The sequence below is a fragment of the Acutalibacter sp. JLR.KK004 genome, from assembly GCF_036941085.1.
GTDB lineage: Bacteria > Bacillota > Clostridia > Oscillospirales > Acutalibacteraceae > Acutalibacter.
The window spans coordinates 896,089-950,946 of the sequence record NZ_JAYMNQ010000001.1 but is presented as its reverse complement, the minus strand read 5'-3'; the positions used below and the strand labels follow the sequence as shown (position 1 = coordinate 950,946).

Genomic DNA, 54,858 nt, shown 5'->3' with positions numbered 1-54,858 from the left:
CCTGTAGTATACCATGGGAGGGGCAAAAAGTCTATAGGCAACACCGCACAACTCGCGGCTGCGGGTTTTATGCCGGAAAAGAACCATGAACAAACTGTGAATTGTGGGTAAATCCGTACAAAAAGCGGCGCTTTGTAACCGGTTTTGTAACCCCTTGTAACCAATCCGTCATTTTTAAAAGGCAGCCTATCCCGCCAGCATAATAAGGGTTCCCCACACAATGGCGGCAAGGCCCGCGCCGGATTTCTTTGTCAGCTTTTCATGGAACACTATGTAGGAAAAAGCGGCAGTTACCAAAATGCTCAGCTTGTCTATAGGCGCCACCACGCTGGCAGGGCCTTCCTGCAAGGCCCTGTAGTAGCACAGCCAGGAGGCCCCTGTGCAGACGCCGGACAGGGCGATAAAGCCCAGCTCCTTTTGGGGGATGCGGGAAACCTCCCTGGCCTTCCCGGTGATAAACACCATCGCCCAGGCCATCACCAGCACCACCCCGGTGCGGATAGCTGTGCCCAGGTTTGATTCCACCCCCGTAATGCCCGCCTTCCCCAAAATGGAGGTAAGGCTTGCAAACACAGCAGAGCCTGCGGCATAGAACAGCCAGCTTTTCTTCCTTCCCCCCGCAGCCCCGCCGGGCTTTTTCTCCAGCATCAGGAAGGTGCCTGCCCCAATGAGAAGGGCGCCTATGGCCCGGGGCAGGGTAACGCCCTCGCCCAGGAATATCCAGGCCAGCAGGATGGTGAGCACCACGCTGGACTTGTCCACTGCCACCACCTTGTTGATGTCCCCCACCTGGAGGGCCTTGAAATAGCACAGCCAGGAGGCCCCTGTGGACAGCCCGGACAGGATGAGGAACAAAAGGGGCACAGGTTCTATCCCGGCAATCTGCCCCTGGGATCCTGTGATGAAAACCATCACCCAGGAAAAAGCCAGCACGATAATGGTGCGCACCGCTGTGGCCACAGTGGAATCTGTGGTGCGGATGCCGCATTTTGCCAAAATGGCAGTAAGCCCCGCAAAAACCGCGGAGCCAAAAGCCAAAAGCATCCACATGTTTTTATCCCATTCCCTCTCCCAGCACACGCACCTCGCACTCCAGCAGGGTGCCGGTGCGCTGCTTCACCGTTTCCCGGATGATTTCAATCAGCTCCAGCACGTCCCGGCAGGTGGCGCCCCCCGCGTTTACAATAAACCCGGCGTGCTTTTCGCTGACCCGCGCCCCGCCAACCCTGCGGCCCTTTAACCCGCACTGGTCTATTAAAGCGGCGGCAAAGCCGTTTTCCGGGCGCTTAAAAACGCTGCCCGCAGAGGGCTGGTCATAGGGCTGCTTTTCCTTGCGCCGGGCCATCAGTTCTTCCATTCTGGCGGCAACCTGGGCGGCGTCTCCCGGGGCAAGGGCCAGCTCCACGCTGGTGACAATATCTGTCCCGCCGGTATAGCGGCTTTTCCGGTAAGAGAGGCCCAGGGCTTCCCCGGCGGCAGAGCCAGGCTCCCCGCTGGCGCTTATATGGAAGGCTTTCTTTAGCACGTCCTTCATTTCCCCGCCGTAGGCCCCGGCGTTCATATAGGCCGCCCCCCCCACAGAGCCGGGAATGCCCCAGGCGAATTCCAGCCCGGAAAGTCCCCGATCCCTTGCAAAGGCACAGGCAGTGGCAAGGCTTGCCCCGGCCCCGGCCCGCAGGGTGCGGCCGTCCGGCAGCAGCTCCACTTTTTTGAAGCTGCCGGAAAGGCACAGCACCGCCCCCCGTATCCCCAGGTCGGACACCAGCAGGTTGGAGCCGTTGCCCAGCGCCAGCCAGGGCAGGCCGCTTTCTTTTACAGCTTGCAAAAGCCCCGCAAGCTGCTCCTCTGTTTCCGGGAAAAGCAGGCGGTCGGCAGGCCCGCCGATTTTAAAGGTGGTGTGCAGGGCCATAGGCTCCTGGGCAAGGCTGCGCACCGAAAGGGCTTGGGCCGCCCTGTCCAAGCCCTCAAAATTCAAATATGTTTCCAAAGCAGTTGCCATGCGGCGCAGGCTTTCCCACAGAAGGGCAAAGCGCTGCACCGCTCCTTTCTGTTTTATACTAATAATATAGGTGCAGGGGACGGGTTTATGCGGCTGTGTCCGCCTAAATATCCAGATCCACCTGCACATCCCCTGCCGCCAGGTCGTTGGGATCCATGCCCAGGCTGACAAGCAGCTCCCGGGCGGCGTTATAGCCCATTTCCTTCTGGCGGTTGTTCATAGCGGCCACCTCCACAATTACTGCCAGGTTCCGCCCGGGCTTTACGGGGATGGTGACCACAGGGATTTTAATGCCCAGAATCTCCGTAAACTCGTTGTCAATACCCATGCGGTCGTACACCTTGGCGGGATCCCACACCTCCATGTTGATGCACATCTCGATTTTCTGGCTGGGCTTTACCGATCCTATGCCAAAAATGCGCCGGGCATTGATAACGCCCACGCCCCGCAGCTCAATAAAATGCCGGATGTTTTCCGGGGACTGGCCCACCAGGGACTTGCTGGACACCCGGCGTATTTCCACCGCGTCGTCGGCAATCAGCCGGTGGCCACGCTTAATCAGTTCAATGGCTATTTCGCTTTTGCCCACGCCGCTGTCACCCACCAGCAGGATGCCCTCGCCGTACACCTCTACCAGCACCCCATGGCGGGTGATGCGGGGGGCAAGCTCCACATTCAGGAAGGCTACCAGGCTTGCCATAATGTTTGACGTGGTGTCCTGGGAGGAGAGCAAAGGCACCCCATACTCCTTTGCCGCTTCCAGCATATCCTCCCCGGGCATAATGCCCCGGGCAATGATGACAGCCGGGGGCCGCAGGGCAAAAAAGCGGTTGATGGAGGCCGCCCGGTTCACAGGCTCCAGGGCCTCCAGCATGGCCATTTCCGAGCGGCCCAGAATGGCAATGCGGTTGGGGTCGAAATAGTCACAGAAGCCGTAAAGCTCCAGCCCCGGCCTGTCCACATCCCGGGAACAAATTAAAATCCCTTCCAGCGGTTTGGGGCTCCACACCTCTGCAAGCCCCAGCTCTTTGGCAATCTGTTTAAGCGGCAATGTATATTCTTCCGGCATCGGGTCGTCCACCTTTCCATAATCCTCCCCGGCGGCTGCCCAGCGGGGATTTCCTGGGTTTCTCACTATTTATTATAAAGCATACGGCCCAAAGGTGCAAGGGATAGCCGCAAAAAAGGCCGCTGGGAAGCCCCGGCGGCCCATATATTTTATTTTTATCCAATAGCCTGCTTGACAGACCTCTTTAGAATCTCCAGGCCCCTGCACAGGGTTTCCTCGTCAATGAGCAGCTCTGGGAACACCTTCACCACTGTGTTGCCCCGGCCCACCCGCTCTACAATCAGGCCGTTTTCAAAGCAGATGTCCAGCACCTTCTTGGACATCACGCCATCCCGGTCATACCGCCAGAAGTCAATGCCCCACACAAAGCCAATGCCCCGGGTTTTAATCCTGTCCGGGTCAAGGGCGCGGATTTCCTCCATGTACCGGGCTATCACAGGCTCCTGCCCGCGTACTTTTTCCTCCACCCGTTCCTGGAGCATCAGCTCCAGCCCGGCCTTTGCCGCCACCATGGAAAGCTGGTATCCCCGGAAGGTGCCGTTGTGCTCCCCTGGCTCCCAGATATCCAGCTCCGGCTTTATCAGCACCAGGGCAAAGGGCATGCCATAGCCGCCGATGGACTTGGACTGGGTGACAATGTCCGGCACAATGCCTGCCCGCTCGAAGGAGAAGAACCAGCCGGTGCGGGCACAGCCCACCTGGATATCGTCCACTATCAGCAGGATGCCGTGGCGGTCGCATAGATCCCGCACAGCCCGGAGCCACTCCACCGGGAAGGGGTTGATGCCGCCGTCGGCCTGCACTGTCTCCAGGATAAGGGCGGCGGGCTTTTCCACGCCGGAGTGGTCGTCTGTCAGCAGGGTTTCCATATATTTCACCGTATCCAGCTCCGGGAACATATAGGGCGCCGGGATGTGGGTGACGTTTGCAAGGGGCACCCCGGCCCCGGCCCGGCTGGAAGCGTCGGTGGTCAGGGCAATGGAACCCAGGGTCATGCCGTGGAACGCGCCCATCATGGCAAAAACGTTCTGGCGTTTTTTCACTTTCCTGGCCAGCTTCAGGGCCGCCTCTACGGCGTTTGTGCCGGTGGGGCCGGGAAACTGCAGCTTATAGGGCAGCCCCCGGGGCTTGAGTATTTCTTCCTCGTAAAATTCGATAAAATCCCGTTTGGGCGCGGTGTACATATCCAGGGCGTGCATGACGCCGTCCTCCTGGAGGTATTGGATCACTTTTTCCTTGATAAAATCAGGGTTGTGCCCATAGTTCAGGCCTCCCGCGCCGCAGAAAAAGTCGATGTACTCCCTGCCGTCCTCGTCATAGAGGAAGGGGCCTTTGGCAGTGGTGAACACTGCCGGGAAGTTCCGGCAATAAGAGCGCACCTGGGATTCGTAAGATTCAAAGGCTTGTGTGTTCATGGTTTACCATCCTTTCTACCACGGGGACTGCCCGTGATTCAGCGATCTACGCCTGCGTTCTGTACAGGCGGGGCTGTCTACCCTCCCAGCGAAAATTTAAGAGGGCCAGCGGCAAGCAGCAGCCTGTTGAAAAACAAGCTGCCCGCCAAAGAAAACTTTGGCTTATATTATTGTACCACACTTTCCCAAAAAAGCAAGCTGTTTTGCCGGGAGGGCCCGGGTTTTGCCTGTCTGGTTGACAAAGCCGGGCCTGGTGGGCTATACTACATGATATAAAGGAGTGGATGCGGTTTGGTGGCTGCGGATTTGCATATGCACAGCACAGCTTCCGACGGGCAGTACAGCCCCGGGGAGCTGGTTAAAATGGGAAAGGAAAAGGGCCTGCAGGTTTTGGCCCTGACAGACCACGACACCTTTTCCGGCGCTCAGGAGGCCATTGCCGCCGGGGAGCGGCTGGGGGTGAAGGTGCTGCGGGGCGTGGAGCTGAGCGCCAGGGAATATCCCAGCCTGCACATACTGGGCTATGGTTTTTCAGCCGACGCGCCCAGCATACAGGCGCTTTGCAAAAAGATGCAGGCTGCCCGGGATGAGCGGAAGTACCGCATTGCCGCGTTTTTGCGGGAGAAGGGCGTGGACATTGACCTGCGGGAGGTAGAGGAGCTGGCAGGCGGCGCCATTATCGGGCGGCCCCACTTTGCCCAGGTGATGGTGCGCCGGGGGTATGTGCAAAACAACCGGGAGGCCTTTGACCGCTATCTGGACACAGAGGAGTATCAGAAAATCGAACGCCGCAAGTCCAGCGCCCAGGAATGCGTGGCGGCTGTCAAAAATGCAGGCGGCAAGGTGTCTTTTGCCCACCCCTACCAGGTGAAGCTGGAAAACGGGCCTTTGGAAGATTTGGTTATCAAGCTGAAGGGCTATGGCCTTGACGCCATTGAGTGCTACTATCCCAAGCACACCCCGGAGCAGCAGGCCTTTTATCTGCACCTTGCAGAAAAGCATGGCCTCCATGCCACCGGCGGCAGCGACTTCCACGGGGAACGGGTGAAGCCGGAGGTGGAGATTGCCCGGCTGGAAATGGAGCTGGACTGGCTGCTGGGATGAAGGGGAACTGAGACACCCAGATTTTCCACGAAAAATAAAAATCACCTGCCGTTGTCTAAACCTTGGTGTTCAGAACTGAACAGGTGATTCATTCCGCACTCTCACTTTTCACAAAAGTGTATGTCTGTTTGCATTAGACTTCTTGCGAAAATAAAAATAGTGCGATAAAACAGAGGCATGAAATACGAAAAGCTAGCGGAATATTCAAACACAAAATTTCGGAGAATTACCGGGGTAAAGCGGGCAACATTTGACAAGATGGTAGAAATTCTGCAAAAAGGATATGCGGAAAAGCATCGGCGCCGTGGGAGGACGCCAAAACTGAGCATAGGGGATCTGCTGCTGGCCACCCTGGAGTATCTGCGGGAATACCGTACCTATGCCCATATAGCGGCCAGTTATGGGATAGCGGAAAGCAATATCTACCGAAGAATCAAGTGGGTGGAAGACACGCTGATCCGGGACGGTACATTTTCGCTGCCAGGACGGAAAGCGCCGCTGAAAAGTGATGCCGAGTATGAGGTGATTCTGGTTGACGCAACGGAATCGCCCATTGAACGACCAAAAAAAAGCAAAAACGATACTATTCCGGAAAGAAAAAGCGGCACACACTGAAAACACAGATGCTTGTCAGCCTTCAAACCGGAGAAATCATTGCACTGGCATTTTCTAACGGAAAGAGGCATGATTTTCAACTATTCAAGGATTCTCATGTCCATGTCAAGGCATCCCTGTGCCGGAGGGCGGCGGGAAGAAACTGGTATACTACTACGACATAGCCGATACCAGAGAAACAGATAAGTCTAAGCCTTTCCTCTCTGGCACGTCCGGCCAGAACATCAAAAGGGGATAGTCAAGGCTATGGAATCTTACCTGGGCCAGCTGGAGGACGCCTCTGGCTTTGCCGAAACCCTGCTTGCCGCTGCCCGGAAGGCCACCGCATACACGATAGACGACCGCCTGGAGGACCTGGCAGCCCACAAGCCCGGCAGCCTGTTGGAAGAGCTGGACGAGGACAATCTGCTGGCTGCATACAGCGCTGTCGTAGAGAACAGCGTGGGCTATATGCTGCTCTCACGCTGCGGGATCGACCCCGCCCCCTATCGAACCGGCGAGGACTTTCGCGGCCTGCTGGACTTCAACACGCCGTCTACACTCACTATCCTGGGCAGCGCCGTGGTGGAAACCGCCGCCCCGTCCCTTTCCCCGCACAGCAGCAGGGCCGGGCAGGGGAGGACGGTTCATATTGCTGCATTTATGTCAACTGGATAAGCTCGCCGATTTCGCAGTCCAGGGCATTGCACATGCGCAGCAGCAGATCGCTGTCATAGCGCGTTACTCTGTTTTTATAATAGTGGTCGATAATATGTACTGTATCCCGGTGCGTTTCGCCAGCTCGTACCGGGTGATTCCCCTGCTTTCCAGCAGCACGTCCAGATTGATGCGTATGCCTGTTTTCATAGCGTCACCCCCAAATAACTATAAAAGACTGCCGCTGGCCTTGACAATTTATATAGATATATACTTATATAAGAATATAGTATGGGAGAGGGAGATATGGATTTACAGTCGAAGCTGGCGGAACATGAAAGGAAAAAGAAACGCATTACGTGGGTGGGCCTAGGGATTATCGCGCTTCTGATAGCGGCAGTGATAGTGGCTGCGGACGCTAAAGGCGAGCCGGACTGGGAACTTTATATGGCTCAATCGGAACTGGACACGTATTGTTCCCAATTATCTGACGCGGAGGATGCTCTTGCGGAGAAAAAATCCCGTCTTGCGGAACTGGAGGAATCCATTGCGGAGACAAAGGCTCTGTTGGACGAGAGGAAAGCGGAACTGGAAAACGGGGACGAGGAGGATGAGACAGCATGAATACTTTGACCAGCAGGAATATTTTCTGGAAAAAAGCCTGAAAAAAGAACGGAGAAGGCGAACGGTTCTTCTTGCCATCCCGGCTATTTGCTTTTTTATTGCCCTGCTGAGCAATTTGCTGGAGATTCTCGATATAGAAGCGGAGACACAGAATGCCCTTTATAGTCAGGATCGGGCGGTTTCACGCCTGGAAGAAACCATACAGGAAAACACAGAAGCCCTTGACATGATTGCAGAGCGGGAGGCGGTGCTTTCCAGCTATCAGGAAGAACTTGCGGCTTTGCCCACGCCTGTGCCCGAACCTGCTTTCGGCGAGTCGAATTTCGATTCCAACGTGGGCTATGAACAACTGCAGCGCTATCCGGCAAACTATATCGGCAAGCAGGTTATTATATTCGGGGAGGTGGTCAGTGAATACGGCTCAGGGGGAACCGGAGGTTTACTATGCTGATGAACGGGCAGATGGGGCAATATATTGAAGTGATTTATTCGGATGAGAAGGGCCGCGTTATGAGCGGTGATGTTGTTTCCGTCCATGGAACCATAAAGGAAGATCCACTCCATAAAGATATAGTTTTAGTTGCCGATTCTATCTATTTCCCTACAAAGGAGGAAATCAATGCCTGGGCGCAAAGGCAGGTGGACACCATCATTGATGAGGCTTTCGGGGAGCAGGGAGAGCAGCTGAAAGAAGGTTTGGATGCCTGGCAGAAGGGCCTGGATGAAATAAATGGCAGATAAAGCGCGGGCCGGGGCAGATCCCGGCCTGTATTTTATTTCTGCTTTTTTGTAAAAAAATTGTAACAAAAGGGCTTTTTGCCGGTCTAAAAGACAAAGGGGGCGGGGAAGATGAAGGAGTTTGACCAGGTGTATACCGAATATTTTGAAGCGGTATACGGCTACATCCTGAAGCTGGGCCACGATCCGGATTTGGCGGAGGAGGCCACTCAGGAGGCCTTCTTTAAGGCCCTGCGGAAAATCGGCAGCTTCCGGGGAGAGTGCAGTATGGGGGCATGGCTGTGCCAGATTGCCAAAAACACCTATTTCTCCCTGCTGGAAAAGCACAGGCGCACCAAGGCCCTGCCGGAGGACGCCCCCGACCCCTTTGACATGGAAAGCCGCTTCGGGGACAAGGAGCAGGCCCTGGCCATCCACCGGGTGCTCCACACCCTGGAGGAGCCGTACCGGGAGGTGTTCTGGCTGCGGGCGCTGGGAGAACTGCCCTTTGCCCAGATAGCCGCCCTGTTCGGCAAAACGGAGAGCTGGGCCAGGGTGACCTACCACCGGGCGAAACTGAAAATAAAGGAGGAATTATCGTGAAGCTGCCCTGTTCCATTATACGGGATCTGCTGCCCCTGTACCACGACAGCGTGTGCGCCCCGGAAACTGCAGCCGCCGTGGAGGAGCACCTTGCGGGCTGCGAGCCCTGCCAGGAGGTTTATCACAATTTGCAGGATGAAAAAAAACTGGCCCTTGTGCCATTGGCCCCGCCCCCCGGCGTTTCCGCCTTGCAGCGGGTGAAACGGCGGATCCGCATGAAATATATGCTGGTTGCCCTGTCCGTCCTGCTGGTGGTGGGAGGGGCGGCTGCCGGGGTGATGGTGTTGCTGAACGTTATCACGGTGGATTTCCCTGTTGACGACTTGCTGGACGTGCAGTTTACCACGGAATGGGGGGACGGCACGCCCATTGACAGCGCACTGCGGCTGACCTTTTCCGAGGATTCCCCCCAGGTGGGGCTGAACTGCAAGGCCGTTCCCCTAGACGAGAGCCGGGAGGATACAGAGTGGGCGCTTTTAATAAGCCGGCGGGCGACCTTGGGGCATATGCTGCTGGCAAAGCTGCATTTGATGGACTATCGGAACTCGGGGCCGAATTTATACTACCTGGATCTGGACTGGACATTTTATGCGCCGTATGCCTCCTTTTATGGCATAGATCCGCCAAAGGAAGAATGGGGAAATTTTATTTCCAAGGCGTACTATTTCGAGGATTACGACATGATGAACCATGTAAGCTTCGGTCTGCCGCCGGAAGAAATCAAACAGGCTGTGCAGGATTATGGCACGCTGGTATGGGAGCGGGACAAAGACCCTGCGGCAAAGTGAAGAAGGCCCTTCGGGGCCTTTTTTCTTTGTTTTTTTCTTGTCTCTTTTTCCCAAAGAACCGGGATTTTCCGGCTTGCATTTTGGAGGAGAATCCAGTATAATATCCCATATAGTATGATACCGTTCCGCGGGACTAGAAAGGGGGCAGAGGTATGCTGCAAGGGATTGCCGCTTCGGACGGCATTGGTTTAGGCAGGGTAATGCTTTTGGAGGAACACAGCCTTGTTTACAGCGACCTGCCCCCGGCAGACCCCAAGGCGGAGCTGCTGCGCTTCCAGGGGGCCATGGAAACCTTTTGCAGGAATACGGCAAAGCAGGCGGAGCTGCTGCGCCGATCTGCCGGGCACAAGGAGGCCCAGATCCTCTCCTCCCACATCCAGATGGTTTCCGACCCCTATTTCCAGGGGGAGATTGAAAAGCGCATTGCAGAGGGCCAGCGGGCCGAGGCGGCGCTGGATCAAATCTGCCAGCTCTTTATCGCCATGTTCTTAGCTTCCGGGGACGATATGACCCAGCAGCGGGCCGCAGATATCCGGGACATCCGCACAGCGCTGCTGTGCGTGCTGCTGGGCCTGAAGGAAATTGAGGTGACAAAGGCCCCCAAGGGCACAGTGCTGGTGGCAAAGGAGATTTCCCCTTCTGTGGCGGCGGGGATTAACCCGAAAAACATTGTGGGCATTGTAACGGAAATCGGCGGCAGGACTTCCCACTCCGCCATTCTGGCCCGGGCCTTGCAGGTGCCGGCTGTGCTGGGCCTGCCCGGATCCACCACCCTTTTAAAGCCCGGCTCCTTTGTCATTGTGGACGGCACCGAAGGCCAGGTAATCCCTGAGCCGGACGGGGAAGTGGTGCAGGCATACCGCCAGCGCCGGGCGCGGTTTTTGCGGCGCAGGCGGCAGCTTAACAAGCTCCGGGGCATGCCCACCCAAACAGCCAGCGGGGAAACCTACGGGCTTTACTGCAATATCAGCAAGCCCGAGGACGCGGAGAAGGTGCTGGAAGAGGACGGCGAAGGCGTGGGCCTTTTCCGCACGGAATTTCTCTTTATGGACAGGGAGAGGCTTCCCGGGGAGGAAGAGCAGTTTGCCGCCTATAAGCGGGCGGCGGCAGTTCTGGGGGACAGGCCCCTGACCATCCGCACCCTGGATTTAGGCGGGGACAAGGCCCTGCCTTACCTGAACATGCCCAAGGAGGAAAATCCCTTTTTAGGCCTGCGGGGCATCCGGTACTGCCTGCAGCACCCGGAAATTTTATACACCCAGCTCCGGGCCGTCCTCCGGGCCAGCGCCTGGGGGAATGTGCGGCTGATGTTCCCTCTCATCTCCACCCCGGAGGAGCTTTGGGCAGGCCGCGCCCTGCTGGAAAAGGCTAAAGTGGAGCTGACTGCCCAGGGCATGGCCTTTGACCCCCACATTCCTGTGGGCATTATGGTGGAAACCCCGTCTGCCGCCCTTTTGGCAGATGTGCTGGCCCGGGACGCGGATTTTTTCAGCATCGGCACCAACGACCTCACCGGCTACATGCTGGCCTGCGACCGGAACAATCCCCAGATTTCCGGCATGTTTTCTTCCCTCCAGCCCTGTGTCCTGCGGACTATACGGCACATTGTCCAGCAGGCGCACGCCCATCATATCCCGGTGGGCATGTGCGGCGAAGCCGCCGCCGACGCCCTGATGGCCCCCCTGCTTCTGGCTTTCGGCCTGACAGATTTCAGCGTTGCCCCAGCCTCTGTCCTGACAGTGCGCAATTTTATTTCCCACTGGTCTTTGGCGGAAGCCCGCCTTGCGGCAGAAGCGGTGATGGCCATGGACACTGAGGAGGAAATCAGCCGCTATCTGCGCCAGCGCCCGGAAACCCAGCCCCTGTAAACACAGGCTGCTCTTCCGGAACAGGCATGGAGGGAAAAAGCCTGCTGCCCGTTCAGGAACCGCCCGGCGCGGCGTTGCGGCAGCGCCGGGTTTTGCATGTGGAGAAATTCTAGAAAATTTTCAGGAATAACCTGTTGCCTTATTTCTGCTCTCTGCTGTCTAAATCAGGTATACAGCAGGCGGCGGGGCTTTGTCCCTACGGCAGGGCGACAGCATTTAACTTTTTGTCGGAACATGGTAAAATAGAGGAATGGAAATAGAAAGATTAAAAACAGCACTGGAAAAGGTAGAGGACCCGAGAAGAACGGACCGAGGCCATGTACTGCACAAATTGGAGGACATTTTAATAATCGGATTGTGTACTCTGGTATGCAACGGCAGTGATTTTTCGGATATGGAGGATTTCGGAAGGGAACGGGAGGAATGGCTAAGGAACTTCCTGGAACTGCCAAATGGGATACCAGACAGTGACACATTCCGGCGAATTTTCGAGCGATTGAACCCTAAAATGCTGGCCGAAAGTCTGTATGACTGGCTGGCCAACAACCGAAAAGAAGGCAGTGTAATTGCAGTAGATGGTAAAACGATTTGTGGAAGCGGAAACCATAATCACAAGGCATATCATGTAGTAAGTGCTTTCGTGGCGGAAAATCAGGTCACTTTGGGAGAGATCGTTACCGAAGAAAAGTCCAATGAAATCACTGCTGTACCGGAACTTCTGGAGCTGTTGGAGATAAAAAACAATATCGTGACAGCGGATGCCATGAGTTGCCAGAAGGAGATCGTAAGAACAATTACCAGTAAAAAAGCTGACTATGTGATTGCCCTGAAAAGGAACCAGCCTGGACTACTGGAGAATGTTGTTCTGTATTTTGACAGCTTTCGGGAAGAAATCCCTCTGTTCAGCACAGATGAAAAAGACCATGGCCGAATAGAAAAACGGGAATACCGTTTATTAACAGACCTGTCCTGGCTGCCGGAACAGAAAGACTGGAGTGGCCTAAAGTCAGTGGGAGAGGTTCGCACAACTGTTACAAGGAATAGGGAAACTTCTACTGATACTCGGTATTTCATCTCCTCGCTAACCGAACTGCCACGTTTTGCCCATGCGGTACGATGCCATTGGTCTATTGAAAACCAGCTGCATTGGTGTCTGGATGTTATTTTTGACGAGGATAGCTCCAGAGCAAGGAAAGATATGTCACCGCTCAACCTGAATGTCCTTCGCAAGGTTGCTCTGTCTCTCTGTAAAAATTGTCAGAACCCTAATCTCCGTAAATCAAGCCTACAGAAACGCCGCTTCCGCGCTTCCCTTAATCCTGATACCTTCCTCTCCATTTTGTTGGGAACTTAAATGCTGTCGCCCTGCCCCGCCCTGTTTTCCCACTTGACATTTTCTCCAGGAAATACGATAATGTAGATTCAGGGATGTTTCTCCCGGAAAAACACAGAAGCAGAAGGGCGTTCTGCCCGGTTTTGCCAGTTATAGAAGTAGAAAGGACAGATGAAAATGAGCTGTGATCTTGCCAAGGCCTATGAGCCAAAAGAGGTGGAGCGCCGCATCTATGATTTTTGGATGCAGGGCGGCTATTTCCACGCAGAGGCTGACCCCCAGAAAAAGCCCTACACCATCGTCATGCCGCCGCCCAATATCACCGGGCAGCTCCATGTGGGCCATGCCATGGACACCACCATGCCCGATATCCTCATTCGCTGGAAAAGGATGCAGGGCTATTCCGCCCTGTGGCTGCCCGGCACGGACCACGCTTCCATCGCCACAGAGGCAAAGATCGTGGACGTCATGAAGGAGGAAGGAGTCACCAAGGAAGACCTGGGACGGGAAAAATTTCTGGAGCGTGCCTGGGCCTGGCGGGAAAAATACGGCAGCCGCATTGTGGAGCAGCAGAAGCTCCTGGGCCTTTCCTGCGACTGGGAGCGTTCCCGCTTCACCATGGACGAGGGACTTTCCAAAGCAGTGCGCCATGTGTTTGTGAAGCTCTATGAAAAGGGGCTGATCTATCGAGGCGAGCGGATGATCAACTGGTGCCCTCACTGTCAGACCGCCCTTTCCGACATTGAGGTGGTCTTTGAAGAACAGAATGGCTCCTTCTGGCACCTGCGCTACCCCCTGGCAGACGGCAGCGGGTATGTGGAGCTTGCTACCACCCGCCCGGAAACCATGCTGGGAGACACTGCTGTGGCGGTACATCCGGAGGATGAACGCTACAAGCACCTAATCGGCAAAAATGTTATCCTGCCCCTTGTGGATAAAGAAATCCCCATTGTGGCGGACGAATATGTGGAGATGGACTTCGGCACCGGCGTGGTGAAAATCACCCCCGCCCACGACCCCAACGACTTTGAGGTGGGCAAGCGCCACGACCTGCCCATTATCAACGTGATGAACGAGGACGGCTCCATCAACGAAAACGGCGGTAAGTATGCCGGGATGGCAGGGATGGACGCCCGCAGGCAGATTGTAAAAGACCTGGAAGAGGGCGGCTTCCTTATCAAGGTGGAGCCGCTGACCCACAACGTGGGCACCTGCCAGCGCTGTCACACCGTGGCGGAGCCAAGGATCTCCACCCAGTGGTTTGTGAAAATGGAGCCTTTGGCTAAGCCTGCCATTGACGCCGTGAGAAGCGGAAAAATCCAGTTTATCCCGGAAGACCGGGCCACAAAGGTATACTACAACTGGATGGAAAATATCAAGGACTGGTGCATTTCCCGTCAGCTTTGGTGGGGGCACCGCATCCCGGCCTGGTATTGCGAAGACTGTGGGGGAACCATCGTTTCCGAGACGGATCCCGATACCTGCCCCAAGTGCGGAGGAAAGCGCCTGAAGCAGGACGAGGACACCCTGGACACCTGGTTTTCTTCGGCGCTGTGGCCCTTCTCCACCCTGGGCTGGCCTGAAAAGACGGAAGATTTGAAATATTTCTATCCCACCGACGTGCTGATGCCCGGCTTTGATATCATTTTCTTCTGGGTGGCAAGAATGATTTTCTCCGGGCTGGAGCATACCGGGGACATTCCCTTTAAGAAGGTCTGCTTCCATGGCCTGGTGCGGGATGCCCAGGGCCGGAAGATGTCGAAATCTCTGGGCAACGGCGTGGATCCCGTAAAGGTGATTGACGAGTACGGGGCAGACGCTTTGCGGCTGTTCCTCATCACCGGCAATACCCCTGGCAACGATATGCGCTTCTCCACAGACAAGGTGGCTGCCAGCCGGAACTTTGCCAACAAGATCTGGAACGCCGCCCGGTTCATCCACATGAACATTGACGGCAAAGACGTGCCCTGCGCCCTGCCGGAAACGCTGACCCTGGCGGACAAGTGGATTGTCAGCCGGTTTAACACAGTGGCAAAGGAAGTTACGGAAAACCTGGAGAAATTTGAAATTGGCATTGCTGTGCAGAAAATTTACGATTTCCTCTGGGACGAGTTCTGCGACTGGACTATCGAGCTTGCAAAGCTGCCCATGTCCGGTACGGACGAGGAAGCGGCCCAGTCTGCCCGGCAGGTGCTGGTGTGGGTGCTGTGCAGTACCTTAAAGCTGCTGCATCCCTTTATGCCCTTTATCACAGAGGAAATCTGGCAGAGCCTGCCCCACGAGGGCGAGGCCCTGATTGTGGCCCCCTGGCCTGTGTATGACGAAGCCCTCCATTTCCCGGAGGCCGAAAAAGAGATGGAGAAGGTGAAAGAGCTGATAACCGCTGTGCGCACCCGCCGCAGCGAGATGAACGTGCCCCCCTCCCGGAAAGCCCATCTCTATATTGAAACCCAGTCCCCTGCCGCTTTTGAGACGGAGAAGGAGGCCATTGCCCGCCTGGCCTATTGCAGCGGCGTGGAAATCGAGGAAAGCTTTGCCGCCATGGAAGGGGCTGTCACAGTGGTGACTGCTGCCTGTCGGGGATACCTGCCCATGGACGATCTCATCGACCGGGCCGCTGAAACCGCCCGGCTTACAAAGGAGCTGGAAAGCGCCCAGAAGCAGTTGGATACAGTGAACGCCAAGCTTCAGAATGAAACCTTTATGTCCAAGGCGCCCCAGAAGGTGATTGACGGCGTGAAGCAGAACGGCGAAAAGCTTCGGGAAAAGGTGCGCATGATTGAAGAGTCCCTTGCGGCTTTCCGGTAACCCCCAGGGCCTGACCTTGGGGCGCTGCCCCAAACCCCGCAAACCTTTTTGAAAAAAAGGTTTGATCGAAAAACCACGATGCCTTGCCCCGCCCATGGGCCGCTGGCGCGGCCTGCGCAGGCTTTGCCAGCCGTCTCCGTGAGCAAACTCCCGGCGGCGGCTCCCAAAACCTGCTTGTTTCCCTGCGGGAAACCCAATGGGCTTTCATTTGAACCAAAATAACTGACACAGAAGCGGGATCCCGGCAGCGCCGGGATCCCGTATTCTCCAAAGCTTTTCATGTTTTTCCCTCTGAAAGGAGTGCTGCCCATGACCTACGAAGAAGCTATAGAAAAAATTGACAGCCGCCTGCTTTTCGGCGTAAAGCCGGGGCTGAAAAATATCACGGCCTTGATGGGCCTGCTGGGGAACCCCCAGGACGCCCTCCGGTTCGTCCACGTGGCGGGCACCAACGGCAAGGGCACCACCTGCACCCTCGCGGCTTCTGTCCTGCGGGAAAGCGGCTACAAAACCGGATATTACATTTCGCCCTATGTGCTGGATTTCCGGGAGCGCTTCCAGATAAACGGGGAGATGATTCCCAAGGAAGAGCTGGCGGAAGAAGTGGAGCGCATCTGGCCTTTTATAGAGGAAATGGACAGGCGGGGCCAGTATATCACAGAATTTGAGTGCATCACAGCCCTGGCTTTTGACTGGTTCGCCCGGAAAAAATGCGATGTCGTGGTGCTGGAGGTGGGCCTGGGCGGCATTACAGACGCCACCAATATCATCCAAACCCCGGCGGCAGCGGCCATTACCTCCATCTCCCTGGATCACACCGCCATTTTAGGGGGCACCCTGGAGAAGATTACCGCTGAAAAGGCGGGCATTATCAAGGCCGGGGGCCGCCTGGCCCTGTATCCGGAGCAGGCCCCGGCAGTTCTGGAACAGATAAAAGAAGTGTGCCGGGAAAAGGGCGCGGAGCTGTTTATCCCGGACATGGGGAAAATCCAGGTGGAGGCGGCCTCCATCTTTGGCACAGATTTTGCGGCGGATATGCAGGGCGCAAGCCTGCGCCTGCATACCCCTTTCCTGGGAGGGCACCAGGTGAAAAACGCCGCCACAGCGCTGGAGGTTATCAAAATCCTGCGCAAGGAGGGCTTTGCCATTTCCGACGAAGCCCTAAAAAGAGGCTTTCAAAAGGCCTTTATCCCGGCGCGGATGGAGGTCATCTCCCAGCAGCCCCTGTGCCTGTTGGATGGCGGGCACAACCCCGGCTGCGCCAAAGCTTTACGTGCGGCCCTGGAGGATTTTGTGCCCCAGCGGAAAATCGCCATTATGGGTATTATGGCGGACAAGGACAGCGGCCGGTTCCTGGAGGCCGTTGGCCCCGCCTTTGACAAGCTGATTGCCATCACTCCTAACTGGGGCCGGGCACTGCCTGGAGAAAAGCTGGCGGAAGCAGCCCGGGCCTTCTGCCGGAACGTGTCGGTGGCACAGACCTGCGGCGAGGCCATTGCCGCCGCCATGAAGGATATGACCAGGGATGACGCCCTCATTGTCTGCGGATCTTTCTATCTTGCCAGCGAAATCCGGGAGCAGCTTAAAGGAAAGCTGGAAAATTTGCAAACCTGACACGCTTCCCGAAAAATTGCACAACGCGCCTGCTACAATAGCCCTGTAAAAGGGCGGAGGCTTCTGCAAAAGGCTTTTGCTTTTTGCAGGGGCCTTCTTTTTTTAAACAATATAGTAAACTTTGAAAAACATAGTTTTTGGGTCAAACCTTTTTTTAAAAAGGTTTGCGGGGTTTGGGGCGGCGCCCCAAGGTTTTAGGAAGCAAAAAGAAAGGATGAAAAAAATGAACGTGCAGTTAAGCTACAAGGAAGGCGTGCTGACGGCAAAGCTCTTTGGAGAAATCGACCACCACAGCGCCAAGGAAATGCGGGAGTCTATAGACGATACAGCCCAGAAGCTGAAGCCATACTGCCTGCGGCTGGACTTCACCGGGGTGCCCTTTATGGACAGCTCCGGCATTGGGCTTATTTTAGGCCGGGTGCGGCTGTGCGGGTTTTGGCGGGGGCATGTGGTGCTGTGCGGCCTTTCCCAGAACCTTACAAAAATGGTAGATTTGGCGGGTATCAGCGGGGTGGCCGCCATTGAAAGGAGGGCTGGCTGATGAAAGCGCTGAATCAGGCACAGGTGTGCTTTTCCTCTAATTCCGTAAACGAGGGCTTTGGCCGGGCGGCAGTGGCGGCGTTTTTGTCCCAGCTTGACCCTACGGTAGCAGACCTGACCGACATGAAAACCGCTGTTTCCGAGGCTGTCACCAACGCCATCGTACATGGCTATAAAGACCGCATGGGCACTGTGTACATAACCGTCAAGCTTTATGAAAGCGGCAAGGCTGTGGTGCGGGTGCGGGACAAGGGCTGCGGCATCCCGGACATCGAAAAGGCCATGGAGCCTCTTTTCACCACCGGGGGCGAGGAGCGGGCCGGCCTGGGCTTTGCGGTCATGCAGAGCTTCTGCGACAGCGTGCGGGTCACCTCGGCAGTGGGCCGGGGCACCAGCGTAACCCTGACAAAGCACTTTGGGCGCAAGGAGTGAGGCCCCCCTCCTCCCGGTGCAGGACGTGGAGGAGAACATGGGGCTTGCCCACCTGTGCGCAAGGCGGTTCATGGGCAAGGGCGTGGAATATGAAGACTTGTTCCAGGCAGCGTGCCTGGGGCTTATCAAGGCTGCGGAAAACTTTGACAGCACAAGGGGCGTGCGGTTTTCCACCTATGCTGTGCCTGTCATCCTGGGAGAGGTGCGCAGGCTTTTCCGGGACGGCGGGGCCTTGCGGGTGTCTCGGGGGCTGCGGGAGCTGGGCCGGAAAGCCCAGTCGGCGGCAGAGGAACTGCAAAAGGAAACAGGCCAAAGCCCCAGCCTGGGGGAAATTGCGGACAGGCTGGGGGTGGCCCCGGAAAAAGCGGCCCTGGCATTAGGAGCCTGCCGGGCGCCAGTGTCTCTGACAGGCGGCGAGGAAGGGGAGCAGCTTGAAATCCCTGTGGAGGCCCCGGAGGAAAAAATGACCGAGCAGCTTACCCTCCAGGCCATCCTCCACACCCTGGAGGAACGGGATCAGAAGCTGATTGCCCTGCGCTATTACCAGAGCAAAACCCAGACCGAAACCGCCCGGATTCTGGGCATGACCCAAGTGCAGGTGAGCCGCCGTGAGAAAAAGCTGCTTCTCTACATGCGCCAGATGTTTGATGGGTGAGGGCGAAACACGGCTTTTCAACCTCCCTTTGAAATTTCTTCTTGGGATGATCAGGACGTGTTTGAAAAACGCAAGCATCATCTTTTTGCCCCAAACGAGACATATGACGGTTTGCGGCGCATTTTACAGTTACTGGAAGGGCCTGTTTTAAAAATCCGGCACTTTTTCTATGTTCAAACGCGTTTACTATATTCCGTGGTTCCTTAATATTCAAACTGCCGGTAATACCGCCGGATAGATAAGGGGTGCCGGAGGAAAAGCTCCAGATAAGCGTCCACACGGTTGTTTACGGCGTGCATCATCAAATGGGAAACAGAGCCGCGGAACTCTGGGGAGATGCCAGGCATAGGCAGTTCCTTTGTGTCGATAACCGTATAGTTTCCGCATACCTTCGGCAGGAACCGGGCCACTCGCTCTGCCAGGGGACGCTGCTCGTCCTCTCCCATGAACAGGGTAACCGGCGTGTCCGCTGTGATAATCTCCATGGTTCCATGGAAAAACTCTGCGCAGGTAATGGACTTGGTGCGTATCCACATCTGCTCTTCCCAATAGCACATGGCATACGAGTAGGCGGCGCCCCACTGGCTGCCTGCCCCGATAAAATAGTGGGGCACATCGGGGTGCTTCTGGAGGAAGAAGGCCTTGCTTTTGGCAAATTCCCAGGCCCATCTGTCCGCATCCTTTTCAATCTCCACCAGGCCTCGGGCCAGGCTGGCTTCCATCTCCCGGTTATAGCGGTCATACTCGGCAAACTCGCCGTTTTTGTACATAAGGTAGTTTGCCAGCATGTAGAACTTCAACTGCTCGTTTTTAGGGTACACCACCAGGTAATCCCGCCTGCCCTCTTGGGTGAGGACCGAGCCGGGCGTGTCGATGAAAGCCAGCACCCTGGCTCCCAGGGCCTTGACCTTCTCCACCATGCCCACCATCTCCAGGGTGTTGCCGGACACGCTGGAGTAGACAACCACAGAACGGCTTGTCAGCCGCTTGTTGCCTGTGGTGAGATACTCGGCGGCGTTTTCAGCGCAAACGTCCAGGGCGGAACGCCCCCGCATGTAGACCTCCGCCTGCATGGCCGAGGCGTAAGTCCCGCCTATGCCCATGAAGAAAATGCGGTCAAAGCCCTCCTCCCAAATCTGGTCTACAATTTTTTCAATTTCGGGCCGCAAAGCCAGCGCGCCATTTATGCTGTCCAGGTCGCCCTGTTCGTCAAAATTGCGCAGGCAAGGCCCCTGGGGTTCTGCCCAGGCAGTAGGTGTATATTCCATTTTCATGCTCCTTTTACTTGATGCGCCTGTTACCACGCGCCAAAATACTGTAAGGTTTCCGTAGCGGCAGCGGCGCCCATTTCCATAGCCTTTTCCACAGGCGCCCCGCCAATGATACCTGTAAGGAACCCTGCTATGTAGCTGTCCCCCGCGCCCATGGAGTCCACCACCTTCGGACAGGGGACAACGCCAAACTTGTGAAAGGCTGCCCCGTCAAAGCAGAGGCTGCCCTGCTCCCCCAGCATGGCAGTCACCAGCCTGGGGCCTTGGGCATGGTAACGCCTGAGCTGCTCCCGCAATGCCGGGGTGTCGCCGGAATCCGGGGAGAAAAAGAAATAATCTGTGTGGGGCAGAGCATTCCGGCCCGCAGGGTCATCGGGGCGTATGGCCCCGTCAAAGGCTGTGGGCAGGCCCCGGGCGCGAAGCTCCGGGAAAAACCCCTCCACCTTGCCCCACAAATCGCAGACAACCGCGTCATGGGTGCAGATGAAATCTATATCTTCCCTGGAGAGCGTATAATTTTCCAGCACCCCTTCGTCATAATCCCCCAAAATGCGTTCGCCGTCCCGCAGCTCCACCTGGGAGACTGCCGTAGCCCCAGGCAGGACGTGAAGGTGGGACACATCCACGCCTTTTTCCCCCATGGCTTTTTGCATTAGCGCCCCGTAAGGGTCATCCCCCACCGGGCCAATGTAAGAGGCCGTGCCCCCCAGCCGCAGGGTGTAAACCGCCATGTTCACAGGGCCGCCTCCCGGGCAGGGCAGGCCGCCCTCCAGGTTTTGGTAAAAATCAATGCAGTTGCTGCCAATAGCCGCCAGCTTCATCCGCCCACCTCCTTTGGTTTCATTTTCTCCCATTCTTCCAATTCTGTGCGCCCGGCAATCGGTATCCCGCAGCCGAAAGCCCCTTCCAGCAAAACGCCTGCAGGGGATGCCTTCAGCAATTCGCACAGCAGCGCCGCCAGGTAGGAATCCCCTGCGCCCATGGTATCCAAAACCTTTTCCGCAGGCAAGGCGGGGACGATGGTCAGTCTGCCTCCATACAGCGCGCAGGAGCCTTCCTCTCCCCGGGTGGCCAGCACCAGCGGCACGCCGTAAGAAGCTGTTTCCTTCATTCTCAATGCTCTGGTATATTTTGTAATTGTATCTCCCATCTTTTCTTTGGCTTTCTCCCGAACACAAAATGCGGGTTCAATTTATCGCATCTTTTCGACCGCATTGTTCCCGCTCCTTTCCGTGTCGAAAAGAGACACGATATGCTTGTGTTTTTTATATTATAGCATATTTAAGATTTCTTTTCACTATCTTTTTCGCTAAATTACGTTCAATGTGTCAAATGCAGAAGAACTGTCCTGCCTCATTTTAGGGGCTTTGTTTTCTTCCGCACTTATATTAGACCTCTTGCGAAAATAAAAATAGTGCGATAAAATAGAGGCATGAAATACGAAAAGCTAGCGGAATATTCAAACACAAAATTTCGGAGAATTACCGGGGTAAAGTGGGCAACATTTGACAAGATGGTAGAAATTCTGCAAAAAGGATATGCGGAAAAGCACCGGCGCCGTGGGAGGACGCCAAAGCTGAGCATAGAGGATCTGCTGCTGGCCACCCTGGAATATCTGCGGGAATACCGTACCTATGCCCATATAGCGGCCAGTTATGGGATAGCGGAAAGCAACATCTACCGAGGAATCAAGTGGGTGGAAGACACGCTGATCCGGGATGGGACATTTTCGCTGCCAGGACGGAAAGCGCCGCTGAAAAGTGATGCCGAGTATGAGGTGATTCTGGTTGACGCAACGGAATCGCCCATTGAACGACCTAAAAAAAGCAAAAGCGATTCTATTCCGGAAAGAAAAAGCGGCACACACTGAAAACACAGATGCTTGTCCGCCTTCAAACCGGAGAAATCATTGCACTGGCATTTTCTAACGGAAAGAGGCATGATTTTCAACTATTCAAGGATTCTCATGTCCATGTCAAGGCAGAAACGGTGTTGGAGGCGGATACAGGATACCAGGGGATTGCCCAGATACACGCCAATTCTCTCCTGCCGAAAAAGCGTTCCAAGAATCATCCGTTGTCCAAACAAGAACGCAAAGATAACCGCGGGATTTCAAGGGAACGTATCCTGGTTGAACACGCTATCCGCTTTGCCTAATTTCGCAAGAGGTCTAATAAATAATAATGCTATGACCAGTTCGTCTGTAATTTCTTCCTTTGTTGCAGCATCCGCATTGAATGTTTCTATGGTCGAATTCCTATTTCTATTAAAAATATTGAACAATAGAAATGCCAGTAAAATTAGCAGACAGGCAGTTATAAACCTATACTTTTTTATAAGGCTCCATGCTTTTTATTACTATATCTACACCACACCTATCTTCAATATTCCATTAACATCTACAGCATACTAACAGGCAAAATTCCAAACTATCATGGAAACTCATATACAAACACGAAAACTCCGAGCAGTTTCCGTGTTTGTATCATATCCCCCATATTCCAACAGCATTTTCCGTCAAACTAATACGCCTTTCAGCTTTATACTATCACGGAAACCCCCGACTTTTGCGTGAAAGTATACTTTTGCCTGATAGTACGATTTTTCCCCCTATCACCATCCTATCAGCGGCATCTAAAAACACGAAAAAATGGGGTTCACCAACCATTCCAGTGAACCCCACCAAGCCTAAAAAACCTAGCTGAAAGCCTTGCTTTCAGCTTATTTTAAGCCATTCTTCAATACTTTCGCCTGCGAGTGCCAAAATTCCTATGGCATTATTTCTGAATAGCCGCCTGTGCCGCTGTTAGATTCTGATGACTTTTACCCCTGGGGTAAATAATTTACCCCTTTTACCCCACCTGTGCGGAATTTACCCCACCCTATTTTGCGATTCGACAAATCGACAAATTAACCCCTTGCCTTTATGCGGAATCCGCTATAAAATGATTTCAGCGGAACGCTCCGCAGCGTTTGACAGATGCGGGGGAATCTGTTACAATAAAAACACAAAAGGGAATACTGCCGATAGACGGTCAGCCCCGATAAAATTACTTACAAAGAAGTGACCTTACCTTTGGCTGGGGCGGTCACTTTTTTGTGTGGTTTATGTACGCTATCAAGATCGAAACGATGATTCCAAGAATCATCAGAACAACCGTCAGCAGTTCATAGTCACTCATCAAGCATCCCCCCTTTCCCGGTTTTACCCGTAGTCAGAGGGGCAGTCCCCTCTGCAAAGAAGGACTGACCGCCTACCCGTTATGGCAGTACCCCATGCGAATATATTATCAGAAAATGTCGGATGCCACAAGATGGTTTTCCAGCTTTTTATTTTTCCACTTGCTAAATCCCAAATTCAGAGGTAAGCTACAACACCACGGAAGGAGGGATTGGATTGGAAAAAGATTCTGCATTATACCAATTGATGGACACACGCATGAACGGTGTCATGAACGGCATTGTAAGCGGTGACGGGGAATACCAGGCGATTCTCCGAAAGTCGGACATATACTCCGGCGAACTGGACAGGATGGATTTATCAAAAGAAATCCGGCTGCTCATCGACCGCTACGTCTGTGAGCAGAACGCGCTGGGCTCCCGGTTTGGGATGCTTGCATATCTGCTTGGATTTTCCGACTGCAAGGCTATGTTTTTAGGGAAATGCCTGCCAACAGAAGTAAAAGAAATGATTACAGAGTAAGACCGCAAAATGCCGGACAGGACGGAAAGGCCGCCACAGCCCTTCCGCCCTGTCTCTTTCGTCTAAATATAAATCCATGCCTCCAGTTCCACATATTTGTTGGACTTTGACCACTGCGGGTGCATCTTGAACCATGCCCGCTCGTCATCCGGCGTGACCGTCAGCTTCGTAAAATAAACAGGGGAACCGGCATCGTCCAGTTCCCCGCGGGCTTCGGGGCTTAAGTTTAAGAGCCACTCAAAGCGGTCTTCGTAAACCCTTACCCCGAAAACATATTTATCGATATCTTCCTCCGAAAACTCCCCATCCTCCGGCACGGGCGGCTGCCCCATGAGCCTCTGCAGGTTTTCCAGCTTGCCGCTCACGTCCGCCTCCGTGGCAGGCTTCACATCGCCGTACTGCATCATCTGCTGTTCCAGCTCCGCTATCTTTTTCTCCACCTCCTGCTGCTTGCGGCTGAATACCTCTTTCGGTATCTCGTTGTTCATCCGCATATCGAGCAGCGTCTCGTAGCGCCCCCGCTCCTTTTTGAGCTGTTCTTCTATGATTTCCTTGTCCCGCAGGACTTCCGACTGCTCCACCCCTGCCGCGCCGAGGCCGAGGACTGCCGCTGCTTCCCGGAGCGTCCCCTCCGGGTCATCGAAAACGGCGTGGAGGACTTTCTGCGCCATCGTGTGTACCTTCCAGTCCTGCACCAGCGGCACCCGGCAGACGCCCTCGATACTCAGGCCGTTTTTCAGCCTTGCTGAAACCGTCCCCGTCCGGGTCTGGTCATAGCACTTGTAGGTGTAGGTGGTGAAGTCCCTTGACTTGGAGTGCCACCTGGTCTTTGCGAAAGCGTGTCCGCACTGGCACCGCAGCTTCCTGCGCCAGAGGTCATCCGAGTGGATGCCCCTGTTCTTCCTGAAATGCTCCATCTGCGGCCTCTTTTCCTCTATCAGTTTCTGCACCTTTTCAAATTCCTCTTTGGTGACGATGGGCTGGTGCTTCCCTTCCACGATGATGCGCTCCAACTCCCCGTTGTTCTTCGCCCTTTTCTGTTCGAGGTAGTCCGGCACATATTCCTTCCGGTATTCCAGCTCGCCGCAGTAGAGGCGGTTCTTCAGGATATGGCTGATGGTGGCGTAATGCCACAGGCTCTTCCCCATCGCCGTGAGGTCGCCGTCTTTTTCAAGCTGTTTCTTAATCTTCTGGCTGCCGTTTCCCGCAAGGTACATATCAAAAATCTTCCTGCCCTGCTCTCGATATACAGGATGTCAGACTGGTCAAGCGTAAGGTTCCTCGTCCGGATGAAAAGGCATTTCTTTTCCTTCTTTTTCTTTGCCTCCCCTGCCGCCCTTTGAAGCACTTCCGCAAATTTCCCCTCGTCCACGGGCTTTAACAGGTAGTGGAACGCATAAAGGTCAAGGGCATCGAACACATACTCCTTAATGCCCGTGATGAATATGAGGACGGTGTCCTCCTGCCGTTCCCGCAGTTTCCTCGCCGCCTCAATGCCGTTCATGCCGTCCATCTGTATATCAAGGAAGACAATGTCAAACCGTTTCCCCGACGCAAGCAGCTCCCCGCCCGTGGCATAGGCTTCTATATGGCTCCCCGGTTTCTGCTCTTCGATCAGGGCGCATATATGCTCCCTGATCGCTTTTTCATCATCTACAACTGCTATTTCCAAAATCCATCACCTCAAATCCTGCAAAGGCATTCACCTTTTATATCGGCAGAAAATTTCTATTTTTCGGGCGGAGGGAACGAAACGACCACTTTTCGGGAACGAAAGGCATAAATGAAGCGCAAAAATATCAAAAACACCCCTAAAGTTTTTCGCTTTTCGTCCGATAAGCCTACCCGCATATTACCCTTCCAAGTAATTTCCCTTATCAGGCCGCCCGGCCTGTCTGCGTAAAAGACAGACCGCCGCATATGGCAGATGAAGGCCATCGTGCGGCGGTCTGTGCTTTACTGATTCTGTCCCTGAAACCTCAGTGATATTGTCAGCTTCCCATCTGTATAAACTGCCTCTATCTTTCCACCAATGCGCTCAGTAAGCGCCTTTGCAATAGAAAGCCCTAACCCGGTTGAGTTTCTCCCGGTCTCAATCGTATAAAAGCGGTCAAACAAACGCTCTACCATAACCGGAGTCAGGCTCTTTGCAGAATTGGTAAAACGTATCGTCCCGTCTGCATCCAGCCTCACCCGTAAGTCGCCGTCACTGTATTTCAGGACATTGCTCAATATATTGCTGACAATCCTGTCAAAAGCAGGACGGTCTACTCGGCAGTGGACCGGAACCTCTGTAATCTCAATCTCCGGTTCTATCCCTTTCTGTGCAAACTCCCCATAACAGGCGAGCAGGCTCTCCTCCAGTATCCGGTTCAGCACGGCTTCTTCACAGACACCCTGCCATGAGGAAACGATCACCGAATACCGGAACAACTCCTCCGTAAGCTGCCGCAGGCAGTCCGTCCTATTCTGTATCTGCCCGATGTAAAATTTTACTGTTTCCACATCTTCCTCATGCTCCAGCAGGTCAAGGTAGCCATATATGGCGGTGATCGGCGTCCGCAGGTCATGTGAGATGTTCGTCACGGCGTCCTTCAATTCTCTGTCGCCATTCATATATTTATGCCGCACTCCCCGCAGGTTCCTTAATCCCGTATTTATCTCCGCAGCTATTTTCCGTATATGGCGGTCATGGGTGGGAATGGTGAGCAGGCTGTTTGTTTCCTTATTTAAATAATCCCGGAACTGGGCAGCCAGGCCCTTTAAATCTTTTTTCATAAGCAGTATCTTCAAAACCCACAGGGCATTTAAAAAAAACAGCAGACAGCACAAAACCCACGGAAACACCATCCCACCCCCGTTCCTTACTTTAAATCCTTTTTTGTAAACACTGCCATCCCGCAGACAGTTGTCAGTGCAATGCAGATGACAGAATACAGCGGGAGCCGGTACAGATGGATAAAGATGCCCGAAATCTGAAGCTCCTGCCCAACCGGAAGGAAATCATATAAAAATTCCAATAAGGGACGTATGGATTCGCTGGGCATATGGTTCAGCGACGCACCGTGGTAATAGCTGAATACCGCCGTCTGTAAAAACGGGGCGCCTATGAACATCGCGGCATACAATACCATGCAGACAGTTGCGGAAATGGCCTTGTTACCAATCAGCATGGACAGCAGGGTAAATACCCCGGCATACGCCCCAAGCATCAGGATTCCGCTGAACATACGGAAAGCAAGCTGCATTGGGTTTGCCAGGTTCCAGCCAAACATCGCAGTTCCCATAACGGCTGTGACAAAGCAGCCTGAAAGGTACACAAAGGCATTTGCCAGATAAACAGTGAACAGATTTGCAATGTAAATCTCTTTTCTGGTATGCCCCACCATCAGCTTGTTCCTCATTGTCCCATCGCTGTATTCTGTTCCAAGAAACATGCCACAGAATACAGAGCAGAATGCGCTCGCAACGGGCAGTGTGGAAAGGAAATACCAGTTGAGCTGCCGGATCACAGTCTCCGGCGTGTCTGCCGCTTCCTGATAGTTCATGAACAGGAGGAATGCAACATATGCCATTGACACGGCCACCCCCGCACGGAAAATCCTGTTCTTTTTCAGTCTCATCATATTCACATAAATAAGGTTACGCATTCCTGCCACCTCCCATAAGGTTCATATAATAGTTCTCAAGGCTTTCGTCATGCTCGTGCATGGACCTGACTTCACATCCCTCTTTATCAAGGGCGACTGCAAGCTGTGTGACGCTGACCTCCCCATATATGTCTGCCTCCGACTCAGAAATGATGTTATATTCCATTCCCATGCCGTCCAGTACCCGGCACAACGCCCTTGTATCAGTCACTGACAGGCGGATGCATTTCCGGCAGGCAGCATCCAGCTCTGCGGCGCTTACTTCCCTCACCATAGCGCCCCTGTCCACAAAACCGTAATGTGTAGCCAGCTTTGACAGTTCGTCTAAGATATGGCTGGAAATAAGGATGGTAATCTGCTGCTCCTGGTTCAGCCTTAAGATAAGCTCCCGGATTTCAACAATCCCCTGCGGGTCTAAGCCATTGACAGGCTCATCCAGAACCAGAAAATCAGGCGAGCCGCAGAGGGCAACGGCAATCCCAAGCCTCTGGCGCATCCCAAGCGAAAAATGCTTTGCTTTTTTCTTCCCGCAGCCATCCAGGCGGGCCAACTGCAGCAGTTCCGGGATTCCCTCATAATTCGGGAGCCCCAAAACACGGTACTGTATTTTCAGATTTTCCTCTGCACTCATATCCATATAGATGGATGGTGTTTCCACCACGGCCCCCATATGGCGGCGGGCTTTGTGTATCCCCCTGTCCGTATTTTTCACCCCATAAAGTGTGTATCCGCCGGAAGTCGGCTCCTGAATGCCCGCAATCAGACGGATCAGCGTGGTCTTCCCCGCCCCGTTCCTGCCAACAAGTCCATAGATTGCCCCTTTGGGGACGTGCATGGTAAGCCCGTCCAGTGCCTTGAAGCTTTTATACTGCTTACAGAGCATAGCAGTTGTCAGACAATATTCCATAATCTTCTGCCTCCTTATGTTCGTTGCCCCATTCTATAACGAAATGGTCAAGGCAGCGGTCAAGAAAAAAGTCAAGAAATGGTCAAAATCTACCACACGTCCAGCTTAAACCCAATCCCCCAGACCGCCTCTATATATTCCCTGTCTCCGGCATCACGCAGCTTCTTCCGCAGGTTGCTGATATGCTGTTTCAGGGAACGCTCCGTACAGTCCGGCGTGTCCTCACATATCCGGTCAAGGATCACAGCCTTTGAAATAGCCTGCTTCGGGTTCTGCATCAGCAGTTTCAGTATGGCATATTCCGTCTTTGTCAGCTTTACCGGAATATCTTTTACAGCAAGCTCATGGGACACCATATCCAGCCTGAGGTCACCACAGGATAAGATAGAAGACGGCTCCCTCCCGCTGCTCCTGCGGAGCTGTACCGTGATACGGGCAAGCAGTTCTTTCATGTCAAAGGGCTTTGTGATGTAATCTGCCGCCCCACCAAGCAGCATATCAACTTTATCATCTATCCCAACTTTTGCACTGACTACAATAACAGGAATTCCCTGCATCCGGGGCAGGATTTCCTCTCCAGGCAGTCCGGGGAGCATCAAATCCAGAAGTATCAGATCCGGCGTATGTTCAGAGAGCAGGTAGAGCGCCTCCGTTCCTGAATATGCCCGGAGCGTCCCATACCCCTCACGGGTCAGCGTCCTTTCCAGAATGTCCCCGATATGCTGGTCATCCTCTATAATAGCAATTATTTTCATATACATTACACCTCGTATCTGAGCTACATTTTCGTATTCATAATGGGGCATACATCCCACAAAAAGTATCATAAGGAGCAGGATAACCCGCCCCTTATGTATTATCCAATCAGTTTAATTTCCTTATTTCCCGGTTGAAACAGGAAACCATGCTCACCGTAAAGCCGCATATCCCGGTACATAAAAACATTGCTGCCATGCCGCTCCCGGCATTATCCCCTACGATCCTCCCCAGCATCCCTGCCATCCTGTTCCCGGAAACCATAAAAGGCTCAAACACATAATCTGCCAGCCAGCCTCCGAGGATAATTCCAGCCGGAATCGTGCTGTACTGAATAGCATTTCTGACAGCAAACACCCTTCCCTGCATGGCAGCAGGAATCTTCTGGTACAGTATCGTATTCTGGTTTGCCATGATAAATGGAATAGGCAGGCTGGCAGCAGCCGCAGCAGCCGACCACCAAAATACGTTTTTACCGACTGCCATCAGCAAGTCCCCAAACAGAAAAGACAGTGCCGCCGAAACATAAATAGCCGCTGTCTTATAACGGCTCTCTTTTTTCACGGAAACAAAGATTCCCCCGGCAATCCCGCCTGCCCCCATGCAGGCATTTACAATTCCAAGTGCAGCACTGTCCCCGGAACTTCTTGCCAGAATCATTGGCGATAAAATATTCTCATAGGTCAGCCTTGAACAGAAATTGATCAGCGCCATCGTAAGCATGATGTATAATATGCCTTTTTCTTTTTTCAGAAAATCAAACCCCTGCGCTATCCCGGCAAAGGGTGAACTGTATGCTTTGTCCTGCGCCTGTTCCGGGATTGTAATACAGAACAGCAGTACGCAAAATGCAAAAGCAAAACTCGCCAAATCTATCAGCAGGATAAGCGGGAGCCCGCCTGCCGCAAACAGGAAAGCCGCCAGCATGGGGCTGAATACCACGATAAGATTATTGGAAAAAGAATTCATCCCGCTGACATTTGAAATCTTCTCCTTTGGCACAAGCCTTCCCGTTGCCACTGCGGACGCAGGCTGCTGGAATGCATTCGTTATACCGACCACCGCATTTATGGCATAGATATTCCAGACTTCCAGACTTCCCATAAGCAGAAATACCAATACTGCCAGCGAACCAGCCGCCGCAATGCTGTCCGAAACCAGCATGATCGTTTTCTTCTTATGCCTGTCTATAAAACCGCCGACAAACAGGCTTAAAAATACATACGGCACATAATTGCAAAAGGACATGAGCGAAACGGACATTGCGGAATGGCTCTGTCCATATGCCCACAAAACAAGCGCAAACCCGGTCATGGAGCTTCCAAGTCCTGATATGCCCTGGCTTAACCACAAAATAATATATTTCTTAAATGATCTTTCTTCCATTGAATTTTCTCCATTCTATTCTTAATTTTTTCAGAATAAAAAGTACAAAATCCAATGTGGACGATAGTTTTTACCTCTGTACAAATTTCGTCCAGACACCAGACTTTGTACAGAGTCCTTTGTTTAAGTCAATCACTAAATGGCAGAGCATATTTCCCACCTCCCTCAGTTATCTTTTCGCAGGACAGTATAGCATGGAAATTCCTTTAAATCAATTTATCCTTGAAAACAATAAATTATCAGTATTGAACTATGCATCAGATATATACTGTTACTCCATCTCCCTGAACGTGCCGGCCATTCCCCCGACAAGGCTCCACTGGCGCTGCATATAGGATTTCATATTTTCCGTGCTTTGCCTGTACGCCTGCCAGACTGTTTCATACTACTTCGATAAAATATCGTTCCTGCTAAAGCCAAGAACAGGATTGTTAATTCTTCTGCTCATATAAATCCTGTCGGCTGTTGATATTTTCAGGAACATACTCTATTTCCATAACCCCGCCTATCGTATCCAAATCCCGGAGCCTTTGCAAATCCTCTTCTGCGTTTGATGTCACTACAACATGGAGCCTGTATGGGTTCTCATAGACCGATGATGATATGACAAATGGCATTTCATGGTTCATCATGGCACTGCTCACTTTTGTCTGCAGCTCCGTCACATATTCCAAACTTACATCTGTATTTGTATTTTCCAAAAGGGCCGTGCCTGCTCCGGCATCTGAATTCTCTTTCTCCTGTTGAGCATCCTCTGTCTTCACGTCATGGCTTTGCCGGTCTTCTCCCTCATACCCCATGATCCCGATAATTTCACATATACTTGCAGCCTGTTCTTCTGTCAGGGGGCTGTAGGCAATGCCTGAAAACTCGTAAAACATATCCGACACCGCTGTATACTTCAAACCATCTATTACGTTCCCATAATCTGTAGTTATTGACAAATACCGCCCAAGCCTCACCGCTTCATGGGATGGTGTCTGCCCATCGCCCGCCGCTTCCACATCCCCGTAATCAATCCTCTCCCACTGGCCGCTCCCATAGCAGGTCATGCCGGACAGCACTTCATATATTGTTTCTATTGCGGCCCTGTCGGTTATTTTTCGTGTCCCAACTTCTTCCTGTATTTTCTTTCCTGCATCCGTATTATCCATTCTGGCAGGCGCCACTTCTATTTCTGTGATCGCATCCGCGGAATCAATCTGATATACCAGCTTAAGGACATCATCGTATGGGTATTCACCGCTGTCAAAGCATTGGAATTTCCACAGCGAACTCTCCTGCCCATCGTTCCGGATCAGATATTGCAAGTCTGAATGTCCCGAAACATAGTGCCATTCCCCGGTATTGCCAATACTTTTACCCATACTTTCTGCTAACACGGAACTGCCAGCCGAGGGAACCTCCGTATAAAACCCGCTGTATTGTTCTATGGGGACGACTGCATATTTCTCTGTTTGCTGTGCCATAAAGTTCCCGCTATTTGATGCAAGCAGGGAAGATATTGGGGCAAACTGCTCCGGCATTTCGGACTCTGGGCTTTCCTGTATAGGCTGTTCCTGTACCTTATACCCATTCTGCGGAAGGTCACTTTCCGGTTCATGCCGTAATACAGACCAAATGGCTGCAACCCCTGCACAGACCAGACAAAGACCTGCTGCCGCAGCATATCGCATTATCCACATTTTATTTCTTTTTGACCGCAATTTCTTCTTTTTTCTTCTTACCATAAGAGCATGGCTTATCACACTTTCATCCACTAAACCTAATGCATCACTGATGTCTTCACGTTTCATCAAAGAATCCCTCCTGCTCCAAATATTTTTTTAACCCAATACGGGTGCGGTACAACATACTCTTTGCCTTGGACTCACTCATGCCATAATATCCTGCTACCTCACGGATGGAATCCGAAAAGAAATATCTTCCAATAAATACATCCCTTGTCTCCCCCGGTAATTCTGCAAGATAATCCTGAATAGCCTTTGCCAGAAGGTGCAGGTCAACATCCTGTTCTGTTGTGTTTCCGGCAGAAACGCAGTCCTCCAATTCACATAGAGACAGGGCATATTCTGACGCCTGCCTTTTCGCACTGTTCCTCTTTCGGAAAACATCGATTGATATCTGCCTCGTAATCTTACAAAGGTATGTTAAAAGAACACTCGGCCTGTGCGGGGGCATGGATTTCCATGCACTTAAATAAGTGTCATTTACGCTCTCTTTACTGTCCTCCCAATCAGCGAGAATGTTATACGATAATTTCATTAAGTAACGTCCATATTTCTGGTCTGTGTGCTGGATCGCCGCCTCATTGCGTTTCCAATATAATTCAACAATTCTGTCATCCTGCATGGTCTCACTCACCTCCCTGGCTGTTATGCCCTTCATTGTATATCCCGTAAAAATTCAGATTTGGTTGCAGAGAAAAATACTTTTTTTATTTTAGCTCAAAAAAATATTAAAAGCACCGTCATTTTTAGAAAGAGTGGAAGCGGATCAGAAATGCCCAAAAGAAAAAAGAGCTCTCGAACAGCCCTTTTTCTCCCGCTACCATTTTTCAATTTTTCTCTATACTATCACGCAAAACTCCAAACTATCACGGAAACTCATATACAAACACGAAAACTCCGAGCCATTTCCGTGTTTGTATCATATCTCCCGTTTTTCAACAGCATTTTCCGTCAAACTAATACGCCTTTCAGCCAAAACCGACAATACCCTACACCCTTTTACCTTTCCGTTTTATACTATCACGGAAACCCCGGACTTTTGCGTGAAAGTATACTTTTGCCTGTTAGTACGATTTTTGCCCCTATCGCCATCCTATCAGCGGCATCCAAAAACCAAAAAATTGGGGTCCACCACCCACCGTGATGAACCCCACCAAGCCTAAAAAACCTTGATTTTAAGCCATTCTTCAATACTTTCGCCTGCGAGTACCCAAAATCCTATGGCATCATTTGGAAATAGCCGCCTGTGCCGCTGTGAGAGTTTGATGACTTTTACCCCTGGGGTAAATAATTTACCCCTTTTACCCCACCTGTGCGGAATTTACCCCACCCAATTCGACATTCGACAAACGGGATTCGACAAGATTTCCTTGCTTTTATGCGGAATCCGCTATAAAATGATTTCAGTGGAAAGCTCCGCAGCGTTTGACAATTCCATATAAATCTGCTAAGATATATTTACATAAAGGTACTGCCGATAGACGGCTAGTCCGAATTTAGGTCAACAAAAATAGTCGCCTTAGTTTTGCAGACTGTGGGGCGGCTATTTTTGTGGTTTATTATTATCCTTGCTTCCGATGGCGTATCCGAGACCGAAGCAGGTCAGGCATAAGCCAAGCACTGAAATCAATCCTTCAATCGTCAACATCCACTCAGCCCTCCTTTCCCAGATTCCTGCAAGCAGGTTTCTATGTAATCGGAGGGTCACAGTCCTTCCGCAGAAGAACTAGCCGCCTACCGTTATGGCAGTACCCGTATGAATATTTTATCAGAAAATGTCGGACGCTACAAGATGGTTTTCCGGCTTTTTTCTTTTTCCACTTGCAATCCCGCCAAAACAGAGGTAAGCTACGACACCACGGAAGGAGGGATTGGATTGGAAAAAGATTCTGCATTGTACCAATTGATGGATGTCCGTATGCACAGCGTCATGAACGGCATCGTAAACAGTGACGGGGAATACCAGGCGATTCTCCGCAAGTCGGACATATACTCCGGCGAACTGGACAGGATGAACTTGTCAAAAGAAATCCGGCTGCTGATTGACCGCTACGTCAGCGAGCAGAACGCGCTGGGCTCCCGGTTTGGGATGCTTGCATCTGTGGTAAAATACAATAAAATACAGAATGGAGGGTTCGCGCCTATGAACGACGCTCAATTTCTTAACCTGATATGTCAAATTCAGCCCACTATGTATAAGGATATAGGGCTTGCTGTCGGCTTTGGGAATATCTACAAAGCCTTGTCGCCGTATGGAGAAGATCAGGATTCTATAAAATGGAGGGTCGAACAGTTAGAACGCCAGCAGAAACTTGAAGTTTTCCGGCTTGATTCGGTTATTAGTGCCGTTCGCGTTCTCCCGTGAACTATCCCCGGTCATAGATTCCTATTGACTGCGCCGCGCTGATAGCCATTGCCCAATCAATGTCTTTTTCTTCGTTCAGAATTTTTGCCGCATTCAAGGATATATCCAGCAGTTCTGCGGCTTCCAGCGCGGAATATCGCTTTACAAGGTCTGCAAGCCTTTTCGCCGCCTGTCTTGTCCCCTCGCTGGGTTCGTCCCTCAACTTCAACCACCAAAGGGGATTGTTGCGGTATTCCCCATACTGGCAGTTGTCACAATCTTTCGCCGGACAGTAATTGCAGAACCGTTCGTGAAAGGCTTCGTCCCACGGCCCCTCAATGCAGGGCAAGGACGCAAGGAACGCCGCCAGCGTTTCCGGGCTTTGCGTGATTCGTTCAAATTCTGTCACTGCCAAAACCTCCTGTTTAATTCTCGCGGGCTTATGCTCCCGCCGTTTCCGTCGCTTCCTCCGCCGCGACGCGCCCGCGCCGCTTGAAGTTCGCTTGTAACCTCTGCTGGGCAAGAACGGGGTTGTATGCGGGCCGCTGGTTGCGGTCAAGGATAACGGCCCCGCTTTCGTCCGTTTCTTCCCCGCGCTTCAATTCAAGGTATATCGTTTTTACGCTCATACCCAGCCGAACCGCTATGTCCGCCGCACGGTCGTTTGACTGATACCATGCGGAAATCTGCTTGCGGTCCGCGAATGTCAAATACCTATATTTCCGCAAGATTCTTCACCCCCGGTTCTGTTGTTCTCCTATTTCTTTGCAAAAAAATTAGGCTACACAGGCCGTTTGACCTTGTGTAACCTAATTGTAATGCTTGCCTTTAAGAAAAATTCCTGAAATCCCTCTTTACTTTTTTTCCATTCTGTGATATACTAAATTTAAGTTAGGCAGTAAGCGTTCTGACAGGGTGAAAAAGGCTTTTTTAAAGGATGAAAGAGTCTATATCCTAGACGAAATTGCTTTTTATCATAGTTTTGATATCCGGGCCCATAGCTCAACTGGGAGAGCGCCAGGTTCGCAATCTGGAGGTCGAGGGTTCGATCCCCTTTGGGTCCACCAAAAGAGCGCCAGGCGAACCCAGCGCCGACAATTACGATGGTCGGCGGGGTGTTTGTCATGGCTTGTCCATTGGAATTGCTGATGGGCAAATAAGGAAAAAATCGCCACGAGATGTCCATGTGGCGGTTTTTTATGCATTTTTATATCGAAATGCGATATAATTTAACAATTTCATGAAATACGTGACAGTCTCTGGTAGAATCTATCGTAAAGGAGACTGGCTATGATTAGGATTTTACTGTCTACCCGGCTTGGTGAACTGAGGTGGACGCAGGCAGACCTCGCGCGTAAAACCGGCATACGTCCCAACACGATTAGCGACCTGTATCACGAGATCACGGATCGTGTCAGCCTTGAACAGTTGGACAAGATATGTGAGGTGCTTAACTGCGACTTGACGGATCTTCTGGTGCGTATGCCCAATGAACCGGGAACAAAAAAACCTCCTGGCCACAGAAAATGAATACGCTGGAGGCCTCTCTCCTAAAGCCCTGAGCGGTAAATGCTTGGGGCTTTTTCTATTCTCAAAAATATTTATGAATCACCCTTGACTATGTGGCCTAACGGGTATACAGGGAGAAGGAGAGCGGCATAGAATACAAGGAGAAAACAAAATGACAACGTATGAGAAGATAGCAAAAATTTGCGAGAACGAAAAGGCTTCCGAGATGGCGACTAAAATGCTCCAGAACGCGATTGAGCGCGGCCAGAGGAATTGCTACAATGAAATAGCCGAGGCCGTGTATAGCATCTACTTTGAGAAATAGGCCCGGAAAATAAAAAAGCCCCCGGCCCTCCCAATCGGGAAAGCCGGGGGCTTCCGTATGTCCTTATGCGCTCAGCGTCAAGGTACCCACCCCCATCTTCTGGTTCCTTACCTCCGCCTCGATGAGGCTCTGCAGGTACTCATTCAAATCGCCATAGGCGCTCTCAAGGAAGGCCGCAGCCTCGGCGGTCAACAGGTTCTTGGCCTGGGCCACCGCAATTCCCAGGGCCTCCCGCTGGTTCTCTTTGGTGAACTGGCCGGCCTCCTTGAGCTTGTCCACATACACCTGGCTGGTGTATGTCACGGCGGTGGCTACTGCGTCGGCGGCAGCGGCCAGATACTTTTTTGCCGTCTCGTTTTCAGATTTCTGCCCCAGGTAAGCACCCAGGGCTTTAAGCCCTTTGCCGATGAACGCCGCGCACACGGGCACGGCGGCTACCAGAACGGCCTGTATTCTGTCGATTAAGCCAATTTCCAAAAGAGGCTCCCCGCCGATAAACTCCAGCACCACCCCCGGGGAATTTCGGGTGTTGATATAAGGGTTGTCGTCCCGCAAAAGGAGATCCACGAACTTTTTCGCCGTTTCAAAAGGCAGGACATGGCTACCCTTTACACCCTGGTAGCAGTAGGTGCACCGCAGGGTGCAGGCATCTGTTACCTGGAAAGTGACGGTGCGGCTGAGCACCCTGCGCCCGTCCGGGGAAAGCCCTGAAAGTCCTGGTATTCCTTGTGGTAGGCCTGGAAGGCTTTACCTTCACCTTTGACGATGAATTCTAGGGGGCGCTATGGCAGATATCCATTATACTTTTTCAGAAGCCCCGGTATACCACATGGATATCCGGCGGTTCCAGAATACAGACCCAGTAAATGCCGAGACAGTGGTAAACTCTGTTATCCAGCAGCTTATCGACAACATCCATGCTCCAGTTGTTCCGGCGGCTGCGGCTCTGGGTGCAGCGGCTCCTGTGGGAAAAACTTCACTGGGGGCTGCGGCACAGGCTGCTCCGGCGGGTGCGGCGGAAGCTGTTCCGGGTGCAGCGGCAGTTGTTCGGGCCAGTGCGGGGGGTGCTCCGGCTGCGGCAGCGGGTGCGGTTCCGGCTGTTCTGGCTGCGGGGGATGCTATGGCAGCGCCACAGGCGGCTGCAACGGCTGTTCCAGTGCCTGCAAAAGCTGTAACGGCTGCGATAGCGGCTGTACGGGAGGGTGCCGGGGATCCTGCACAGGCTGTTCCGGCGGCTCTGGAGGCTGCGGAGGCGGCTGCTTAGGCTGTTCCAACGTATGTATGACGGGATGTGCATCCGGCTGTTCCCAGGGCTGCTCCGGCTGCTCTGGGGGCTGTGGCGGAAGCTGTACTGGTTGCAGCGGGTGCTCTGGCTGCGGCTCCGGCTGTTCAGGGGGATGCGGGGGCGGCTGCGCTGCAACCTGCGGCACCACCTGCAGCGCCACCTGCTATGGGAGCTGCCAGGGCCAGTGCTATGGGACGGCCGCGGCGGCGGTTTCCGCCTGATACATTTTTATAATACGAAAGGACTGGATTCTTATGAAAGAAATCATTTTGGAAAAAAGCAGGGCAATGGATCACCTGGAAGCGCTGGGGTATGAGGTTGGCTCCCGGAAGGACCTGTTGGGCTACATGATAAGCACGGGCGTAAAACCCAGTGATTCTGGCATGTACGCCAAGATTCATAACAAAGGGGCAGGCGCTGCCCCCGGCAGGTTCGGAAAACGCCATGGACAGTTGTACCCCTTCCATGGCAAGGCCCCACAGGGACTGTCCCAGAACCCACGTGCCGTCCAGCCGCTTTTCGCCGGACAAGGTGGTGCAGTCCTGGAGGACGCCATTTATATCAATCCAATAAAATAACAGTGAATTGACATGAGGTGTAGAATGATATCAGAAGGTGATAGCAATGTTACACAACGAGGCGAGAAGACTACTGGTGCAGGCATACGAAAAGACCCACGACGCGCAGACAGTGGCAAAGTATTTCCAGGTGAGTACAAGCACAGTGTATCGTTTAAGCGGACAAATGAAGAAAACTGGCAGTGTAGAACTTCAAACCAGTCAGCGAGGAAGGAAACCAGCACTGACAGAAGAAGATTTGCAGGATAATGACCAGCTGATCACAGCCCAGCCGGATATCACGATCGACGAGATCATCGAAAAACAGGGACTGTCTGTCAGCAACGAAACGGTGCGAAAGGCCGTGATCAGACTGGGTTATGTTTACAAGAAGAAGTCCTTTTACGCGGCAGAGCGGGAGCGTGTTCGATGTTGTAGCAGCGAGAGAAGCCTGGAGTGAAATGATAACGCAGTGCGAAGCAGACAAACTGGTATTCCTGGATGAAAGCGGCGTAAACACGGACTTGAGCCGCCGCTATGGGCGGGCCATTGGCGGGGAGCGGTCAGTAGACAAGACTCCCTTGAATACACCTGCCAATACCACGATTCTTTCCTCCGTAAGACGCAATGGTGAGACTGCTTATACGATTTACAGCGGTGGAACGACCCGTGAAAAATTTCTGGACTATCTCAAAAACACGCTCATTCCCACGCTGCACGAGGGGGATATTGTCATCATGGATAATATGCGCACGAATCATGTCAAAGAGGTCCAGACGCTTTTGCAGGGGGCTGGCATGAAATTACTGTACTTGCCAGCGTACAGCCCTGATTTGAATCCAATTGAAAATATGTGGTCTAAAATCAAGGCCATTCTTCGCAAGCTGAAAATCAGATTATTACCCCAGCTCCCGCATGGTATTGCTCAGGCTTTCTCGCTGATCCGCCCTTCCGACTGCGCTGGTTGGTTTTCTGCCGCTGGCATTCCTTGCTAATTTCTTGGATTGCTATAGGAACCGGAGGTCAAACCCGGCCGTTTTCAGCCAGAAGGCGGCTGTGCGGTGATTCCCAAAGGGCACTGTATCAAATTTAGTGGCATAGGATACGCTGTCCAAATGGGAGCGCAGGTTTTTATAATAGCTGACCCTTTCCAGAACCCGGGCCTGCTTTTCCCTGTCAAGATGCTCCCCGCCCAGTTCAATGGACAGGCGGAAATGGTAGGGCTGGCCTCCATACTCAAACCATTCCTCTATGGTGGTGTTGGGGAAAATGGCGGTGATGGCCTTTTGCACAGCCGCCTTTGTCCCCAGGGTTTTATGCACCTGCCAGCTTGTTTGCAGGGTGCGCCGCTTTTCCGTAAGGGTGTAGTCGCTGTCCCACCAGTCCACCTTGAAGTCATGGGCCAGAATATCCAGCAGAGCTTCATCCAGTTTGCCTATCTGCGGGTAGATGGAGAGCCGCCCGGTTTCTTCCTTCTGCTGCACCAAAAGGCCCGCTATGGCTTCTGCCAGGGCCACCATCCTGGGGTCATTGGCCAGGCCAGGGGGCAGGGAGCGCAGCAGGTTTTCTTTGGTGAAGCCATGGGATTTATTCATCCTCATACCCCCCGTTTGTAATGGCAGGCGTGCCCAGGAGCCTTGCCACCTGGGGCGGGTTTTTGCCGTCATTCTGCAGCACAGTAAAGCCAGGGGAGGTGAGCACCACACGCTTGATGCCTGTCTGCATCAAGAGGCCTATCAGCACAGAAGGGTTGATGTCCCGGCCCAGCTTCCCGGACTGCCAGGCCGCATATTCTTCCACAGCCCTGCCCACTGCCTCCCGTATCTCTGTGGCAGATTTTCCAGTCCCGGGCTGGGTGTAGTATGTGAAGTCTATGGTATAGTCCACAGGCTCCGCATCCTCCACAAAGACCTGGTCAGTCAAAGGCCGCACTTCGTCCGCGCTGCACTTTTCCAGCACTGCCGCCTTGATTTCCTCTGTAGCCAGGGCGCCGTCCTCCATAAGCACATAGAGCTTTACCACCCCTGGGGTGGGGGAATTTGCAATCACATCCCCTATCTCCGTGCTGGCAAGCTTTGCGAAATATTCATAGCTGCCCCTGGCCCCGGCACAGCTGTAAGCGTCCATGCTCTGGCGCATAAGCTCATAGAATTCATCGTCTGTGGCCGCGTCCGCGCCGCCGTCGCTTTCCGTAAGGTTTTCTGTGGCGGTGCAGTAATCGTACAGGTCGATGAGCGTGTCCAACTGCCCGGTGGCATAGCCGTTGCCTACTGCCCCAGGGGTCTGGCAGCGCAGCTGCGCGTCTGCATACGTGTCGCCAATGTTGATATACACGTCCTCCACTGTCTCCCAGATAAGCCCGCCAGAGCAGGTTACCCGCGTGCCCTGGGGCACCAGCACAGCGCTCTGCTGGGCTTCTGAGATATAAAAGCGCTGGGTACACACTGCCGGCTGGGCCTGGGGCCTCCCCTGAAGCTTTAAAAGCTGGGCCAGTGCGTCCAGGTTCTCCCCCTCGGCCCGGCTGGGGATGTTCTGGTTGCCAATGACGTTCATCAGCACCCGCTCCTGCACCAGGATGCTGGCTACCCACTGTATAATCTGCCGCTCCGGGCTGGCGGGCTGCACAGCGGCGCCCGTGCTTTTTTCATAATCCGACACCAGCCGGGCCACAATGGCTTCCGCACTGGTGTCTGCAAACTGGTATTCAGGGTTCCTCATGCTCTCACCTTGCTTTGCGTAAAAATGAAAGCCCCGGCCTTGTTCTTGACAAAGCCGGAGCATGTGGTATAATTAAAGATAAAGAGGGCGCTGTCACATGGCGGTTAGCCCCTATCTACATCAACAACTACATGTTGACCGTTCGGGTACCGGCCGAGCGGTCAACACGCTTTTGGGGCTAAGTAAACCAGCAGCAGGGCTGCCAATACCAAGCATACTGCGAAACGCAGCAGCTTTTGTCCCATATGCGCCACCTCCCTCCTTGTGAAAGTAGGGAAAGTGTATCACCTCCTCTCTATGAGGAAGTGAGCTACTGCACGTCCGCTGTCCCTACTGAGAGGTCATAGCTGAGACAGCCGCCGCCCCTTTTGATTGCCCGTACAGGGGGCTTTCCCTCGAAACCGGCCTGGTCGAACAGGACCAGGATGTTATTGGCGGCTTTCAGGGAGGCGCCCGCGTCCCTGCACAGCCGGGAGAGGAACGCGATATCGCTTTCCTGGAACTGCTCCGCCCTGCTGTAACCGGGATCCTGGGCGCAGGAGAACAGGCAGCCCATGCCGTTTTGCGACGCAATCTCATGGGCTATGCCGGAAAGGGTGTAGTTTTCCCAGGCCCGGCATTTTTCCATCTGCCGCACCGTATTGCTGAAGGGCAGGCCCGTGGCCTTTATCTCCACCTCAGCAGGCGGGCCGTATGCCCGGACGGTATCCAGTTCAAACTGCCCGCAGTCCAGCACCCGGTCAGTCCCGCCGCCGGACTGGTTCTCCTGCACCAGCACGGCCTGCATTTTCAGGGCGGGGACAGTGGCGGCTCCCCCTTTCCCGGAAGCGCCCTCCCCGGCGGGCTGGATATAGGCCGCGGATATGTAGGCCGTCCTGCCGCCATGCTGGATTTTGGCCCAGCCGTTTTCTATGGACTCCACCTGCACTGTTGTGCCGCAGGGGAAAGCCCCCAGTTTGCCGTACTGCACCCCAGGCCCTGTGCGGATATTCAGCCCAATGGCAGGGGTGACTTTACAGGTTTTGGAAGCGTTCCCGCCTGCCCCTTTGCTCTCTGTCCTGGTGGAGGAGGCCGCCTGTATCATGGGCTCTATCCATTTTTTCATCCACAGCCGCTCCCTGTCCTGTAACACAATCTGCAGATCGTCCGCCTCTCCTTCCTCGCTGTCCGTATATTGCAGGGAGAGCAGATAGGGCTGGATGCTTTTGGTGATATCCACTCCTGCAAAATAGACTGGTTGAGTCCCACCGGCGATGCTGTGAGGCTGGCCACCCCGAACAAGCACATGATCGAACTGCGGGAAGCCGAGGAATATTGGGACACCGAACAGACGGAGGTGGGCATCTGGGCCAACAAGTACGTGATGATCGTCCGGCCCAAGTCCTTTGACCCGGGAGGCCGCGCCCCCATGGGGGCCGCCGACGCCAATGGCGAATATGTGGTGTACTATTTTGCCGGCTACCGGGACGGCAAGCAGCTATGGGAAGTGGACAAGCGCAACATGAAGTGTGTCATCATGGACAAGGACTATATGGCGGATATCCGCAAGGCACTGGGCAAGTAAAAAAAGAGCATACGGCTGGGGCGGCGCTTTTGTCGCCCTGGCTCATTTTTTATAAGGAGGGCACTATGCAGAAAGAAACTACCACAAAAGACGAAATGGAACAGGTGAGCCAGGTGGAAGCCGCGCTGGAAAATGCGCCGGATCCCGGCACCTACACCCACAGGCTGAAAAAGCCGTTTACCTTCGACGGCAAGACGGTGGAGGAAATGCACTTCGATTTCGATTCCCTTACCGGCGCGGACACCCTCGCCATTTCAGCGGAGATGAACCGGCGGTTCAAGAACCTGGTGCTGCCCCACCTGTCCTGGGAATTCATGACGTTAATGGCCGTGCGCGCCTGCACGGACCGGGACAACAAGGGCATCCGGCTGGTGAACGAAAAGCTGCTGCAGGCCCTGCCCATGCGGGATTACAACACCATTATAGGGAAGGTGCGGGATTTTTTGCTGACGCCGGCCTGACGGCGCAGGACGCCGGGGGGTGGCTGCGGGAACAGTGCTTTATCCTTGCCAAAAACAACAGGGGCACCAGTGTGTTTGCGCTCATCAGCTTAAATACCTTTGAGATCAAGCCGCTTGAAATCAACCGCTATGACAGACTGAACGGGCAGTTGATTGAAGAATATGCTGGCGTTGTGTCTTTCGGTGGCGGTGGCAGCACGGACGGCGGATTCTCTGCCAGTTTGATGTTAGATTATGACCGGGGATACGCTACTGGCTCTGTGGACTTTCTCGCCGACGAAACCCTGGACGTGGACAAGGCCGCTTCTTTTTTGTGTGCTGACTGCTTGAATGAGATTTTGCCGCAGAAGGCCAGCCAGTGTTTTGGTGTTGGCGCTATCAACCTTGCTACAAAGGAAATCCAGTTGTTTGAAGAAAACCTTGCCGGGTTTGGCCTGGAAGATTTTTATATCGACTGCAATCTGGCAGAACGCAAGAACGGCGATTCTCGCCAGATGGATATTTAAATTTTTTACTGCCCAATACGGTATGAGGAAACGCCCTGAAAGGGCGTTTCCCTTCCTGCGCGGATGTGCAGGAATGAGCGACCGAAGGGAGCGAAAAGCCACGCCGTCAGGCGTGTTCGACTGGACGCAGAGCGGCCAGTCCGGGGCTTGGGGGGACCCCAACGGGCGTATTGGAAAATCCGAAAAGGATATTCCAATACATTGCTCGCCTTTTCCATCGAAACCTTTAACCCTGCTTGCGTCCCAGAAACAACGCTTTTATTCGGAGAGGTGTTCCTGTGTGGACAGCTTGCTACTCCACTTTGAAACTATATTATTTCAAATTTGACCGAATCCACTTATAATTACTCCTTGTAGGAACAATTTCCCGCAGGAGGCATACAAGCATGAAGATCGTATCATGGAACGTCAACGGGCTTGCCCGGTGCAGACGGAACGGTTTCTTGAAGTTTCTGGCAGACGCAAAACCGGATGTGCTGTGCTGTCAGGAAATCAAGGGAGAATGTCCGTTGAATGTTCCCGGCTATCTGCTGTTCTGGAACCCGGCGAAGCGCACGAACTACTCCGGGACGCTGGTGCTGTCACGGCGGCAGCCTCTCTCCTGCCAGTATGGGCTTGGCATTGATAAGTTTGATGAAGAAGGACGGCTTATCACGTTGGAATACAAGGACTATTTCATCGTCAATGTTTATGCGCCGAACCTCAACCCGCACTCGACGCCCGACCGCTTGGATTCTCCCAGCTTCAGCACCGCCGGGACGAACAGAAGGCCAACGGTAAGTATAAAGTGGTCTGGCAGCGGCAAGGGGGCCGCTGTGCGTTTTGCGGAAATCCCATGCTGGCTGACCAGGAGGTTGAGGTGATCGAGAAGGTGATCGGCAAGGGGCGGAGGGTGCAAAACCTGATTTACATTCACCGTCAATGCGCCTGCGATATGTTCTCGGATTCGGACGATACCTTTGGGGAGCATATCGACCTGTTTGAACTGCTGGGGGACTTCGTTGACACCGCCCCTTTGAGAGAATCCCCATACCTCGAATTGCGGGAATACTTCCGCCTGTCTGACAAGTCCCCTCTGACCCTGACCTTCCGGCAGATTGAGCAGATACTCGGTGACAGCTTACCAGCAGAAGCGTACTTCTACGATGCCTTCTGGTATGAGAATATGCCGGGAATGACCTCGCCCATGTGGAGGGAGGAAGGATACCCCTTCCATGCGCTTATCCCGGACGAAATTGACTATTACATTTCCGATTCCTGGACAAGTCAGGGATATGAGATAAAGGCCCTTCACCGCCATGACGAGCGTGTGGTGTTCCGCCGGGTGGTCACGGGCGTGTCCGGGGTAAGAATCCCCAGGGCCTTAACCGCCCGGAAATTGCCTGATGCGCTCGTCTACAAGCTGGAAAAGCTGTTAAAGCAGTTTGTTCGGGAGAACGGATTGTAGCATTCGTTTACACAGATGTAGGCGGATTAAAAAATCAAAGCCGCTGCTTTCCTAACAGGCCCTGTCCGCTACAATAGATTTGACAAAATCTATTGTGGAGGTACATTCCCATGAACTATGGCTATATCCGAGTGTCCGCCAAGGACCAGAATGAGGCCCGCCAGCTTGCCGCGCTATCTGGCCTTAACATTCCTGCCGGAAACATCTACTTGGATAAACAGAGCGGCAAAAATTTTGACCGGCCCGCTTACCAGCGCCTGCTCCGGAGGCTGCGTTCCGGCGATGCGCTCTACATCCTGAGCATTGACCGGCTGGGACGTGACTATGATGAAATATTGGAACAATGGCGGATCATCACCAAGAAAAAGAGCGCCGACATTGTGGTGCTGGACTTCCCCTTGCTGGACACCCGCGCCCGGTTGGAGGGGCAGGATTTGACAGGCCGGTTCGTTGCTGATCTGGTTTTGCAGATATTGGCCTACGTTGCACAGAAGGAGCGGGAAAACATCCGGCAGCGTCAGGCGGAGGGGATTGCGGCGGCAAAGGCGGCGGGACGGTGCTGGGGAAATCCGGGCATTGAGCGTCCGGCGGAAGCGGACGATTACGCGATTCTTTGGCGGGAGAAAAAATTTTCACTGGAGGAAATCGGGCGGCGATTGGGCGTGTCCAGAAGCACCGCATATCGCTTTGTAAAATTCGACAAAAATCACGGCAAAAAGTTTGGCGAAAATGACGATTAAAAAAATTGAAAAAACTGCCCCAATTCATACTTTGGACTGATACCGCAAAAAAAATTTGTGTGATAAAATACAGTCAGTCCATAGCGGCGCAAGAATTTTGCAAAGTGTACTTGGAGAAACCAAAAGAGTTGGGGGTTAAGACATAAAAAATCCCCGGCATCACGCAACTGTGACACCGGAGATTTTCTATTTTTTGAAGCACACATGGGGAAATTTTCACAGGGAGGCGAGGTATGGATCAGAACATTGTATTAACGACTGAACTACAAGAAAAATTCAAGACGGCATGGGCACAGCGGCAGGTAATTTTCTTCAGCGCCCCCTGCGGCTGCGGTAAAAGCGCCGCAGCTTCGGCCCTTCTGGAGCCGTACACTGTTTGCCGGTGGGATGCCCTGTCCGAACCGCTGGAACCGGCGCATAACTTCACCTGCGACGCGGTGCTTCTGGACAATTTGCAGGCCCTAAAAAGCCCGGACGCGCAGCAAGCCCTTCGCGCGCTGATCCTGGAGCGCCTCGAAACACATTTCGTTCTTTTGAGCCGTGGAGCTGTCCCCGGCTGGCTGGCGTCCTTCCGCTATGAGCGCCGGATGCAGGTCTTTGAAACCCAAAACTTGATGTTGGACCAGGAAACAGCGGACAAACTGCTGTCGCTCTCCGGCATCTCCCCCACACCGGCAGAGATGTCCGCAATCCAAAAAAGCTGCAAGGGTTATCCGCTGGCCCTTGGCATCCTCTGCCACCAGATGCAGGGCGGCAGGCCCTATGATGAAACCGTGGATGCGGATGTGCGGCGGGAGCTGTTCACCCATTTTCAAACAGCGGTGTACCGCCGCTTTAAGCCAATGACCCGCCGCCTGCTTCTGGACTTAGCCCCCTTTGAACCCTTTGACGTGGAGTTCGCCCGGATTCTCTCCGGAAACAGCCGCGCCGGGGAGCTGCTGGGTGAATTGCAGCAGGACACGTCCATGTTCCGCTATGACGATCTCCACCGCTGCCACTTCTGGCCTGTGTTCCGGCAATTCCTCCTTTGGCAGCAGGAACGGGAATATAGCGCCGAGGAACAAAACTGGCTCTATGGCCGCGCCGCCCTCTATTATGAACTGCACGACAACTATAAAAATGCCCTGGACTGCTACACCCGCTGCGGGGAGTATCAGAAGGTGTCCGAACTGCTGATTAAGAACAGTGAACTTCATCCCGGCCTCGCCCACTATGACGAGATGGAGGACTACTACCGCGCCCTGCCCAGGGAGCAGGTATTGTCCTCTCCTGCGCTGATGGCGGGGATGAGTATGCTTTCTTCCATCTGCATGGATTATGACGCTTCCGAGGCGTGGTATCTGGAACTGGAACGCTGCGCCGGACGGCTGAAACGGTCTGACGCGGACTACAAATCTGTTCGGGGCTGGCTGGCCTATCTGGACATCGCTCTGCCCCAGCGGAGTGTGGGCGACATTCTGTCCAAGCTCACCAATGTTGTAAGCCTGCTGTCCAGCAAGGAGATCGTCATGCCGGAGTTTTCTGTCACCAGCCGTCTGCCCAGCATTATGAACGGCGGCAAGGACTTCTGTGCGTGGAGCAGAGAGGATGACGATCTCTACCGCAAGTACCGTATCCCGGTGAGTTTCCTGCTGAAACGGGACGGCGTGGCGCTCCCGGAGTGCGCCATCGCGGAGAGTAAATTTGAAAAGGGCGAGGAAATATCCGGGCGGATGCTGGACCTGCTGGGCCGTCTGGAAAAAATTCAGAAGAAAGGGACCCCGGACATTGAATTTGCCCTGATCGGCCTGCTGGTGCGGCTGCGGATCGACCAGGGGGAGGCGGACCGGGCCATAGAGCATCTGGAGGCCCTGCGGGAGCGGTTTCAGCGGCCTGACTGCCAACGTTTCCTGCCCAACCTGGACGCGCTGATGTGCCGGATCGCCATGTATCAGGGAAACGACGAGGCGGTTGACACATGGTATCGGGAAAAGGCCCCCAGAGACCTGCTGAAACTGCGGGTAATGCTGCGCTACCAGTACCTGACCCGCGCCATGGTGGAGATAGTCTACGGCAAGTATCAGGAGGCGCTGTTGGTTATGGCTCCCCTGCGGCCCTACTTCAAAGCCGCCCACCGGGTGATGGACGGCATCTACCTGGACCTGCTCACCGCCCTCTGCCAGTTCCGCTCAGGAGAGCATGACGGTCAACTGCTCACGGGTGATGTTGTCGTTGGGGCCGAACATCCCGTTTCCGTAGCCGCCCACAATACCCCGGCTGGTGGCCCAGCGGATGGCCTCGGTGTACCACGCGCCCTCCGCCACATCGCCGTATTGCAACAGGTAGTTGACAACCGGCCTGCCCTCTTTGTTAAAGAGGATTTGGGCGAATTGGGCGCGGGAAAGGTTATCGTTCGGCCCAAACAGGCCGTTGCCGTAGCCGCCCATTAGATCATTTCGCAGAACGTAGTCCACCGCCTCGTGATACCACGTCCCCACGCTCCCCAGGTCGCTAAAGCCGCGGGAGGGGCAGTCCGCGCCGCCGTCGCAGGGCTTTTGCGTATCGTCCGGCAGAGGAACAAAGGACGCTTTTACCGTTACAGCCCTGCTGGGCATCGTGAAGGTGTACTTGTTGCCGCCCTGGGCCGTCAGCTTGATCTCGTTCCCCCGGCTGTCTGTGACGGTCAGAGCGTCCAGCACATAGCCGCTGTCCGGGGTGACGGCCAGGGTGACAGTGCTGCCATTGCTGGCATTGGTGCGGTTGGAGGTCACTTTGCCATGCTCCGACTTTTCAACGGTGACGGCGTAGGTGCTGATGGTCCCTCCGCCGCCAGAGCTGCCGCCGGGGTTGGGATCAACAGGGGGATTGGGGACATTGACCTTGCTGATAGTGAGCGGATTGCCATTGCCCATAATAACAATGTTACAAAGATTTATTATTGCCACCCGTATTCTGCATACGAAAGGGGGAGCAATGAGAATATGAACCGCATAATTCGGCGTTTCTTTCCAAAAGGAACAAGCTTTGATGAAGTGACAGCGGCAGAGGTTGCAGAAGTAGAAGAGTGGCTGGCAAACTACCCGCGGCGGATATTGGGCTGGGCAACGCCGCAAATGCTTTTCGATCGGTACATAACATAGCCCCAGAATAATTGAACACAAAGGGAGCGGAGCCGGAAACGGAAAAAACGCCCGGTTTGGTTTCCTGTTACCTTTTTGCACAAAAGCGGGGGTTCCGAACACGCCGAAACCCCGCTTTTCATAAGTCGAGAAAATTTTTTGAACTTTTTTGTAATTTACTCTTGACTTTTGGCGGAATTTTTCTTAAATGTAAAGATGGATTTAGCAAAAAGCTATAAAAATGGTAAGAGGATAGGAATAGGCAAGGAAAGCCTTGTGCGATGTCGGCGCTTTGTTGGTTCAGTGTATTGCAAATAGGAAAAAAGGATTTCGCCTTTTCAGCTTTCCCGATCTATTCACTTTTGAAGAAAAGTCCGTCTCCCTAAAAACTACATATCATGCCGCCTGGGTTTCTGTTTCTCTCATATGCGCTGTGGGGAATGGCGCAGTTGATTTTTCCTTTCTTTTCCTGCGTCTCCTCCGCTGCAACAGCGGAGGTTTTTTCTCTATGCTCCCCAATATAGCCTGCCACTGAAAACCCTACCCCGCCCGGCCCGTCTGGTATACAAACCGCACCACCCCAAAGCGCCTTGCGGTATCCACTGTGTCGTTCTCCCTGCACACGCCCAAAAGGCATTCCTGGGGCGCAAAGCCTTTTCCGGCGGCTCCCAGCGGGGTTACCGTATACTTCCCGTAGGGCAGGTTTCTAAGCTCGGCTTCCAGCACCAGCTTGCCGCTTTGGGGATCTGCCTCCGGGCAGGCGGTAAGGGCATAGCTTTGGCCCGGCCCGGAAACCGCCAGCACTAGGCGGCTCTCCTGAGTGATATCGTCCCCAAACATCCGCACCCGCAGCGTTCCGGGCTTTACCGACACAGCATACGTGCCTTCCGCTTCCAGCCGTTCTACAGGCTTTCCCGCCGCCCCGGTGCCGGAGCCTATGGGCGTGAAGATTGCCCGCAGGCGGTAGACCGTGTCTGCCCGCGGCTTTGTTTTCCCAAGCTCCTCCGACGTGCCCGCCGCGGCTCCCGCCTCTGTCTCCCATTGAAAAGAAAAAGCCCCTGTCCTGCCTTTGCCATACCAGTTGGGGGCAGGGCCTTTCATCATGGCCTGGTGGATTTTCTCCCCCTTCCACAGGGATGGGACAGTCTCCCCCAGGAAAATTTCCGCCTGCCGGTTTTCCAAAACAAGAGACGCCCCCACGTTGGCCTTTACAGGGGGAAATTCCCCTATCTGCCCGCCCTGGGTATAGACTCCTGCCCCTTCCGCTCCAACAGGCACCCCATTGCCTCCCGGGAAATCCGTCCTGGCTTCTACGGTCAGCTCTCCTTCCCAGGGCCTGTCCCCGTACAGCTCCACAGGCCAGGATACCTGCCACACACCTTCTGCCTGCTGCACCTGTGCCCCTGCTTTCTCCAGCCTGCTCTGCTCCGGCAGGCTTAACGTAAAGCGGGGATCCAGCCTTTCGCGGATTTCCACCTGGAAGGCCCCGGCGGTATGCTTCCCCGCCGCTTCCAGGCAGAGGGCAGGATCTGCATGGAAAAAGCAATGCTCCTCCCCAGGCGCGCTGGCAAGAGACTGCCAAAAGGCGTCGTTCTCTTTCTCCAGATCCTCCAGCACCCCCACAAAAGAGCGCCCGCCCAGCTCCCGTATGCGCTGCACCTGGCTTTGACATAGCAGGGCCTTTTCCCCGGAAAGGGGTTCTGTGCCTGCCGCCAGGATAACAAGGCACACAGGCAGGCTGCTTTCCTCTGCAAGATCTGCCGCCAGGGTGAGGGCTGCCGGAAAATTCTGCTGGCCCTGGGGCTTTTGTTCCTCCAAAAAGGCCTTCAGGACTTCTTTCCCTTCCCCTGCCGCCACCACAGAGCTTACATCCACGCGGCCCCCGGCCCGCAGGATCCCAATTTCTGTATCCGGCGCGTCCTGGACCAGGCTTTCCAGAAGGGCTTGTACCGCCTCCCGGATATGTTCGCCTTTTGTCTGGGCCTCTCCCTTTGTATAGAGGGGGCAGGAGAACACATCCCCCTGGGCGGTGCGCTCTCCCGCTGTCTGCCCGCCGGAAGCTTTCCACTGTCCTTCTCGCAAGGAGACTGGGAGAAACCGCCCCTCCTGCTCCATATAAAGCGTTTCCCCCTCTCCGATGGCTTTGTGGGGCTTTCCTTCTTCATATGCCTGTCCCAATGGCTCCTCCGCCAAATCCGCAGCCCAAAGGCTGTTGTCCACCACTATCAGCAGGCGGCCCGGCTTCCGAAGGCCCAAAGCGTCCTCGGCCCGCACCTGGTAACGCAGGCAAAATTCCCGGCCGTCCTGCCGCTCTGTCTGTACAATGTCCCTTTCCGCTTTCACCTCTGCCGCCTGAGAGATGTGGGGCAGGCTCCCCAGCAGAAAAGCCGCTGTCAGGCATGTCCCCAGCAGGCGCAAAATTTTCCCCATACTGCACGACCTCCTTTTGGGAGATTATAGTAAAGGCAACACTGCACGATTCATGGCTGAAAACCGCTATCCATTTTCAAGCGGGTGGCCCTGACACTGGTGCAAAGCAGGCTGCTGCCTCTTTTGCACTACATCATAGCACCTCCTGCCCTCAAAATTTGTCACAGCGTCCCGACCTTCCTTGCATGTTCCGGGGAAATATGGTATACTACATACTGGATTTTTATGGAACACAGAAACTATGGAAAAAGGGGGATCCCCATGAAGCATTGAGGATAAAAAGCCCTGCCACATCAAATCCACAACAAAAAAGGAGGGCTTTTTGTGCCTGATACTAATAGAAACGAGATCACCCGCCGCCGCACCTTTGCCATCATCTCCCACCCGGATGCCGGCAAAACCACATTGACGGAAAAATTCCTGCTGTACGGCGGGGCCATCACCCTGGCAGGCATGGTAAAGGGCAAGCGCAATTCCCGCCATGCTGTCTCCGACTGGATGGAAATTGAAAAACAGCGTGGCATTTCCGTCACCTCCTCTGTCATGCAGTTCCAGTATGACGGCTACTGTATCAACATCCTGGACACCCCTGGCCACCAGGACTTCTCTGAGGACACCTACCGCACCTTGATGGCGGCAGATTCCGCCGTAATGGTGATTGACGCCGGCAAAGGCGTGGAGGCCCAGACCCGCAAGCTTTTCAAGGTGTGCGTCATGCGGGACATCCCCATTTTCACCTTCATCAACAAGATGGACAGAGATTCCCGGGATCCTTACGACCTTTTGGAGGAAATCGAGCAAGAGCTGGGCATTGGCACCTATCCTGTCAACTGGCCCATCGGCTCCGGGGTGGATTTCAAGGGCGTATATGACCGGAGCAAAAAGAAGGTGCTGCGCTTTATCCCCGAGGAGGAAAACGCGGGCCGCCGGGAGGTGGAGGAGCGGGATTACGAACTGGAGGATGAGGCGCTGGTTACGGAAATCGGGGAAAACCTGTACGGCACCCTCCGGGACGATGTGGAGCTTTTAGACGGGGCGGGCTATGAGTTCGACCAGGAGAAGGTGCGCCATGGCAAGCTTTCCCCAGTGTTCTTTGGTTCTGCCCTGACAAATTTCGGCGTGGAGCCTTTCCTGGAAAACTTCCTGCGCCTGACCACCCCGCCCTTGCCCCGGCCCGCCCTGGGCGGCACCGCCGATCCCTTTGATGAAGGCTTTTCTGCCTTTGTCTTTAAAATCCAGGCCAACATGAACAAGGCCCACCGGGACCGCATCGCTTTTATCCGCATTTGCAGCGGGAAATTTGAAAAGGGCATGGAGGTGGAGCATGTCCAGGGGAACCGGAAGATAAAGCTTGCCCAGCCCCAGCAGTTGATGGCCCAAAGCCGGGAAATCATTGAGGAGGCCTATGCGGGGGATATTATCGGTGTGTTCGATCCCGGCATTTTCTCCATTGGCGACACCCTGTGCGCCCCGGGAAAGAAGGTTTTGTTTGAGGGCATTCCCACCTTTGCCCCGGAGCTTTTCAGCCTGGTGCGCCAGAAGGACACCATGAAACGCAAGCAGTTTGTCAAGGGGGCCACCCAGATAGCCCAGGAGGGCGCCATCCAGATTTTCCAGGAGGTAAACGCCGGCATGGAGGAGGTCATTGTGGGGGTGGTGGGCACCCTGCAGTTTGACGTGTTCCAGTACCGCATGGAGAACGAGTATAACGTAGAGATTGCCATGTCCTCCCTGCCCTATTCCTTCATCCGCTGGATCGATAACGAAGGTCTGGACGAAATAGAGCTGAAAAAGCTGAACCTCACCTCAGATACCAAGAAAGTGCAGGACATGAAAGGCCGCTACCTGCTGCTCTTCTCCAACCAGTGGAGCATTAACTGGGCCTTGGAGCATAACGAAGGCCTGCTGCTCTCCGAGTTCAGCCGGCAGTAAAAACAAAGAAAGGAGCGGCGCGGAATGCCGCGCCGCTTGGTGGTTCCCATGGAAAACCAAAAAGCCTTTGCGTTTTTAGATAAAGCCACAGACGCCCCTATGGCCCTTTCCCAACTGGTAGACACCTTTGAGGAGATGTGCCGTATTCCGGTGGAAGGGGAGGATACCCTTCTTTTCGAAACAGTGACAGACAATTTCACCGGGATAGAGCTTTTCTTCTTCACCCTCATCCGCCAGTACCCCAACCCTGCCGGAGGGTTTTTCCACCTGCATATGGACGTGATCTACGAGCCCAACGAGGCAAACCAGCACTTCTCCTGCTCTGTCTCCCAGAAGGAAACAGAGGAAGGCTTCTTCGATTTCGTCCGCCGCTCCCCAGCGTACCTTTCCGCCCAGAACGAGCGCATTATCAAGGTAAGCGTGTATCTGGACGAGGTGTGAACACGTCTTTTTTCCCTCTCCATTCTTTCCATTAGGGAAGTACGGATTAAGAACCTGTAACCACCGTCTAAGCGGTCTTTTGGGGCCACTCTATGTTAATTTTTCTTGCCACTTGCTAGCATGGCAAGAGAATTTATCTTGATTGAACCCCCAAATTCTCGATCATCCGGCAATTTCGATTAAGAATACAGATCCTAAAAATACCCCTGGCTCCGCCGGGGGATTTTTATTATTTCATACCAAGAAGGGGAACGCAGCCGCGCCTTTCTCACCGAGGAAGGATATAAAAAGTCCCTGGAACGCCAGGAACAGGGGCATATCAAAATTGTGAGCCACGCGAAGGTCCGAAACGAACATCTGCACTATGACCGGCAAGACCAGCTCCGATAGAGAAACCATGAAGAAAATCCATAGAGAGGAGGCGAAACACCCATGGGAAGCAGTTCAAGAAGCTGTTCGACGAAATGCGCCAACAGTGGCAGGACAACGACACCAGCCCTTACAGCGAGGAAGTCCGGAAATGGGCCGTGGACAGCGGCCTGATTGCGGGCGGCAGCACGGAAAGCTTCAACGGTATGTGGGAAGATCTGATGACCCGGGAACAGCTTGTCACCGCGCTGTACAGGTTTGCACAGATGATGGGCGCTGTGCCCACGTCGGATAACAGCAAGTAGGATAAAACATAAGTGAAGCCCCGGCTGACCGATTGGTTGGCCGGGGCATTTTGGTACTATAAAAGCGTAAATGGAAGGCATCGACGGATGTTGGACATTTGCGCTTATTTAATTACAATAGGGGAGTAATTGGCGGGACGAGGGGCTTTACTGGAGCGCAGCCTCCGAAACAAAAACAGTCCGCCATCCCTTATTGTAAACATTCGGTTAAGCAGGTTGGACCCAGGGAAGAGTGCCCGCTCAGATGTCCCGACTAAAGATAAGCTCGCGGATTTTGTGGAGGAATACTGGCATTTTGACAATATCAAAAAGAAAAGTGAGGCCCAATTCATCCGCAGCTATTGTTCATGGGCCAAAAAGAAAGGATACCATCAAAGCGAGACCAAGGCGAGAGCAATCTACAGCTTGGCTCATGACAGTATCCCTACTCTGTCTTCCAGAGCCCCATCCACCAAAATGCTGACGCTGGAGGCAGTTAGAGTCCTGAAAGAAATCAACAGGACTTTAGAGACTATTCTAACACAAATGCGGGAAATTGCAACCTCCCTGCCGGAATATGATGTTGTCCGCTCTATGAACGGTGTTGGCGACATCCTGGCTGTCA

At 53.7% G+C, this 54,858-nt stretch carries 60 protein-coding genes, 1 tRNA gene and 5 pseudogenes (1 of these 66 only partly in view); 40 read left to right on the top strand and 26 right to left on the bottom strand.

All coding sequences use genetic code 11. The features are described from left to right. Nucleotides 1-186: 186 nt before the first annotated feature. The 4 genes from VSQ30_RS05465 to ectB all read right to left on the bottom strand — a co-directional run bounded on the left by VSQ30_RS05465 (nt 187) and on the right by ectB (nt 4,483). Nucleotides 187-1,050, bottom strand: coding sequence for an EamA family transporter (locus tag VSQ30_RS05465; RefSeq protein WP_334462577.1), 864 nt, complete (start codon nt 1,048-1,050; stop codon nt 187-189). A gap of 4 nt (nt 1,051-1,054) precedes the next feature. Then, a complete protein-coding gene (murB, locus tag VSQ30_RS05460) occupies nt 1,055-2,038 on the bottom strand; it encodes a UDP-N-acetylmuramate dehydrogenase (protein ID WP_334462574.1) in 984 nt (327 codons plus the stop codon). 64 nt (nt 2,039-2,102) lie between these two features. Then, nucleotides 2,103-3,068 carry an HPr(Ser) kinase/phosphatase gene (gene hprK / locus VSQ30_RS05455; RefSeq protein ID WP_334464800.1) on the bottom strand — a complete coding sequence of 322 codons (966 nt, stop codon included), beginning with the start codon at nt 3,066-3,068 and terminating at the stop codon, nt 2,103-2,105. 155 nt (nt 3,069-3,223) lie between these two features. Beyond that, nucleotides 3,224-4,483, bottom strand: coding sequence for a diaminobutyrate--2-oxoglutarate transaminase (ectB, locus tag VSQ30_RS05450; RefSeq protein WP_334462572.1), 1,260 nt, complete (start codon nt 4,481-4,483; stop codon nt 3,224-3,226). Between the two features lie 294 nt (nt 4,484-4,777). Here ectB and VSQ30_RS05445 point away from each other — a divergent pair, with 294 nt between their 5' ends. The 3 genes and pseudogenes from VSQ30_RS05445 (at nt 4,778) to VSQ30_RS05435 (ending at nt 6,859) form a co-directional block, all read left to right on the top strand. Further along, complete coding sequence (locus tag VSQ30_RS05445; protein WP_334462570.1) at nt 4,778-5,587, top strand: PHP domain-containing protein; 810 nt, start codon at nt 4,778-4,780, stop codon at nt 5,585-5,587. A gap of 177 nt (nt 5,588-5,764) precedes the next feature. Beyond that, nucleotides 5,765-6,309 (top strand): annotated as a pseudogene (locus tag VSQ30_RS05440) (transposase family protein); the annotation flags it as partial. Nucleotides 6,310-6,448: 139 nt separating this feature from the next. Then, nucleotides 6,449-6,859, top strand: a complete 411-nt coding sequence (locus VSQ30_RS05435) for a hypothetical protein (RefSeq protein ID WP_334462568.1) — start codon at nt 6,449-6,451, stop codon at nt 6,857-6,859. Here VSQ30_RS05435 and VSQ30_RS20595 read toward each other — a convergent pair. Together VSQ30_RS20595 and VSQ30_RS05430 are read right to left on the bottom strand one after the other, a co-directional pair. Then, the gene (locus tag VSQ30_RS20595) at nt 6,843-6,905 is read right to left on the bottom strand and encodes a hypothetical protein (RefSeq protein ID WP_350339952.1); all 63 of its coding nucleotides are present in this window, start codon (nt 6,903-6,905) and stop codon (nt 6,843-6,845) included. The two genes, VSQ30_RS05435 and VSQ30_RS20595, sit on opposite strands and share 17 nt — an antisense overlap. A gap of 17 nt (nt 6,906-6,922) precedes the next feature. Continuing rightward, nucleotides 6,923-7,048, bottom strand: coding sequence for a helix-turn-helix domain-containing protein (locus VSQ30_RS05430; RefSeq protein WP_334462567.1), 126 nt, complete (start codon nt 7,046-7,048; stop codon nt 6,923-6,925). 96 nt (nt 7,049-7,144) lie between these two features. On the opposite strand from VSQ30_RS05430, the gene VSQ30_RS05425 reads away from it, so the two are divergent. The 12 genes from VSQ30_RS05425 to VSQ30_RS05370 all read left to right on the top strand — a co-directional run bounded on the left by VSQ30_RS05425 (nt 7,145) and on the right by VSQ30_RS05370 (nt 18,820). Next, a complete protein-coding gene (locus tag VSQ30_RS05425; RefSeq protein WP_334462566.1) occupies nt 7,145-7,462 on the top strand; it encodes a hypothetical protein in 318 nt (105 codons plus the stop codon). Continuing rightward, the gene (locus VSQ30_RS05420; protein ID WP_334462565.1) at nt 7,449-7,913 is read left to right on the top strand and encodes a hypothetical protein; all 465 of its coding nucleotides are present in this window, start codon (nt 7,449-7,451) and stop codon (nt 7,911-7,913) included. Before VSQ30_RS05425 ends, VSQ30_RS05420 begins: the two co-directional genes overlap by 14 nt. Next, nucleotides 7,907-8,203: a hypothetical protein gene (locus VSQ30_RS05415; RefSeq protein WP_334462564.1), complete on the top strand. Its 297-nt coding sequence runs from the start codon at nt 7,907-7,909 to the stop codon at nt 8,201-8,203. The genes VSQ30_RS05420 and VSQ30_RS05415 overlap by 7 nt, the downstream gene beginning before the upstream one ends. A 108-nt stretch (nt 8,204-8,311) precedes the next feature. Then, the gene (locus tag VSQ30_RS05410) at nt 8,312-8,782 is read left to right on the top strand and encodes an RNA polymerase sigma factor (protein ID WP_334462563.1); all 471 of its coding nucleotides are present in this window, start codon (nt 8,312-8,314) and stop codon (nt 8,780-8,782) included. Next, complete coding sequence (locus VSQ30_RS05405) at nt 8,779-9,570, top strand: zf-HC2 domain-containing protein (protein WP_334462562.1); 792 nt, start codon at nt 8,779-8,781, stop codon at nt 9,568-9,570. Before VSQ30_RS05410 ends, VSQ30_RS05405 begins: the two co-directional genes overlap by 4 nt. A gap of 152 nt (nt 9,571-9,722) precedes the next feature. Then, on the top strand, nt 9,723-11,438 hold the full coding sequence (gene ptsP / locus VSQ30_RS05400; RefSeq protein WP_334462559.1) for a phosphoenolpyruvate--protein phosphotransferase: 1,716 nt from the start codon (nt 9,723-9,725) through the stop codon (nt 11,436-11,438). A 250-nt stretch (nt 11,439-11,688) separates the two neighbouring features. Further along, a complete protein-coding gene (locus tag VSQ30_RS05395; protein WP_334462467.1) occupies nt 11,689-12,792 on the top strand; it encodes an ISAs1 family transposase in 1,104 nt (367 codons plus the stop codon). Nucleotides 12,793-12,948: 156 nt separating this feature from the next. Further along, nucleotides 12,949-15,579: a valine--tRNA ligase gene (locus VSQ30_RS05390; protein WP_334462556.1), complete on the top strand. Its 2,631-nt coding sequence runs from the start codon at nt 12,949-12,951 to the stop codon at nt 15,577-15,579. A 309-nt stretch (nt 15,580-15,888) separates the two neighbouring features. Further along, the gene (locus VSQ30_RS05385) at nt 15,889-17,193 is read left to right on the top strand and encodes a bifunctional folylpolyglutamate synthase/dihydrofolate synthase (protein ID WP_334462553.1); all 1,305 of its coding nucleotides are present in this window, start codon (nt 15,889-15,891) and stop codon (nt 17,191-17,193) included. Nucleotides 17,194-17,407: 214 nt separating this feature from the next. Continuing rightward, a complete protein-coding gene (locus VSQ30_RS05380; protein WP_334462552.1) occupies nt 17,408-17,734 on the top strand; it encodes an anti-sigma factor antagonist in 327 nt (108 codons plus the stop codon). Continuing rightward, nucleotides 17,734-18,165, top strand: coding sequence for an anti-sigma F factor (spoIIAB, locus tag VSQ30_RS05375; RefSeq protein WP_160642371.1), 432 nt, complete (start codon nt 17,734-17,736; stop codon nt 18,163-18,165). The genes VSQ30_RS05380 and spoIIAB overlap by 1 nt, the downstream gene beginning before the upstream one ends. Then, a complete protein-coding gene (locus VSQ30_RS05370) occupies nt 18,149-18,820 on the top strand; it encodes a sigma-70 family RNA polymerase sigma factor (RefSeq protein WP_334462550.1) in 672 nt (223 codons plus the stop codon). The genes spoIIAB and VSQ30_RS05370 overlap by 17 nt, the downstream gene beginning before the upstream one ends. A gap of 203 nt (nt 18,821-19,023) precedes the next feature. Here VSQ30_RS05370 and VSQ30_RS05365 read toward each other — a convergent pair whose 3' ends face one another. Genes VSQ30_RS05365 through VSQ30_RS05355 form a run of 3 tightly spaced genes read right to left on the bottom strand, consistent with a single transcriptional unit; the run spans nt 19,024 to nt 21,241 of the window. After that, on the bottom strand, nt 19,024-20,088 hold the full coding sequence (locus VSQ30_RS05365; RefSeq protein WP_334462549.1) for an SIS domain-containing protein: 1,065 nt from the start codon (nt 20,086-20,088) through the stop codon (nt 19,024-19,026). Nucleotides 20,089-20,117: 29 nt separating this feature from the next. Continuing rightward, nucleotides 20,118-20,912, bottom strand: a complete 795-nt coding sequence (gene frlD, locus VSQ30_RS05360) for a fructoselysine 6-kinase (RefSeq protein WP_334462547.1) — start codon at nt 20,910-20,912, stop codon at nt 20,118-20,120. Next, on the bottom strand, nt 20,909-21,241 hold the full coding sequence (locus VSQ30_RS05355; RefSeq protein WP_334462545.1) for a PfkB family carbohydrate kinase: 333 nt from the start codon (nt 21,239-21,241) through the stop codon (nt 20,909-20,911). Before VSQ30_RS05355 ends, frlD begins: the two co-directional genes overlap by 4 nt. A gap of 282 nt (nt 21,242-21,523) precedes the next feature. On the opposite strand from VSQ30_RS05355, the gene VSQ30_RS05350 reads away from it, so the two are divergent. The 3 genes from VSQ30_RS05350 (at nt 21,524) to VSQ30_RS05340 (ending at nt 23,794) form a co-directional block, all read left to right on the top strand. After that, entirely contained in the window at nt 21,524-21,961 is a 438-nt protein-coding gene (locus tag VSQ30_RS05350) for a transposase family protein (protein ID WP_334462543.1), read from the top strand. Between the two features lie 8 nt (nt 21,962-21,969). Beyond that, complete coding sequence (locus VSQ30_RS05345; protein WP_334462542.1) at nt 21,970-22,248, top strand: transposase family protein; 279 nt, start codon at nt 21,970-21,972, stop codon at nt 22,246-22,248. 1,240 nt (nt 22,249-23,488) lie between these two features. Then, on the top strand, nt 23,489-23,794 hold the full coding sequence (locus tag VSQ30_RS05340; protein ID WP_016293580.1) for a hypothetical protein: 306 nt from the start codon (nt 23,489-23,491) through the stop codon (nt 23,792-23,794). Nucleotides 23,795-23,856: 62 nt separating this feature from the next. Here VSQ30_RS05340 and VSQ30_RS05335 read toward each other — a convergent pair whose 3' ends face one another. From VSQ30_RS05335 to VSQ30_RS05295, 9 genes are all read right to left on the bottom strand, one after another. Then, nucleotides 23,857-25,011, bottom strand: coding sequence for a recombinase family protein (locus VSQ30_RS05335; protein WP_334462541.1), 1,155 nt, complete (start codon nt 25,009-25,011; stop codon nt 23,857-23,859). After that, on the bottom strand, nt 24,897-25,466 hold the full coding sequence (locus VSQ30_RS05330; protein WP_334462540.1) for a LytR/AlgR family response regulator transcription factor: 570 nt from the start codon (nt 25,464-25,466) through the stop codon (nt 24,897-24,899). The genes VSQ30_RS05335 and VSQ30_RS05330 overlap by 115 nt, the downstream gene beginning before the upstream one ends. Before the next feature lie 284 nt (nt 25,467-25,750). Further along, nucleotides 25,751-26,572, bottom strand: coding sequence for a sensor histidine kinase (locus VSQ30_RS05325; protein ID WP_300809763.1), 822 nt, complete (start codon nt 26,570-26,572; stop codon nt 25,751-25,753). Nucleotides 26,573-26,658: 86 nt separating this feature from the next. Next, on the bottom strand, nt 26,659-27,444 hold the full coding sequence (locus tag VSQ30_RS05320) for an ABC transporter permease (RefSeq protein WP_300809760.1): 786 nt from the start codon (nt 27,442-27,444) through the stop codon (nt 26,659-26,661). After that, nucleotides 27,437-28,351 (bottom strand): ABC transporter ATP-binding protein, encoded by a 915-nt coding sequence (locus VSQ30_RS05315; RefSeq protein ID WP_334462539.1) that lies wholly within the window; start codon nt 28,349-28,351, stop codon nt 27,437-27,439. The genes VSQ30_RS05320 and VSQ30_RS05315 overlap by 8 nt, the downstream gene beginning before the upstream one ends. Before the next feature lie 89 nt (nt 28,352-28,440). Continuing rightward, on the bottom strand, nt 28,441-29,106 hold the full coding sequence (locus VSQ30_RS05310; RefSeq protein ID WP_334462538.1) for a response regulator transcription factor: 666 nt from the start codon (nt 29,104-29,106) through the stop codon (nt 28,441-28,443). A gap of 109 nt (nt 29,107-29,215) precedes the next feature. Continuing rightward, complete coding sequence (locus tag VSQ30_RS05305) at nt 29,216-30,493, bottom strand: MFS transporter (protein WP_334462536.1); 1,278 nt, start codon at nt 30,491-30,493, stop codon at nt 29,216-29,218. A 431-nt stretch (nt 30,494-30,924) separates the two neighbouring features. Further along, nucleotides 30,925-32,289 (bottom strand): hypothetical protein, encoded by a 1,365-nt coding sequence (locus tag VSQ30_RS05300; protein ID WP_334462534.1) that lies wholly within the window; start codon nt 32,287-32,289, stop codon nt 30,925-30,927. Further along, the gene (locus VSQ30_RS05295) at nt 32,279-32,845 is read right to left on the bottom strand and encodes an RNA polymerase sigma factor (RefSeq protein ID WP_334462532.1); all 567 of its coding nucleotides are present in this window, start codon (nt 32,843-32,845) and stop codon (nt 32,279-32,281) included. The genes VSQ30_RS05300 and VSQ30_RS05295 overlap by 11 nt, the downstream gene beginning before the upstream one ends. Before the next feature lie 1,134 nt (nt 32,846-33,979). Between VSQ30_RS05295 and VSQ30_RS05290 the strand changes: the two genes are divergently transcribed. Beyond that, complete coding sequence (locus VSQ30_RS05290) at nt 33,980-34,588, top strand: hypothetical protein (RefSeq protein ID WP_334462529.1); 609 nt, start codon at nt 33,980-33,982, stop codon at nt 34,586-34,588. A gap of 1 nt (nt 34,589) precedes the next feature. On the opposite strand, the gene VSQ30_RS05285 is transcribed toward VSQ30_RS05290, so the two are convergent. Then, nucleotides 34,590-34,976 carry a hypothetical protein gene (locus tag VSQ30_RS05285; protein WP_334462527.1) on the bottom strand — a complete coding sequence of 129 codons (387 nt, stop codon included), beginning with the start codon at nt 34,974-34,976 and terminating at the stop codon, nt 34,590-34,592. 31 nt (nt 34,977-35,007) lie between these two features. Beyond that, nucleotides 35,008-35,277: a helix-turn-helix domain-containing protein gene (locus VSQ30_RS05280; RefSeq protein WP_237076340.1), complete on the bottom strand. Its 270-nt coding sequence runs from the start codon at nt 35,275-35,277 to the stop codon at nt 35,008-35,010. Nucleotides 35,278-35,558: 281 nt separating this feature from the next. On the opposite strand from VSQ30_RS05280, the gene VSQ30_RS05275 reads away from it, so the two are divergent. The 3 genes from VSQ30_RS05275 to VSQ30_RS05265 all read left to right on the top strand — a co-directional run bounded on the left by VSQ30_RS05275 (nt 35,559) and on the right by VSQ30_RS05265 (nt 36,401). Next, nucleotides 35,559-35,634 (top strand) — tRNA-Ala (locus tag VSQ30_RS05275). Nucleotides 35,635-35,857: 223 nt separating this feature from the next. After that, nucleotides 35,858-36,097: a helix-turn-helix domain-containing protein gene (locus VSQ30_RS05270; RefSeq protein ID WP_160578891.1), complete on the top strand. Its 240-nt coding sequence runs from the start codon at nt 35,858-35,860 to the stop codon at nt 36,095-36,097. 151 nt (nt 36,098-36,248) lie between these two features. Next, a complete protein-coding gene (locus VSQ30_RS05265; protein WP_334462523.1) occupies nt 36,249-36,401 on the top strand; it encodes a hypothetical protein in 153 nt (50 codons plus the stop codon). Between the two features lie 63 nt (nt 36,402-36,464). Here the strand turns inward: VSQ30_RS05265 and VSQ30_RS05260 are convergent, their stop codons facing one another. Then, nucleotides 36,465-37,085, bottom strand: a complete 621-nt coding sequence (locus VSQ30_RS05260; RefSeq protein WP_334462521.1) for a hypothetical protein — start codon at nt 37,083-37,085, stop codon at nt 36,465-36,467. A gap of 233 nt (nt 37,086-37,318) precedes the next feature. On the opposite strand from VSQ30_RS05260, the gene VSQ30_RS05255 reads away from it, so the two are divergent. From VSQ30_RS05255 to VSQ30_RS05235, 5 genes are all read left to right on the top strand, one after another. Next, the gene (locus tag VSQ30_RS05255; protein WP_334462520.1) at nt 37,319-37,576 is read left to right on the top strand and encodes a hypothetical protein; all 258 of its coding nucleotides are present in this window, start codon (nt 37,319-37,321) and stop codon (nt 37,574-37,576) included. Nucleotides 37,577-37,682: 106 nt separating this feature from the next. Further along, entirely contained in the window at nt 37,683-37,907 is a 225-nt protein-coding gene (locus VSQ30_RS05250) for a hypothetical protein (RefSeq protein WP_334462519.1), read from the top strand. Nucleotides 37,908-37,940: 33 nt separating this feature from the next. Next, nucleotides 37,941-38,264 (top strand): hypothetical protein, encoded by a 324-nt coding sequence (locus tag VSQ30_RS05245; protein WP_334462518.1) that lies wholly within the window; start codon nt 37,941-37,943, stop codon nt 38,262-38,264. Nucleotides 38,265-38,310: 46 nt separating this feature from the next. Then, on the top strand, nt 38,311-38,703 hold the full coding sequence (locus tag VSQ30_RS05240) for a helix-turn-helix domain-containing protein (RefSeq protein ID WP_334462517.1): 393 nt from the start codon (nt 38,311-38,313) through the stop codon (nt 38,701-38,703). Nucleotide 38,704: 1 nt separating this feature from the next. Continuing rightward, nucleotides 38,705-39,238: an IS630 family transposase gene (locus VSQ30_RS05235; RefSeq protein WP_334462516.1), complete on the top strand. Its 534-nt coding sequence runs from the start codon at nt 38,705-38,707 to the stop codon at nt 39,236-39,238. A gap of 12 nt (nt 39,239-39,250) precedes the next feature. Here the strand turns inward: VSQ30_RS05235 and VSQ30_RS05230 are convergent, their stop codons facing one another. The 3 genes from VSQ30_RS05230 to VSQ30_RS05220 form a co-directional block, all read right to left on the bottom strand. Then, nucleotides 39,251-39,838 (bottom strand): phage tail protein I, encoded by a 588-nt coding sequence (locus VSQ30_RS05230; protein ID WP_334462515.1) that lies wholly within the window; start codon nt 39,836-39,838, stop codon nt 39,251-39,253. After that, on the bottom strand, nt 39,831-40,961 hold the full coding sequence (locus VSQ30_RS05225; RefSeq protein WP_334462512.1) for a baseplate J/gp47 family protein: 1,131 nt from the start codon (nt 40,959-40,961) through the stop codon (nt 39,831-39,833). Before VSQ30_RS05225 ends, VSQ30_RS05230 begins: the two co-directional genes overlap by 8 nt. Before the next feature lie 310 nt (nt 40,962-41,271). Next, nucleotides 41,272-42,180: an SH3 domain-containing protein gene (locus VSQ30_RS05220; RefSeq protein WP_334462511.1), complete on the bottom strand. Its 909-nt coding sequence runs from the start codon at nt 42,178-42,180 to the stop codon at nt 41,272-41,274. Here VSQ30_RS05220 and VSQ30_RS05215 point away from each other — a divergent pair. The 7 genes and pseudogenes from VSQ30_RS05215 to VSQ30_RS20745 form a co-directional block, all read left to right on the top strand. After that, complete coding sequence (locus VSQ30_RS05215; protein WP_502876196.1) at nt 42,136-42,525, top strand: phage major tail tube protein; 390 nt, start codon at nt 42,136-42,138, stop codon at nt 42,523-42,525. The two genes, VSQ30_RS05220 and VSQ30_RS05215, sit on opposite strands and share 45 nt — an antisense overlap. Nucleotides 42,526-42,590: 65 nt before the next feature. Further along, on the top strand, nt 42,591-42,986 hold the full coding sequence (locus tag VSQ30_RS05210; protein ID WP_334462507.1) for a hypothetical protein: 396 nt from the start codon (nt 42,591-42,593) through the stop codon (nt 42,984-42,986). Nucleotides 42,987-43,057: 71 nt separating this feature from the next. Then, nucleotides 43,058-43,492 carry a hypothetical protein gene (locus tag VSQ30_RS05205; protein WP_334462505.1) on the top strand — a complete coding sequence of 145 codons (435 nt, stop codon included), beginning with the start codon at nt 43,058-43,060 and terminating at the stop codon, nt 43,490-43,492. A gap of 386 nt (nt 43,493-43,878) precedes the next feature. Further along, nucleotides 43,879-44,355 (top strand): endonuclease/exonuclease/phosphatase family protein, encoded by a 477-nt coding sequence (locus VSQ30_RS05200; RefSeq protein WP_334462503.1) that lies wholly within the window; start codon nt 43,879-43,881, stop codon nt 44,353-44,355. Beyond that, nucleotides 44,352-44,939 (top strand): DUF7662 domain-containing protein, encoded by a 588-nt coding sequence (locus tag VSQ30_RS05195; protein WP_334462501.1) that lies wholly within the window; start codon nt 44,352-44,354, stop codon nt 44,937-44,939. Before VSQ30_RS05200 ends, VSQ30_RS05195 begins: the two co-directional genes overlap by 4 nt. 110 nt (nt 44,940-45,049) lie before the next feature. After that, nucleotides 45,050-45,679 carry a recombinase family protein gene (locus VSQ30_RS05190; RefSeq protein WP_350339943.1) on the top strand — a complete coding sequence of 210 codons (630 nt, stop codon included), beginning with the start codon at nt 45,050-45,052 and terminating at the stop codon, nt 45,677-45,679. Nucleotides 45,680-45,912: 233 nt separating this feature from the next. Next, nucleotides 45,913-46,725: pseudogene (locus tag VSQ30_RS20745) on the top strand (winged helix-turn-helix domain-containing protein); the annotation flags it as partial. Between the two features lie 1,122 nt (nt 46,726-47,847). Here VSQ30_RS20745 and VSQ30_RS05180 read toward each other — a convergent pair. Next, entirely contained in the window at nt 47,848-48,570 is a 723-nt protein-coding gene (locus VSQ30_RS05180; RefSeq protein ID WP_334462498.1) for an S-layer homology domain-containing protein, read from the bottom strand. A gap of 12 nt (nt 48,571-48,582) precedes the next feature. On the opposite strand from VSQ30_RS05180, the pseudogene VSQ30_RS05175 reads away from it, so the two are divergent. Continuing rightward, nucleotides 48,583-48,798, top strand: a pseudogene (locus VSQ30_RS05175) (transposase); the annotation flags it as partial. Nucleotides 48,799-49,317: 519 nt separating this feature from the next. Here VSQ30_RS05175 and VSQ30_RS05170 read toward each other — a convergent pair. After that, the gene (locus tag VSQ30_RS05170; protein ID WP_334462494.1) at nt 49,318-51,207 is read right to left on the bottom strand and encodes a hypothetical protein; all 1,890 of its coding nucleotides are present in this window, start codon (nt 51,205-51,207) and stop codon (nt 49,318-49,320) included. A 324-nt stretch (nt 51,208-51,531) separates the two neighbouring features. Between VSQ30_RS05170 and VSQ30_RS05165 the strand changes: the two genes are divergently transcribed. From VSQ30_RS05165 to VSQ30_RS05145, 5 genes and pseudogenes are all read left to right on the top strand, one after another. Continuing rightward, complete coding sequence (locus tag VSQ30_RS05165) at nt 51,532-53,139, top strand: peptide chain release factor 3 (RefSeq protein ID WP_334462491.1); 1,608 nt, start codon at nt 51,532-51,534, stop codon at nt 53,137-53,139. 24 nt (nt 53,140-53,163) lie between these two features. Further along, a complete protein-coding gene (locus tag VSQ30_RS05160; RefSeq protein WP_334462489.1) occupies nt 53,164-53,580 on the top strand; it encodes a hypothetical protein in 417 nt (138 codons plus the stop codon). 243 nt (nt 53,581-53,823) lie between these two features. Continuing rightward, a pseudogene (locus VSQ30_RS05155) lies at nt 53,824-53,970 on the top strand (DUF5720 family protein); the annotation flags it as partial. A 74-nt stretch (nt 53,971-54,044) separates the two neighbouring features. Then, nucleotides 54,045-54,254, top strand: a complete 210-nt coding sequence (locus VSQ30_RS05150; RefSeq protein ID WP_334462488.1) for a hypothetical protein — start codon at nt 54,045-54,047, stop codon at nt 54,252-54,254. Nucleotides 54,255-54,491: 237 nt separating this feature from the next. Beyond that, a pseudogene (locus tag VSQ30_RS05145) lies at nt 54,492-54,858 on the top strand (transposase) (its annotated part continues 332 nt past the right edge of the window); the annotation flags it as partial.

Coding starts and splice junctions, on each gene's coding strand:
- VSQ30_RS05465 (WP_334462577.1), bottom strand. CDS start 1,050: ATGTGGATGCTTTTGGCTTTTGGCTCCGCGGTTTTTGCGGGGCTTACT.
- hprK (WP_334464800.1), bottom strand. CDS start 3,068: ATGCCGGAAGAATATACATTGCCGCTTAAACAGATTGCCAAAGAGCTG.
- ectB (WP_334462572.1), bottom strand. CDS start 4,483: ATGAACACACAAGCCTTTGAATCTTACGAATCCCAGGTGCGCTCTTAT.
- VSQ30_RS05435 (WP_334462568.1), top strand. CDS start 6,449: ATGGAATCTTACCTGGGCCAGCTGGAGGACGCCTCTGGCTTTGCCGAA.
- VSQ30_RS05430 (WP_334462567.1), bottom strand. CDS start 7,048: ATGAAAACAGGCATACGCATCAATCTGGACGTGCTGCTGGAAAGCAGG.
- VSQ30_RS05425 (WP_334462566.1), top strand. CDS start 7,145: ATGGATTTACAGTCGAAGCTGGCGGAACATGAAAGGAAAAAGAAACGC.
- VSQ30_RS05420 (WP_334462565.1), top strand. CDS start 7,449: ATGAGACAGCATGAATACTTTGACCAGCAGGAATATTTTCTGGAAAAA.
- VSQ30_RS05415 (WP_334462564.1), top strand. CDS start 7,907: ATGCTGATGAACGGGCAGATGGGGCAATATATTGAAGTGATTTATTCG.
- VSQ30_RS05410 (WP_334462563.1), top strand. CDS start 8,312: ATGAAGGAGTTTGACCAGGTGTATACCGAATATTTTGAAGCGGTATAC.
- ptsP (WP_334462559.1), top strand. CDS start 9,723: ATGCTGCAAGGGATTGCCGCTTCGGACGGCATTGGTTTAGGCAGGGTA.
- VSQ30_RS05395 (WP_334462467.1), top strand. CDS start 11,689: ATGGAAATAGAAAGATTAAAAACAGCACTGGAAAAGGTAGAGGACCCG.
- VSQ30_RS05390 (WP_334462556.1), top strand. CDS start 12,949: ATGAGCTGTGATCTTGCCAAGGCCTATGAGCCAAAAGAGGTGGAGCGC.
- VSQ30_RS05385 (WP_334462553.1), top strand. CDS start 15,889: ATGACCTACGAAGAAGCTATAGAAAAAATTGACAGCCGCCTGCTTTTC.
- VSQ30_RS05380 (WP_334462552.1), top strand. CDS start 17,408: ATGAAAAAAATGAACGTGCAGTTAAGCTACAAGGAAGGCGTGCTGACG.
- spoIIAB (WP_160642371.1), top strand. CDS start 17,734: ATGAAAGCGCTGAATCAGGCACAGGTGTGCTTTTCCTCTAATTCCGTA.
- VSQ30_RS05365 (WP_334462549.1), bottom strand. CDS start 20,088: ATGGAATATACACCTACTGCCTGGGCAGAACCCCAGGGGCCTTGCCTG.
- frlD (WP_334462547.1), bottom strand. CDS start 20,912: ATGAAGCTGGCGGCTATTGGCAGCAACTGCATTGATTTTTACCAAAAC.
- VSQ30_RS05355 (WP_334462545.1), bottom strand. CDS start 21,241: ATGGGAGATACAATTACAAAATATACCAGAGCATTGAGAATGAAGGAA.
- VSQ30_RS05350 (WP_334462543.1), top strand. CDS start 21,524: ATGAAATACGAAAAGCTAGCGGAATATTCAAACACAAAATTTCGGAGA.
- VSQ30_RS05345 (WP_334462542.1), top strand. CDS start 21,970: ATGCTTGTCCGCCTTCAAACCGGAGAAATCATTGCACTGGCATTTTCT.
- VSQ30_RS05335 (WP_334462541.1), bottom strand. CDS start 25,011: ATGTACCTTGCGGGAAACGGCAGCCAGAAGATTAAGAAACAGCTTGAA.
- VSQ30_RS05325 (WP_300809763.1), bottom strand. CDS start 26,572: ATGAAAAAAGATTTAAAGGGCCTGGCTGCCCAGTTCCGGGATTATTTA.
- VSQ30_RS05320 (WP_300809760.1), bottom strand. CDS start 27,444: ATGCGTAACCTTATTTATGTGAATATGATGAGACTGAAAAAGAACAGG.
- VSQ30_RS05315 (WP_334462539.1), bottom strand. CDS start 28,351: ATGGAATATTGTCTGACAACTGCTATGCTCTGTAAGCAGTATAAAAGC.
- VSQ30_RS05310 (WP_334462538.1), bottom strand. CDS start 29,106: ATGAAAATAATTGCTATTATAGAGGATGACCAGCATATCGGGGACATT.
- VSQ30_RS05305 (WP_334462536.1), bottom strand. CDS start 30,493: ATGGAAGAAAGATCATTTAAGAAATATATTATTTTGTGGTTAAGCCAG.
- VSQ30_RS05300 (WP_334462534.1), bottom strand. CDS start 32,289: ATGAAACGTGAAGACATCAGTGATGCATTAGGTTTAGTGGATGAAAGT.
- VSQ30_RS05295 (WP_334462532.1), bottom strand. CDS start 32,845: ATGCAGGATGACAGAATTGTTGAATTATATTGGAAACGCAATGAGGCG.
- VSQ30_RS05290 (WP_334462529.1), top strand. CDS start 33,980: ATGAATATTTTATCAGAAAATGTCGGACGCTACAAGATGGTTTTCCGG.
- VSQ30_RS05270 (WP_160578891.1), top strand. CDS start 35,858: ATGATTAGGATTTTACTGTCTACCCGGCTTGGTGAACTGAGGTGGACG.
- VSQ30_RS05265 (WP_334462523.1), top strand. CDS start 36,249: ATGACAACGTATGAGAAGATAGCAAAAATTTGCGAGAACGAAAAGGCT.
- VSQ30_RS05255 (WP_334462520.1), top strand. CDS start 37,319: ATGCTCCAGTTGTTCCGGCGGCTGCGGCTCTGGGTGCAGCGGCTCCTG.
- VSQ30_RS05250 (WP_334462519.1), top strand. CDS start 37,683: ATGACGGGATGTGCATCCGGCTGTTCCCAGGGCTGCTCCGGCTGCTCT.
- VSQ30_RS05245 (WP_334462518.1), top strand. CDS start 37,941: ATGAAAGAAATCATTTTGGAAAAAAGCAGGGCAATGGATCACCTGGAA.
- VSQ30_RS05240 (WP_334462517.1), top strand. CDS start 38,311: ATGTTACACAACGAGGCGAGAAGACTACTGGTGCAGGCATACGAAAAG.
- VSQ30_RS05235 (WP_334462516.1), top strand. CDS start 38,705: ATGATAACGCAGTGCGAAGCAGACAAACTGGTATTCCTGGATGAAAGC.
- VSQ30_RS05230 (WP_334462515.1), bottom strand. CDS start 39,838: ATGAATAAATCCCATGGCTTCACCAAAGAAAACCTGCTGCGCTCCCTG.
- VSQ30_RS05225 (WP_334462512.1), bottom strand. CDS start 40,961: ATGAGGAACCCTGAATACCAGTTTGCAGACACCAGTGCGGAAGCCATT.
- VSQ30_RS05210 (WP_334462507.1), top strand. CDS start 42,591: ATGCAGAAAGAAACTACCACAAAAGACGAAATGGAACAGGTGAGCCAG.
- VSQ30_RS05200 (WP_334462503.1), top strand. CDS start 43,879: ATGAAGATCGTATCATGGAACGTCAACGGGCTTGCCCGGTGCAGACGG.
- VSQ30_RS05190 (WP_350339943.1), top strand. CDS start 45,050: ATGAACTATGGCTATATCCGAGTGTCCGCCAAGGACCAGAATGAGGCC.
- VSQ30_RS05180 (WP_334462498.1), bottom strand. CDS start 48,570: ATGGGCAATGGCAATCCGCTCACTATCAGCAAGGTCAATGTCCCCAAT.
- VSQ30_RS05170 (WP_334462494.1), bottom strand. CDS start 51,207: ATGGGGAAAATTTTGCGCCTGCTGGGGACATGCCTGACAGCGGCTTTT.
- VSQ30_RS05160 (WP_334462489.1), top strand. CDS start 53,164: ATGCCGCGCCGCTTGGTGGTTCCCATGGAAAACCAAAAAGCCTTTGCG.
- VSQ30_RS05150 (WP_334462488.1), top strand. CDS start 54,045: ATGCGCCAACAGTGGCAGGACAACGACACCAGCCCTTACAGCGAGGAA.